Raw genomic sequence first — 57,671 nt, 5'->3', positions numbered from 1 at the left:
TAAAATAAATACTGCACCACTGGAAGTTAAATTAATGTTTTCTAATAAATTATCAATAACTTCTTTATCCATCATAATTACTACCGCACCAACTGAGGTATCAAATTTATAAGCTCCAAGTGGCTGATAGAATGTTAATGCTTCTGTAGAATAAGATTCATAATTAATTTTTTCTACAGGCATAAACTCTCTAAAACTTCTCTTTCTAAATATATCTTTCCACTGGTCATAAGTTATATTTTCGTATGGTTCAACTTTTTCATAAAATAAATCAGCGCTAAACTTACCCGCATAATTTACTACAGTATCTGTCTTTGAAAAATATATATAAATATCTTTGATAAAGTCCGTGGTATTTTTTGAAGCTCTAAGTACATTTATCAGATTATATATAGTATAAATATTGCTACTATTATCCAGAGAATCGGCCTGAGCGGTTTTTAGAGCGTAAGAATTAGAAGCTATTTCTAGCCCCAGACTTTGTATTGTTGACATTTTTTCATCTAGAATAGTTCTAGCTTGCTGAAGCATGGCCAAGTTATACTCTTCAACACTACTTGTTATGGTATTAAAAGTAACTATATAACTAATACTACCAATCACAATAGTCATAGCCATCATTAAAATGTATGATATAAAAAATGTTCTAAGTACTCTCTTCTTCTTATATTGTGTTAGTAAGTTCACTTTATCACAACCTTTGTTGTTTTTTATGATTTTGTTTTATTTAAACATAATACCATAAAAACTATATTTACCCAATGTTATAATTTGTTATTTTTGCTACATGCTTCTTATTATTTGTATTTTATGTTATACTATTTATATTGCATGTTAACGTTTACCATATACGTAACATCTTAATGACTTTATTTAAGGGGGAAAATAATGCAAGTATTAGATTTGTCTCACACTTTTGAGAATGGTATGCCGGTTTTTCCAGGAGCACCAGAACCGACTTTTCAACAAATAGGAGATGTGAAAAATAACGATGATACTTATCAAATCATAAAGTTTGATATGATAACTCATTTAGGAACCCACATTGACTGTAATACACATGTCTCAAAAGAAGGGTATTATACAGATACTCAAGATATGGGTTTCTTCATAGGAAAAGGTATAGTTATTGATTGCAGTAGTTATGGTAAAGGTGAAAAAATAGGCATGGAAATATTTGATAATATCGATGTGTCTGATAAGGAATTTATATTGATATATTGTGACTGGGCAAAATATTGGGGCCAAGAAGCATTTTTTGGTGAATTCCCTTATCTTTCAGAAGAAGTAGTTGAATTTGTAAGAGATCATGACACAATAAGAGGAATTGGCTTTGAATACGCATCAATAGATCCTTTATCTGATGCAGACCTTAAACTTCACAAAATTCTAATGACAAAAGAAAAAACAATAATAGAAAATCTCACAAATTTAGACAAGCTATTAAACAAAGAATTTACTTTTATAGCTATGCCATTAAAATTTAAAGGCGGAGAAGGATCTCCAGTAAGAGCAGTAGCTATTATTTAATTTGTTCAGAATTTATTCAGGGACAGGGTTCAACTTTCAAAAGTTGAACCCTGTCCCTAAACTTGTCTATAATCCATATATATCAGAGAATTCTATATCCATAGTGTCAATCAATTTTGTTTCTTCAATTTTTTCATTCTTTAATTGGCTATCTTCATTGTTTAATATCCAAATTGGTAACTTGACTATAAATTCTGTATATTTTCCAACCTCACTATTTACAGTAATTGTACCTCTTTGTAATTTGAGAAGTAGTTTGACTATAGTAAGTCCAATACCGCTCCCTTCGCTTCTTCTGGTAAATGATTTATCTACCTGTCTAAAACGGTCAAAAATAATCTTTTGTTTATCTTCCGGAATGCCTGTCCCTGTATCTTTAACAGCTATACAAATAAACTCATCTTTTTCATATATGCTTACTGAAATTTCGTCTCCCTCATCGGTAAATTTCATTGCATTGGAGAAAAGATTTAACATAATTCTTTCTATACAAAAAACATCACAGGCTATATACATACTTTTAACACTAGAATTAAATTTTATTATACGTTTTTTATTATGACAATAATATATTACTGACTTAGAAATCTTATTTACAATATCAACAATATCACAGTTTTGCAAAACAACACTAAAATTATCCGAATTTATTTTTGTAATATCAACAATGTTATTAACTAGCTTCAATAACCTATAATTGTTCTGCTTTATGATATTAATATAATTTTCAAATTTTTCTTTTCCGATACCTATAGAGTATTTTTTATTATATAACTCCAACATCTGTAATGCTGAAAATGAAAGATTCAAAGGTGTTTTTAACTCATGGGATAGGTTGGCAAAAAATTCAATTTTATGTTTGTTATATTCAAGCTGTTCTTTTAATGATTCTATTTCTGTAATATCTAAAGCCGATATTAATAACTTTTCTATATTTCCATTCTTATCTCTTATAATATCGTTGTGAGAAACACATTTTCTCTTTTCTCCATTTGAAGAAATAAAAGTTCCCTCCAAATAGAAAGCTATATTTTCATTTTTCTTTGATATAAATGCTTTTCTGATTTTTTTTCTATCTACCTCATCACAATAATTATCAACTAAACTTTTACCAATAATATTTACTTCATCATCACCTAAAAGTTCACAACCTCTTTTATTAATATTCATTATAGTTCCTTCAGAGTCAAGAACAAAGAATATTGCTTTACTCAAATCAAGATATTTTTGCAATTTGTTTTTCTCTTCTTCCAATTTATAAGTTCTCTCTGCCACTTTATATTCTAAGATTTCATTATACTCGTCTAATAGAGTAAAATATTTAGCATTCTCAATTGAAATTACAATTTGAGAAGAAAGCATTTCTAGAACCTTTAATCTATCTTCAGTAAATGCACCTGTCATTAAATTATTCTCAAGATAAATTATTCCTTGCACTTTACCTCCCTTTACTAAAGGAGAACATATAACTGATTTAGTTTTTCCATCTGAAATATATAAATCATTACCAAAAATTACTGAATTACTTGCATCTTTCATAATAATAGTTTCTTTTGATCTACTCACATAATTAATAATTTTCTTAGGAATATTGCTGTAATTGTCCAATTCTATACCATCTAATATACGTATTTTTTCTTCATTTGCCTCTTTTACACCTTTTACAACAAAATGTTGACCTTCTTTCATAATTATAACTACTTTTTGTGCACCAACATTTTCCATAAGAATTGAAATTAGCCTTTTTATTAGGTCCTCTAAAACTATTTCCTGTGATATTGCCTCACTTGCTTTCATAATTGTATTAATGTCGATTTGAGCTAATGAAGTAGCAGCACATTCGCTCAAGCTTAAATAATCATCATAACTATTCTCTAAATATTTGCCATACTTCTCTTTAAGATGGTTTACTTTAGCCATCGCACCCCATTTGTAATATTTTTCATACGCTTCTTCAATATGTAATTTTACGTATTTAGGATTATTATTTTGTATCCAAAATTTTGCTGCTAGTTCATTTCCTAATGCTGCCTCATTTATATAGTTATTTTCATTAGCTAAAGCAATAGAGTTATTATAATATTCTACCGCTTTTAAGCCTTCACCCTTGACTCTTAAAAGTTCTGCCTCTATAAGATAATATTTATGTAAAAAATTCATTGGAGCATATTTTGACCAATATTTTAATTTTACTTGATTTTTAGAAACTTTAAATAATATCTGCTCTTTATCATTATTTGAAACACTATGGTATAGTGAAAGTCTTGAAAGTGAATCATAATAATTTAGGATAGCAATGTCCACCATTCCTGCCACTCCACCTATGTTTTCTTCGGCTTTTTTTGAAGTCTTAACTGCTCTATCGTATTCCCCAAAATGATAATATAATATTGTTTTAACTAGATATAAGAAAAATAATCCTATCATATCACCAATTTTACTAGAAAGACAAAGTATTCTGTTTTCATCACACATTTCACCGGAAACTTCCATGACGTTTTTTGATTTTCCCTGCATATTCAAAATCAATTGTCCAAAAATTTTTTGATAATTTAATGATAAACCTTGTTTTATCTTTTCTAAACTTTTTATATTAGTTGTTACTTCATCTTCCACAACTGATAGTGGATGCCCAACATAAAATGAATTTTTCGTATGTGCCGGCAAACAATACCCACCATATTCAAAATCTCCATTTTCCATTCCTGATTTGAATCCTTCAGTTAGAGAATCAAGAGTTGATTTAAGATGTTCTTTCCAATGCTTTATACAATAATTATCAATTTCTAAAACCTTTGCCTTATATTGTTTTAGATTTTGACTTTCAACCAAATCAATACTCATTCTACCTATTCTATATCCCTTTGCTATATCATTTCTCACATTACAAAGGATCATTCCATAAAAAGTATAAGCTCCTACTGAAAACGGGGAATTGCCGTATCTTATTGAAATTTCAACCATTTTACAGGTTAATATTGGGGTCATCATAGGTGCTGCCTTATATGTGGCAGGTGTGGTACTTAGCATAATCTCCATAGCTGCCACTTTTACAGGGTCACTCATAATAGGTAACTTAGTTAAATCTTCCACATCCATTCCCTTCATAGCTTCTTCCACATTATCAAAAGCTTTTTCAATATCAGTTTGATTTGGGTTAATAGGCATGTTTATTCCCATTAATTCAAGGACTGATATACCCGTTTTCAAAGCTTTCTGCAATTTCATTTGAGCTTGATTAGCTTCTATTTTTGTCGTATAAACTTTAATCTTATCAATTAAGGATTTTGCATTTTTTAATACTTCTTCAGCATAAAACTCCATCATATTATAATTACTTATAAGATAAGCACCTTCTGTTGCCATGGTATATAATTGTAAAGTTAGTTCATAATGTTTTAACCATGCATCACCCCCCAATAATTCTATACCTGTTTTTAGGTATAAAAATGAGAAATCAAATGAAGAAGATTTTTTTGCCATTCTACTTGCTTTTAAATTAAGTTTAGCTAATTTAATTTTTTCTTCAATATTCTCAATAGTATTTCTACCAGCATTATACTGACCTACTATTGCAAATAGCTCATCTACTTCTTGACAGTTATCGTAATTATCCCATAACAACCTACCAATTTTTAAATGTGTTTCACCTTTTACACTATCAGGGATCATAGAATAAACGGCCTGTTGAATACGATCATGAGCAAAGCTATACTTTTTACCAACATTTATTAATCCTTCATTAATAGCTTGAAGCAAATCTTTCTGTATAGATTCCTTTGGCTTTTTATTTATAATAGCTAAAGTTGTTAAACTAAATGTATTTCCTATACAAGCTCCATGTTTAAGAATTTCAATAGTCTCTGGATTTAATATTTTAATTTTTCTTACTAATAATTCCACTACGTTCTCAGTTATATTTTGCTTCTTTATTTCTTCAATGTTCCAACACCACTTCATTTGTTCATAATTAAACCACAAATATCCTTGTTTGTATAAATACTCAGAAAATTGTTTTACAAAAAATGGATTCCCTATTGTTTTTTCATATACAAAATGGGATAATTTCTTTAACTCATTTCGATCTCTTTCTGTACACTTTAATGTATCTTCTATAAACATTCTAATATCGTTTTCATTAACTGGATTTAAACTTATCTTATTAGCTATAATTCCTTTTTTATGGAGTTCATTTATCATAGATTCTACAGGTTTTACTAAAATACTTTTATTATCTCTATATGCACCAATAATTAACAGATTTTGAATTGATTTATTCTCCATAATCATTTTTATAAAACCTATACTTGCTGAGTCTGACCACTGGAGGTCATCAATGAACATTACAATAGAACATTCTTGGCTGGAGATTACACCCAAAAAATTTTGAAAAACAAAATTGAACCTATTTTGTGATTCTATAATTCCAAGTTCAGGAACTGGAGCTTGTTTGCCTATGATTAATTCTAGTGAAGGAATAATATCCGTAATCACGCTTCCATTATTGCCTACTGACTTTAATATTTTTTTACGTATATTTAGTAATTTGTCTTTAGGTTCTTTTAGTATATCTTTTATTAAATTTTTTAAAGCTACAATAATTGCACTATATGGCGAGTTGTTTTTAAATTGTTGAAATTTACCACCTATAAAATACGCCTTTTCTTTAACTACTCTATTATTAATTTCCTTTACCAAAGAAGACTTTCCTATTCCCGGATAACCTTTAATTAATACTAATTCTTTATCACCATTTTTAACCTTTTTGAAAAGATTCAGTAGCTCATTAATCTCCTTATCTCTTCCATATAATTTATCTGGTATTTCAAATATATTTGACTTATCCTGTCTTGCTATTTCAAAAAATTCTATATCCCCTTTTTCATCAAAACTTTTTTCACATATATTCAAATCTTTCTTCAAACTTTTTAAACTCTGATATCTATCCTTTGGCATTTTTGATATAAGTTTCATGATAATATCAGAAACTACTTTTGGAATTTCAGTATTTATTCTATAAGGAGCAATAGCCTCTATTGCTAAATGTGAATAAATAAGTTCTGTATTATCTTGGTTCTTAAAAGGAGTTTCCCCTGTTAATAGTTCATAAAAACAAATTCCTAAAGAATAATAATCAGCTCTATAATCTACTTTTTTATTTATCCGTCCTGTCTGTTCTGGAGCTATGTAAGCCAAACTACTTCTTTTCATAGATTCAGATTTGAAAAAATCTTTAATTCTTATTTTACCCTCTAGATTAATTAAAATATTCTCTGGATTAACACCCAGATGAATAAATTTTTTCTTATGAATTTCTTCTAAAGCTTCAACAGTATATATAGATATATTTAGAAATTCTTTAATACCTACTGTTTTTTTTGAGATAAACGTTTTTAGCATTTGTTCTTCTTTATTCATAATTCGCCCCTCAATTCACCGAAATTTCTAAATTTCAATTTAATTCTATCACTTTCTAACAATATTTTTTGTCGATTTGGGGGAATTAGTAAAAAAAACATAATATTTTATCTACAATCCATATACATCAGAAAATTCTATATCTAAAACATCTATGAATTTAGTTTCCTCAGTATTTCCATTCTTCAATTGAACATCCTTATTATTTAATACCTTTATTGGTAACTGAATTATAAACTCCGTAAACTCTCCTAATTTACTATTCACTGAGATTAACCCACCCTGCAATTCTAGAAGCAATTTAACTATCGTTAACCCAAGACCGCTTCCCTCACTTCTTCTAGTAAAAGACTTATCTACCTGTCTAAAGCGATCAAAAATAACTTTTTGTCTATCTTCTGGGATGCCTGTACCAGAGTCTTTAAGCGCTATAACTATAAAATTTTCTTTTTCGTATATATTTACTGAAATCTCATCTCCCTCATCTGTACATTTCACAGCATTAGAAAAAAGATTCAACATAATCCTTTCAATGCTAAAAGCATCACATGCAATTATCTTCTTTTTTACATGAGAATCAAATTTCACTATACGACTTTTATTATTGCAATAATCTGATACTGAAAAAGTAATCTTTTTAATAATATCTACAATATCGCAATTTTCTAAAGCAACATTAAAATGATTTGAGTTTATTTTTGTAATATCCACAATATTATTAACTAACTTTAACAGCCTATAATTATTTTGCTTTATAATGTTAATATATTTTTCAAATTTTTCTTTCCCCTCACCTGCAGAGTATTTCTTGTTATATAAATCCAACATCTGTAATGCTGAGAAAGAAAGATTTAAGGGTGTTTTTAGCTCATGAGATAAATTAGCAAAAAATTCAATTTTAAGCTTGTTATATTGAAGCTCTTCTTTTAATAATTCTATTTCAGTAATATCCAGTGCAGAAATTAATACACTTTCAATATTCCCATGTTCATCCTTAATAATCTCGTTGTGCGAAACGCATTTTCTCTTTTCACCATTAGTAGTAATAAAATTTCCTTCTAAATAAAAAGCTTCTTCTTCATTCTTATTAGAATAAAAAATTTCCCTTATTTTTTTTCTTTCTTCATCTACAAGATAATTATCCCCTAAATTTTTACCAATAATATTCGCTTCCTGGTCACCTAAAAGTTCACAGCCTCTTTTATTAATGGTAGTTATTTCCCCTTTTTCATTTATGACAATAAAAATATCTTTACTTACATCAAGATATTTTTGTAACTTGTTTTTTTCTTCCTCTAACTTAGTGGTTCTTTCTGCAACTCTCTCTTCTAAGATTTCATTATATCCCTCTAATAGAGTAAAATATTTAGCATTTTCAATTGAAATTACAATTTGAGAAGAAAGCATTTCTAGAACTTTTAACCTATCTTCAGTAAAAGTACCTGTCATTAAATTATTTTCAAGATAAATTATTCCTTGTAATTTTCCTCCTTTTACTAAAGGAGAACATAAAACTGATTTAGTTTTTTCCTCTGAAAGATACAAATCATTACCAAAAATCACAGAATTATTTGCATCATTTATAATAATTGCTTCTTTTGATCTACTTACATAATTAATAATTTTCTTAGGAATATTAGTGTAATTGTCCAATTCTATACCTTCTAATATACTTATTTTTTCTTCATTTGCTTCTTTTACACCTTTTACTACAAACCTCTGATATTCTTTCATAATTATAACTACCTTTTGAGCACCAACATTTTCCATAAGAATTGAAATCAATCTTTTTATAAGTTCATCTAAAACTATTTCCTTCGATATAGCCTCATTTGCTTTCATAATCGTGTTAATGTCAATTAACTGTAATGGTGAAGCAGTAGTCTCAATTAAATTCAAATTATTTTTTTCACTATCATCTAAATATTCTTTATAGTTCTTCATAAGATATTTCAGTTTAGCCTCTGCTCCCCATTTATCGTAACATTCGTAAGCTTCTTCAAAATGTAATTTCGCATATTTAGGATGATTATTTTGCAAACAAAATTTTGCAGCTAACTCATTTGCTAGAGCTTCTTCGTTAATATAATCATTTTCTTTTGCTAATAAGATTGACTTATTATAATACTCTAAAGCTTTATAAGTCTCTCCCTTAATTCTAAGAAGTTCTGCCTCTACAAGATAATATTTATGTATGAAATTCATCGGAGCATATTTTGACCAAAATTTTAATTTTGCTTGATTTTCAGAAATTTTTAATAATATTTGTTCTTTTTCATTATTTGAAACGCTATCGTAAAGAGCTAGTCTAGAAAGTGAATCATAAAAATTTAGAATAGCTGTATCTACCATTCCTGCAGCTACACCTACATTTTCATTTGCTTTTTCTGAATTCTTAAGTGCTCCATAATAATCCCCAAAGTTATAAAATAGTATTGTTTTACTTAAATAAAGAAAGAACTCTCCTAACAAATCGCCAGCACTCTGTACACTTGAAAAAATCTTTTTCTCGTTACATATTTCACCTGTTAGTACCAAAGGGTCTGTTACTTTTCCTTGTATATTTAAAACTAACTGTCCAAAAATTTTTTCATAATTCAACGATGCACACTTTTTTATTCTTTCTATATTTTTAACATTTACTCCGATTTCTTCTTCAAGAATTTGGAGCGACCGACCTAAATAAAATGAATTTTTAGCATGTCCAGCCAAACAGCAAGCAGCATTTTCAAAATTTCCATTTTCAACTCCAACTCTATATCCCTCTTCAAACCCATCAAGTGTTGACTTAAGATGATCTTTCCAATGCTTTATACAATAACTATTCATATCCAAAACTATAGCCTTATGTTTATTTGAATTTTCTCTATCAAGCATATTGATACTTAATTTTCCAATATTGTATCCTAACTCAATTTCATTCATTTTCTTACAAAGTAATAGCCCATAAAAAGTATACGCACCCGCTGAAAGAGGTGAATTACCATATTTCACTGAAAACTCAACCATCTTACATGCTAATATTGGCGTCATCATTGGATTTGCCTTATAAGTAGCAGTTATAGTACTCATCATAATCTCCATAGCGGCCACTTTTATAGGATTACTCATAAGAGGTAAATCGATTAAATTTTCTACATTAACTTCTTTCATAACTTCTTTTATGTTATAGAAGGCTTTCTCAATCTCCGTTTGATTGGGTCTAGTAGGTAAAGTTAATCCCATTAATCTTAGAACTGATAAACCAATTTCCAAAGCTTCCCGAAATCTCATTTGAGCTTGATAAGCTTCAATTTTCACTCTATAAACTTTAACTTTATCAATCAAATTTTTTGCATTTTTTAAAACTTTTTCACCATACAAATCCATTATCTCATAATTATTTATAAGATAAGCTCCTTCAGTTGCATCTGAATATAATTGTAAAGATAATTCATATTCTTCTTTCCATGTACCTTCTTCCAATAATTCAATACCTGCATTTAAATATAAAAATGAGAAATCAAAAGCAGAAGACTTTTTCGCCATTATACTTGCTTCTAGATTCAACTTTGCTAATTTAATTTTTTCTTCCTGGCTATCAATAATATTTATAGCTGAATTATAATGCCATAATATTTTAAATAACTTCTCTCTATCTTCATTGTTACTATATGTTTTAAGTAACATTTTACCAAGACTTAGATGTGTTTCTTCTTTCACACTATTTGATATCATGGAATAAATAGCCTGTTGAATACGATCGTGAAGAAAGCTATATTTTAAATTTTCTTGTAAAGAACCATTATGTTTTCTGCTAACGCTAATCACTCTTTCCCTTATAGCTTCCTCCAAATCCTTTTCTATTTCTTCACTTGGCCTTTTACTTATAATAGCTAAGGTAGATAATGTAAATGTATTTCCTATACATGCTCCTTGTTTAAGAATTTCAATAACACTAGGAGTTAATATTTTTATCTTCTCTACTAATAATTCAACTACATTCTCAGTTATATTTTCTTTTTTTATTTCTTCGATACTCCAATACCAAGTCATCTCTTCATAATTAAACCATATATATTCTTTCTTATATAAATATCCTAGAAATTGTCTTATAAAAAATGGATTGCCGCCTGTTTTTTCAAAGACAAACCTAGATAACTCATTCAGCTTTTCTTCATCTATCTTAGCCTCATTAAATGTATCACTCAAAAGTATACTAATATCTTTTTCATTCAATGAACTCAAACTTATCTTATTAACACTTATCTCATTTTCGTTTAGTTCATTAATCATTGATTCTAAAGGATTTCTTACGATACTTTCATTATCTCTATATGCTCCTATAATTAATAAGTTTTTAATAGATTTATTCATCATAATCATTTTTATAAAATCTATACTTGTAGAATCTGCCCACTGCATGTCATCTATAAACATTACAATAGGACAATTTTCACTTGAAACTACACTAATAAAATCTTGGAAAACACGATTAAACCTATTTTGCGATTCTATAATTCCAAGTTCTGGTACTGATTTTTGCTCTCCAATGATTAATTTTAAAGATGGAATAATCTCTGTGATAACTCTCCCATTATTACCAATAGCGTCTAATATATGTTTACGAATACGAAGCAAATTTTCTCCAGATTCCTTTAGTAAATCTTTAGTTAAATTTTTTAGTGCTGCAATTATAGCACTATATGGAGTATTATTTTCAAATTGCTGAAATTTACCCCCTATAAAATATGCTTTTTCTTTAACTACTTTATTATTGATTTCCTTTACCAAAGAAGATTTTCCTATTCCTGGATACCCTTTGATTAATACTAATTCCTTAGATCCCAACTTAATCTGTTGAAAAAGGTTCTGCAATTTTTCAATCTCTTCATTTCTACCATATAATTTATCTGATATTTCAAATATATTGCAGATATCATCTTTTGCTATTTCAAAAAATTCTACTTCTCCTTTTTCATAAAAATCTTTTTTACATTTTTTCAAATCCTCTTTTAAGCTTTTCAAATTCTGATATCTATCTTTCGGCATCTTTGATATAAGTTTCATAATAATATCAGAAATTACTTTTGGAATTTCTTTGTTTATTCTATTAGGCTCAATAGCCTCTATTGCTATATGTGAATAAACAAGTTCAGTATAGTCCTGATTTTTAAAAGGAGTTTCCCCTGTTAATAGCTCATAAAAACAAATTCCTAAAGAATAATAATCAGCTCTATAATCCACTTTTTTATTTATTCTTTTTGTCTGTTCTGGTGCTATATAAGCTAACTTGCTCCTTTTTAGAGAAACAGACCGAAAAAAATCTATAATTCTTACTTCTCCTTTTCTGTTGATTAAAATATTCTCAGGATTAATATCTAGATGAATGATCTTTTTCTTATGAATTTCCTCTAAAGCCTCTACAGTATTAATAAATATATTTATAAATTCATCAATATCTATCTTTTTACATTGCATAAAAGTCTTTAACATTTGTTCTTCTTTATTCATAATTAACCCCTCAATTCATCAAATATTTTCTAGATTTCATTTTTTATTTTACCACTTTATAACAATATTTTTTGTCGATTTGGGGTAATAAGTAAAAAAAAGCATAGTTCCTATAGAATTTAGGAATTATGCTTGATACTTTTATGATATTTAATTTTGATTACTATAGCTTATATCTAAATTTAAATCACATTCTTCATTCTTTTCCCTAGTTAAGATTATTACAGCTGCAACAATCAATGAACTACCTACTATTTTTAATAGCGATATATTTTCATGTAATATGATAACACCTAGGATAATACTTGTTATTGGCTCTAACATACTCAAAATCGATGCTGTTGATGCTCCTATATATTTAATTCCTAATTGAAATAATGATAATGCTCCAACGGACACACATAAAGATACTATCAATGAATACAGCCAAGCCCTAGGAGTTAATTTTAATGTTAAGCTATTTGTGATTAACCCATAAATAAACATAGAAGAGGCAATTATTATACATAAATAAAATGATAATTTAATTGGATGTAATTCTTTTAATTCACTCTTGTCCATATAAACCATCAAAAATGCATATGATACTGCTGAAAGCAAAGCTAATAAAATACCTATCATACTTGCCCCCTCATTATTCCCTAAAAACATTAATACCCCAAACGTAGCTAAAATAAGTGATAAAATTTTATTTACACTAGTCCTTTCTTTATATATTAGTATACAAGAAAGAATTACAAATGTTGGATATGCAAAATGAATAGTAGTAGCTACTCCCACTGAAATATAATTATAAGACGTATATAAGAAAAAAGTAGTTAGTGTTGCGCCAAAAAAACCCAGAATAATGATATTCTTCATTAGTTCTATTGTTATCCTCAAAGAGATTCTTTTATATTTCAATATGGAATATAACACTGGTAAAGCTATAAAGCTTCTCAGAAATGTTAGCATTATAGCGTTACTGCCACCTAAGTATGAAAGCTTTGCTAAAATTGGCGTGAATCCAAAAATTACTGCTGATAATATTATAAATATACTGCCTTTTACTCTATTCATTTACATTCTCCCTACTAACCTAATAAAGTTCTAATATTCAAATTGACGATAATATCTTCGGTATTCTAAATCATGTCCTGAATTTGCCTCATAGTGTTCACATAATCTTCCTCTTGTGGCATTATTAAATAATATAGGAGATAAAATATATCTAAATTCATCATCAATTCCTTCTAATTTGAAATCCTTTGTGTCAATTACAACTAATTTATCAGTTGTTTTTTTCAAGAATCTTTCAGCTCTTTCATCTAAAGGACGTAATTCATCTTCACCCTTTACTAAGAATACTAGTACATCTTTCTCTACTAATTCAAGTGTTCCATGGAAGAATTCTGCAGATGAAACCAATTTTGTACGCATCCACTGCATTTCCTCAAGTATGCACATAGTAAACATATAAAGTTCTCCATATAAAACACCAGATCCTACCCATATTTGATATGGTTCCTCCCAGTATTTTTTTGCAATTTCAGCTGCTACTGGATCATATTCTTCTTTTAATCTTGCTAAATTTGCATGTAAGTTCGCCATTTGATCAGCAAATTTTTCATACATAGGGAAATCCCCTCTGTTATATAACAATCTTAATGCGAATAAATAGAATCTTAAATAAGCATTGTCCATTCCTCCAATTTGGCTTTTAATCATTTGTGTGGAACTTTTAGCTAACGGAGAATTTTCACTGCCTGTGAATACAATAACCTCCGAGCCAAGATTTTTTGCATACTTACAGATAGCTACAGTTTCCTTTGTATCCCCTGATTTTGATCCTGTTATAACTAAAGAGTTTTTTGTAATGTTCTTATTCTTTTGTAATAATGCTTCTGCCGCATTTAGCAAATATACAGGTACATCTGAGTAATGCTTTATAATAACTTCAACAGATGCTAGTTCAGCTGTAGTTCCCCCAACACCTGTAAGAATGATGTTTTCATATCCATCTTTACTTAGCATATCAGATACTGATTCTATTTTACCTCTAAGATCATATGTCTTTCTTCCATTTTCCAAGAATTCTTCCACATTAAATTTTAGCATAAAAATCTCCTCCATACGAATCATTTTTAATTAATTATTACAAAAAATTAATTTATTTCATTTCTTATTTATTGCTTCTATTATAGAAGGAACTTCTTTCAAACTTTTAACTTTTTGGTACACTTTATCTTGTATTTCTTCTTCAACCACCGCTAAATCCGGTATAAAAACAACCTTTATATTTGCTTCAATAGAAGCCAATATGCCATTCCTTGAATCTTCTAATACAAGTGCATTCTCACATTTTACTCCTATATACTCTAAACATTTTAAAAATATTTCTGGATGTGGCTTTCCCTTTGTAACAACATCTCCACTAATAATGTAATCAAATGTTTCTTGTATGTTAGCTAAAGCCATATAATTATCAATGACTACTCTTCCACTCGAAGATGCAACTGCAGTTTTTATTTTGTTTTCTTTTAAATACTTTATACACTCTATTAACCCATCTTTTATGACTAATTTGTTCTTCCGTAGATGTTCATCCATCAAAAGATTTTTTTCTTTTCTTAATTTATCATATGGAAAATCAAATCCAAAATCATCATAAAACATTTGTTCAGTAGTTCTTGAATTTGCCCCTATTGCTCTATCGTAAAAACCTTTTCTGAATGTATATCCATATTTTTCTGCCACTCTAGTCCATATATCTTTGGATAATTTTTCAGTATCAAACATTAAACCATCCATATCAAAAATTACTAAATCTATTTTACCCAACTTTATCACCTTCCTACTTGCTTTTAAAAAAATGTTCAATTCCGTTTTTAGCATTTATCTCAGGATGTTTCCATATAAAAACAATAAACCATGTGGTCAATATAACTCCTTTTAACAAACCACTGATGCTTATGCTCCACCATACTCCTTTTAAACCTAGTAATCTTTCGTCTGAAAGAATCATTGATGCTGGTATTCTAAGTCCGTTGAATATAATACCCACAAGAGATGGTGGAATTGTTCTTCCAAGTCCATTAAATGCTCCAGATGTTGTTATTTCTATCCAAATAAAAAACTGGGCTATACCTAAAATTCGTAAATATACAACGCCTTGCCTAACAGTCTCTTCTTCATTAATAAAAATAGAAAAGATAGGTTTTGCACCAAATATTAAAAGACATGTAGCAATTATTCCTAATATAGCTACAACTCCCATAGATAATATATACCCTTTGTAAATCCGTCCCCACTTTTTTGCACCATAATTCTGTCCAACGAATGTACTAAGTGCTGTTGCAAATCCGCTAGCTGTCATCCAAGAGATGGACTCTATTTGAGAACCAATCTTTTGCACTGCTATGGGTTCCGGACCCCAACTAGCAACAATTCTAGCAATGAACATAGAAAATATAGTGAATAATCCACTTTGAAAAGCCACTGGTAAACCAAGCTTTATAATAGTGTTTATATTATCTCTATCAGGTATTTTAAATAAAGAAAATCCTGAAAATAATTGTATCCTTGCTTTAATAAAGTAAATAAAAATTATAGTCACAATCAGTTGTGAAAGAATAGTCGCTATAGCAGCTCCTTTTATACCCCATAACGGAAAAGGACCAATTCCAAATATCATCAAAGGATCAAAGATCATATTAGTTACTAATCCAATAGTATTAATAATGAATGGTGTCTTACTGTTCCCATATCCATTAATAATTCCTGTAAAAACAGGGTTTATAAAATAAAAAAACATACCCATAGAAATTATCACCAAGTAACTAATAGCCTCATTGATAACTTTGGTATCTTTAATATTAAAAAAACAGATTAACTGCCTTTTAAATATTAAGAGACAAGTCCCATATAATATTGCTAAAACAATAGTTAATTGTATGGTATTTACTGCAAAGTTGTTTGCTTCTTTTATATTTTTTCTACCTATTGATTGAGCAACTCTAATTTCTGCCCCTGTCTTAGGTATAAGAATAAAAGCCATTGCTAACCATGTAAAAAAACCTGCTGTTCCAATAGCAGCAACAGATTTACTTCCTAACCTGCCGACCCAAATCATATCCACTATGCTATATGCCATTTGAATAAAAGAAGTTCCCATAATAGGTAATGCCAATTTTATTAATGATTCTAAAATTTTTCCTTCTGTTAAATCATTATCTTTTTCATATTTTTTCATTTATCATCCTCTTAAATATGCTTTAAATTTATGCATACAAAAAGGCAAGAATCTCTTCCTGCCTATTAAATTTATAATTTAGTATTGAACTTTACCCATATATTTTCTAATATCTAAAGAATGCTCTCTTTTATCTGCTAAATGTTTTGAGAATCTATCTAATACTGCTGAAAGGATTAATGGTGAAAAGTATTCTCTAAACTCTTCTGGAACACCAGGTAATTCATAATCTTTTGTATCTATAAGTGTATATTTCTTGGTATACTTATTTGCAAAACTTTCAACACGATCTACTAATGATCTTGTTTTATCTTCACCTTTAAAAATCAATAAATTTGTATCTTCTCTTACTACTTCAAATGAACCATGGAAGAATTCTCCTGCATGAATAGGCTGTGCATGAATCCATTGCATTTCTTCTAAAATGCAAATTGCATATGCATAAGTCTCACCCCAACATATCCCAGAACCGAGTGTCATAAAGAATTCTTCATCTTTATTTTCTTCAGCAAATTTTTCTGCAATAGGTTCTGCCTTTTCTTTTACTTTTACAAGGCTATCACCTAATGTACTCATCGCCTTCATAACTTCATCATATTTCTTATAATCATCATTGTATTTCAATACATTAAATATAATTTGATACAGCATAATTATTTTTGAATCAGTTACCCCTGTCTCTGCATAGTTTGCAAAGACGTAGTCCACTGCATCCCCTAATGGAGAGTCCTCTTTTCCTGTAAAACCAATTGTAGGTGCTCCTATAGTTTTTATATATTTTGCAGCCTCTACAGTTTCAGGAGTACTCCCAGAATATGATGATAATATTACCAATGATTTTGATGTTAAATTAATTGGCTTTAATGCATTGAATTCACTAGCATTATATATATATACAGGTGTATTAGAATTTGTTTCTAATACATATTTACATGGAAACATAACAGCAAGTGATCCTCCGCAACCAACTAAAAAGATATTTTCAATATGCTTTTTTTCATTAAAAATACTACTTACAACTTTTTCAATTCTTTCTTTTTGAGAAATCCCTTCCTCAATCATTTTTTTGTAAATAACATTATCATTTCTTACCATTAAAATACCTCCCTTAATATAATCTGTTTCGCTTTTTATTTCAATTACGAACTACATTCTTATCCCTTTACACTTCCTTGAGATAATCCTCTAACAAAATGCTTCTGCATAGCGAAGTATAGGATAAACATAGGCAGAGAAGCTATTGCTATACCCGCTAACATTGTTGTCCAATCTGTACTTAATGCGTCTCTAAAAGTAGATAATCCTATAGGTAATGTCATTAATTTTTTATCCTCTATAAATACAAGAGCAAATAAAAATTCATTCCAAACAAATATTGATGTCATTATTGCTGTAGATGCTAATATAGGTTTACTAATTGGTAAAACTATTTTTATGAATGCTCCAAATGAACTACAGCCATCTATGTAAGCAGCATCTTCAAGGTCTCTAGAAAAAGACATAAAATACGCTCTCATAAGAAATATTGCAAATGGTAATTTAAATGCGATATAAGGTAATATCATAGCCAGATATGTGTTATATATATGAAGTTTTTGAAGTATTCTATACAAAGAAATCAAAGCTACCTGAGGAGATAACAATAAGCCTCCTATAATAAGATAAAATATTATCTCTTTACCTTTAAATTCATATTTCGTTAACCCATAAGCACAACATGCCCCGATAAAAACTGTTGCAGTTATGGAACATGCTGCAACAAAAATACTATTAAAAAAGTATTTCGAAATTCCCATATTCCACGCTTTTATATAATTGCTAAATAAAAGTTTTGATGGTAATTTTAATGAATTTGTAAAAAGCTCTTTATTGGATTTCAATGAATTTAAAATAAGCCAAAACATTGGATAAACTACAAGCACTACTAGAACAAACAATAGTATATATACGAAAACCTTTGCAGTATAATAATTCTTTTTTAGTTTCATTTGTTTCCTCCTTTATACATTTCCTCCTTCAATTGTATTATTATTCTTTACCACTCTTAGAAATTTTTAATTCTAATACAGATAATGTAAATGTAATAACAAATATAATAACTGCAATTGCTGAAGCATATCCCATTTCATCATATATAAATGCAGAATCATACATATATGTACCCAAAACCTGAGTAGAATCATATGGTCCCCCCATGGTTAATATATATACTTCAGTAAATAATTGAAAAGCCCCAATAACTGTTATTACAGAAGTAACTAAGGTCATTTCTTTTATATTAGGAATTGTAATTAAAAATGCTTTTTGCACTCCACTTGCACCATCTATTTCTGCTGCTTCGTATTGTTCAGTCGGAATTTTTTGTATTGCCACAATAAGAAGCATTGTTATATATCCAACCCACTGCCATTGACTCATTGCTATAACACCAAATATGGCTGTCTTAGGATTCCCCAACCATGCACGTGTTAAATCTTCACGTCCAATTTGAGTTAATACCGCATTTATCAAACCAATGTTAGGACTATAAATGAAATACCACAATAATCCTATCGCGGTTATTGAAATAAGAGATGGTAAAAAATAAATATTTCTAAATATGTTCTTCATTTTTTTATTTATCAATGAACTTTCAAGAATAATAGCCAGAAATAGTCCGAATCCAATCTGACATATCAATGAAATTAAAGCATACAGCCCATTATTTTTTAATGCTGTGTAAAATATGGAATCAGAAAATATTCTTTTATAATTTTGAAGACCAACAAAAATCACATTATCTGAATAACTATTCATTTTAAAGAAACTATAATAGAAATTTTCAATTATTGGAATGTATATAAAAATCAATATAAATAGTAGGGCAGGAAACATATAAAAAAATGGTGCCCATTTCTTACTTTTTTTTGTCATATGTACTTTCCTCCTAATTAGGATTCTACAAGTATAGCAATATATTAAATTTGCTATACTTGTAGATTCTATTGATAATTACTTATTATTTCCCCATCTCTGCACGAACCTCTTTAGCAGCTTCCTGAACTTCTTTCATAAATTGCTCTGGAGTAATAGCTCCATCTGCTAATTTTTGTGCATTAACCATATACACATTTCCTACTTTAGCATGTAGCGCTGAATCCAACCAATTTGTCATACCTTCAGCATTTAACACTATTTGAGTAGTATCGTATATGCTATCAGTGACAACGCCTTTACCTACAACATTCTTAATTCCATTAATAAATCCTAAATCCTCAGCTTCTTTTACACCCATTTCTTTTCCTGTCAAGAATTTCAAGAAATCAACAGCTTCTTTAGGATGTTTTGTGTTTGCAGAAACAACAAAACCTTCTGGATATCCAGTTAAATGGTTATTACCGCCCTTTGCATCTGCTATATCAGGGAACTTAAATACTCCGTATTCAAATCCTTCTTCAGCAGCTCTATCTATCTCCGGAAATTCAATGATTTCTACAAACATCATAGCTGACTGTTCATTTATAAAATTCACTCTAGCTTCCGAATGCTTAATTGAATTAGTATCCGCATTGCAATATGAGATAATCTTAGAATATTTTTCTAAAGCTCTAACATATCCAGGATCAGTAAATTCTCCAGATTCAGGATCATAATCTTTAAGTGTTACATCATTAGGAACTTCTTTTTGATTCAATGTGCCTAAGTAATGAGTAGATGCCCATTGTGCTACATTACCATAAGAAATAGGTGTTATTCCTGCTGCTTTAATTTTTTCACAAACTTCAATAAATTCATCCCAAGTATTAGGAGCTGATACCCCTACTTCATCAAATATCTTCTTGTTATAGACAAATACTTTTCCATCTAATCTGTATGGAACTCCATAAACTTTGTCTTTATATTTAAATGGTTCAACTTGAGCTTCTACAAAAGTATCTCCCCATCCATCTTTAGCTAACTCATCTGTCAAATCATAAATTTTATCTGCTCTAATAAATCTGTTTGTGAAATCTCCAGGCCATGTAAAAAATACATCTGGTGCTTCATCTGTACCTAAAACAACTTTAATCTTTTCTTTAAACGGATCATTTGAAATCGACTGAACATCGATTTTAACATTCGGATTTACTTTTTCATATTCTGCCGCAACTTCATTAAAGAACGTACTATCTGGTTCTTGAGTCCATCTGTGTAATAGCTTCAATGTTACTACACTATCACTATCTGCTGCTACTGATTTATCATCATTTCCACTGCTGTTATTGGTATTACCACACCCTGTAAATACTAATGCTGTAGATAAACTTAGTGTCAAAAACAAACTTAACGCCTTAAACTTTCTTTTCATTTTTGTACCCCCCATTTTTTGTTTCATAACCCTATTAATATTTTTTTCCATATCCAAATGCACCTTGTACCAGGCAAGATTCAGCTGCAAACTCAGCACCTTTCTTTAAAGAATCTTCTATAACTTCTTCTTTATTGAGATTTGTCTTATACTCACTTTTAATTAAATTTAATAAAAATGCTGTTACAAATGAATCTCCTGCACCAAGTGTATCAATGGCCTTGATTTTTTTGGAAGGTTGATGATAAAATTTTATACCGTCATACAATATGCCCCCTTCTATTCCTCTTGTTGCTAATGCCATACTACATCCATAGTCTATAACCTCTTTTAATTTTTCTTTTGTTTCACCTTCTGTTAAATTCCCACATGACATAAAGCTAAAATCGACGTATGGGCATACTTTTGGGAGATAATCTTTTTCGATTTTATCTGAGAAGTCAAAGGAGATTGGTACATCTAAATCCTTTAGCTTTGTTAACTCTTCCTCAATAAAACTGTAACAACTTGTATGTACTAGATCAAAATTATTAATATATTTCAAATCCTCTTGATTTAGTTTAATGGGCTTTTGTTTGGAAATTCCTCCACCATTACCTTTTAGAAAAACTCTATCTCCATCTACTATATTTACTCTTGCATATCCATTTTCCCCATGATACTTTCTACAATAGCTTGTATCTATCTTAAGTTCTTTTAACACCCTAATAATATGTTCTGCTGCTTCATCATCACCAAATATTCCTATATATGCGGATTCTGCACCATTTTCTTTTGCATAGACACTAAAATTTAATGCATTACCACCTGGAAACATAGTTTTAAGATGTATATATTTATCAACAACGTTATCTCCTAATCCTAGTACTTTAATCATATAATCACCCTTTAATATTCTAACTTCCACATATATCTTCTTTGACTTAATGGATGCTTTCTAGCAATAGCTAATTTTTCAGCATATTCTCTTAAAACACATGTAAATAATATAGGATTAAAGAATTCTATTACTGAATCATCTATAGTATTTAAACCTAATTCTTTAGCATCTAAAATTATAAGTTTTTCTCCATAACTCTTTAAAAATTTAAGTGCTCTTTCATCTAATGCTCTTGTTCTTCCTTCATTAATTAAAACAATAAATGGAACCTCTCTATCTGTAATTTCAAATGGTCCATGGAAATATTCCCCTGAATGTATACCTGATGCATTTATCCACTGCATTTCCATCAATAAGCAGATAGAATATGAGTATGCATTACCATAACTTGCTCCACTACTCATAACATAAAATATTTTTTCATCTTTATATTTTTCAGCAAATTCATCTGCCCTTTTACCTGCAAATTGAACAGCTTTTTCAGTAATTAAACCAATTTTATCGAATGCATCTTGAGCATTTTCATAATTCGCATAATCTTCAAATTGTTTAAGTATTTCAAAAGCAATTTCTAGTACAACACCCATCTTGCTACTTTTGCCATTAGATTCCTCTCCCCAATCATATAAAACTACATAATTACCATTTTCAGCCAATGAAGAGTTAGGCTTGTTAGTTACTGATATAGTCTTTGCTCCAATTTTTTTTGAAATTGCTGCTGCTTGAACAGTTTCTGGAGTTTCACCTTCATGAGAACAAACGATTACAATACTCTTTTCATTTAACAATTTCGGAGTAGCATGTACAAATTCATTGCTTGAATAATAACCAATATTAAATCTTTCTGTCTCACTTTCTAGTAAATACTTAGCAGGATACAAATCTGCTAGAGATCCTCCACATCCAACCAAAAATATACTTTTTACTTCTGGTTCTTCTTCCCTAATACTTTTAATTATCTCTTTCAATTGCATTTTATCCCCTCCAAAAATTTTATATAAAATAATTAATAACATCATTATCAAGTATTTTAAGTTTTTATAATTCTTATCACTATATACTACTTTCTATGGTATATACCACGTACCGTATGTTTTGGTATATACCACTTATTTTGACATCATACTATTTTACTAATTCATAAGAAAATACGCATAAATCTCCCCTATTAAAGGATTCACAATACTCAATAACATTGTCCTTATCATCGTAAGTAATTGCTTTAATAATGAAAGCAGCACTACCTTCTTTTACATTCAATAGCTTTGCATTATATTTATTCAAATATCCCATTTCAAGGGTTGATTTCGAAATTCGTAAACTACAAAAATATTTTTCTTCTATAGTCTGAAATAATGACAATTTACTAAAATCATAGTCAAGTAAATGTGGAAGTTTATCAGCGGACATATATGAATATTCTAAAGACATCGTTTTTTTATTTCCCACCCTTAACCTAACAAGCTTATAACATTTTGTCCCTATTAAAACATTAAGTTTTTCCGAAATAAAACTATCTGCTTCAATCACTTTTTTATCAACTACTTCAGTAGAAATATCAGTTATACCACTACTTCTTAAACGTTTAGAAAAACTCTCTAATTTAACAAAGTCTCTTCTAAATCTTTTTCCTACAACAAAGGTTCCTCTTCCAGTTTCTCGAAAAGCATATCCTTCATTAACTATTTCATTAAGAGCATTTCTTGCTGTCATTCTGCTAACATTAAATTTTTCACTCAATTCTCTTTCAGAAGGAAGTTTTGAGTATTCATCATATTGGTTACTTAGGATTTTCTCTATTAAAAAGTTCTTAATTTGTATGTATAGAGGTGGTAAATAATTTGCTTTCATAATTCCCTCCGTTGCGTTTTTATTCTGTAAACTGATGAATATGGTATATACCACTCAAAATATTATTTGTTATTTATTTCCAATTCTTATCTCAATTATATCTAATTTTATTAATGAAATCAATAGTTTTTTCACTTTTTTTACTTTTAATGGTAATTATTATTTCAAGACATCATTTCTTCATATCGCTTTCTCAGTCAGAAATTCATTATTACCAGTAAAATTCAATTTTGAGTTTTAATGATTCTAATAACTTATCCCGTTAATAGATCTAGGTATTAAAAAAACTGCCATATTCGGCAGTTTACTTTTAAAATTATTCACTATAATTTCTGAAAATCCAATTTGGGCTTTTCATAATTTTAACTTAATTAAATAAAAATATTCTGAAGTATGAAGAATATTAACATTAATTGTGCATTATAGATAAAGAAACTGCCTATTAAGCAGTTTCTTTATCTATAATCCATATACATCTGAAAATTCTATATCTAAAACATCTATAAAATTAGTTTCTTCAGTATTTCCATTCTGCAATCCGCTACTTTCATTATTTAATACTCTTATTGGTAGCTCAATTGTAAATTCCGTAAATTTCCCCAGCTCACTATTTACTGAGATTGTCCCACCTTGCAATTCAAGAAGTAGTTTAACTATTGTTAAGCCAAGACCGCTTCCTTCACTTCTTCTGGTAAAAGATTTATCTACCTGTCTAAAGCGATCAAAAATAACCTTTTGTCTATCTTCCGGAATGCCTGTCCCAGTATCTTTAACAGTTATGACAATAAAATTTTCTTTTTCATATATATTTACTGAGATTTCATCTCCCTCATTTGTACATTTCACAGCATTTGAAAAAAGATTCAACATAATTCTTTCAATGCTAAAAGCATCACAGGCAATTAACTTACTATTAACAAGGGAATTAAATTTCACAATACGCTCTTTATTATTACAGTAATCTGATACTGAGTAAGTAATCTTCTTCGCAATATCCACAATGTCTAGGTTTTCTAAATCAATATTGAAATGATTAGCATTTATTTTTGTAATATCCACAATATTATTAACTAACTTTAACAGCCTATAATTGTTTTGCTTAATAATATTAATATATTTTTGGAATTTTTCATTCCCCTCACCCATAGAATAATTCTTATTATATAAATCCAACATCTGTAACGCTGAAAAAGAAAGATTCAAAGGTGTTTTTAATTCATGAGACAAATTAGCAAAAAATTCAATCTTCAACTTATTATATTGAAGCTCTTCTCTTAATAATTCTATCTCCGTAATATCTAAAGCTGATATCAATATACTTTCAATATTCCCATGTTCATCGTTTATAATATCATTATGAGCAACATATTTTCTTTTTTCACCACTGCAAGTAATAAAGGTTCCTTCTGTATAAAAAGCTCTGTTTTCATCTGCCTTAGAATAAAAAATTTCTGTAGATTTTTTTCTCTCTACCTCCACTATATAATTCTTAACCAAATTTTTTCCAAGAATATTTACTTCCTTATCACCTAAAACTTCATAACCTCTTTTATTAATAGTAGTAATTTCACCCTTTTCATTTAAAATCATGAATATCGCTTTACTCAAGTTAAGATATTTCTGTAATTTGTTTTTCTCTTCTTCTAATTTAATGGTTCTCTCTACCACTTTTGCTTCTAGTATTTCATTATACTCTTCTAATACTTCAAAAAGTTTTGCATTCTCAATTGAAATTGCAATTTGAGAAGAAAGCATTTCTAAAACTTTCAATCTATCTTCAGTAAATGCACCTGTCATTAAATTATTTTCAAGATAAATTATCCCCTGTAATTCTCCTCCTTTTATTAAAGGAGAGCATAAAACTGACTTAGGTTTTTTATTAGAAATATATGAATCATTTGCAAAAATCACCGAATTGTTAGCATCTTTTATAATAACTGTTTCCTTTGATCTAGCTACATAATTGATAATATTTTTAGGAATATTGCTGTAGACCTCTATATCCATACCATCCACAATAGTTATTTTATTTTCATTAGCTTCCCTTATTCCTTTAATAATAAACCGCTCTTCTTTTTTCATAATAATAACTACTTTTTGCGCACCTACATTCTCTGAAAGAATAAAAATCAACCTTTTTATAAGCTCATCTAAAACTATCTCCTGTGATATAACCTCACTAGCTTTCATAATTGTAATGAGATCAATTTGATGCAATGAAGTGGCAGCACTCTCCATCATGCTTAATTCTTTTTTCAGGCCTTTTTCTATATATTTACCATAGTTTTCTTTAAGATGGTTCAATTTAGCCACTGCTCCCCATTTTTGATATGCTTCATAAGCTTCTTCAAAATGAAGTTTTGCATATTTAGGCTTATTATTTTGTATCCAGAATTTTGCCGCTAACTCGTTTGCTAAAGCTTCCTCATTTATATAGTTGTTTTCTTTTGCTAAAGTAATAGACTTATTGTAATATTCTAAAGCCTTATATCTTTCCCCCTTAATTCTTAAAAGTTCTGCCTCTACAAGATAATATTTATGTAAAAAATTCATTGGAGCATGTTCCGATAGATTTCTCATAATAATTTGATTTTCTTCAACTCTTTGGAGAATATTCTTTTTTTCTTCCTTTGATGAATTTTGGTATACCTGAAGTCTTGCAAGAGAATCGAAAAATCTATAAATTGCAGTATCTATTGTACCACCTATTCCATCTAAATTCTCTTCTGCTTTTTCGGAAAACTTAACTGCTCTATCATATTCTTCAAAACAATAATTTAATATTAGTTTAGTTAAATAAATAAATGCCATCGATATCATATCACCAATCTTCTCAGACTTCGGAAGTAATTTTCTTTCATCACACATGATTCCTACAAGCTCCGTAGTCGTTTGTGATTTTCCTTGCATGTTCAAAACAAGCTGTCCGAAAACACGTACCCAATTCTCACACAGTCCTTGCTTAATTTTTTGCAATTTTTCCAGGCTCTCATAAATTTCATTTCCAATTTTTTCAAGAGGTTGTCCAGCATAAAATGCATTTTTTGTATACAGGTTAAGAGCATACCCTCCATATTCCAAACTTCCATTTTCTATGCCAGTTCGATAAGTTTCTTTAGCTAGATTCAATGATGATGAAATATGTTCTTTCCAATGTATTATACAATAATTATATATCTCAAAAACCATGGTCTTGGATCCATTTAAGTTTCTATTTTTTACAAGGCTCATACTAAGTTTCCCTAATTTATATCCTAACTCAATATTAACTCCTGAAGTACAAATAATCATACCGTAAGATACATAAACCCCAGCAGAAAAAGGTGTATTACCGTATTTTATTGATAACTCTACCATTTTACAAACAACTATAGGAGTAAGCAATGGTGCTGCTTTATAAGTAACTGATACACAGCCTAATAATATTTCCATAGCTGCAAGTTTTAATGGGTCTTTCATTTCTGGAAGGTTTTCTAAATCTTCTATCTTTATTCCTTCCATAGCATTACTAACACTTTCAAAAGCTTTATCAACATCTAATCTATCAGGTTCATGTGGTATATCTACTCCCATTAATTCTAAAGTTGATATACCCGTTTTCAATGCTTCCTGCAATTTCATTTGAGCTTGATAAGCTTCTATTTTTACTGTATAAATTTTAATCTTGTCTATTAACGATTTTGCATTTTTTAATACTTCTTCACAATAAAATTCCATCATCTCATAATCACTTATAAGATAAGCACCTTCTGATGCATTAGAATATAATTCTAATGCTAATTGATAATGATTTGACCATGGCTCTTCCCCTAATAATTCAATACCTGTTTTTAAATATAAAAATGAAAAATCAAATGAAGAAGATTTTTTTGCCATTTTACTTGCTTTTAAATTAAGTTCTGCCAATTTTATTTTTTCTTCCTGGTTATTAATAATATTTCTACCAGCATTATAATGTCCTACTATTTGAAATAAACCTTCTCCTTCTTCACGGTTATCCTGATTTTCCCACAGCAATCTTGCAAGACTTAAATGTGTTTCATCTTTTATACTATCAGGTATCATAGAATAAACTGCCTGTTGAATACGGTCATGAAGAAATCTATAGTTTAAAGCTTTTTTTGATAAACCATTGTCCTTTTCACTAACAAAAATCAATCCTTCGTTAATGGCTTGCTGCAAATCTTTTTGTATGGTTTCCTTAGGCTTTTTATTAATCATTGCTATGGTTGTTAAACTAAATGTATTACCTATGCACGCTCCCAGCTTAAGAATTTCTATAGATTTTGGTCTCAATATTTTAATTTTGCCCACTAGTAATTCTACTACATTCTCTGTTATATTTTGCTTTTTTATTTCTTCGATATTCCAACACCACTTCATCAGTTCATAATGGAACCATATATACTCCTTATTATATAAATATCCTAAGAATTGTCTTGTAAAAAATGGGTTACCTCCTGTTTTTTCGTATACAAAACAAGATAATTCCTTTAGATTCTCTTCATTTCCTATAGTTTCAATAAGTGTATCTTTCAAAATCATTCTAATATCCTTTTCATTAAGTGGATTTAAACTTATCTTATTAGTTATAATCCCCTTTTTATGTAGTACATTTATCATAGATTCTAAAGGTTTCTCCAAGATGGTTTTATTATCTCTATACGTACCAATAATTAATAAATTCTTAATAGCTTTATTCTCCATAAGCATTTGTATAAAATTTATACTTGCTGGATCTGCCCACTGCAGGTCATCAATAAACATTACGATAGGACAATCTTCACTAGAAATTACACTCATAAAATTTTGAAAAACAAGATTGAACCTGTTTTGTGCTTCTATAATTCCAAGTTCAGTAATGGGATTTTGTTCTCCGATAATTAGTTTTAAAGAGGGAATAATATCTGTAATTACTCTTCCATTATTACCAACTTCTTTTAATATTTTTTCACGTATAGTTTTAAGTTTATCTGCAGGTTCCTTTAGTAAATCTTTTATTAGATATTTTAGAGCTGAAATTATAGCACTATAGGGAGTATTATTTTTAAATTGCTGGAATTTACCTCCTATAAAGTATGCATTTTCTTTAACCACACTATTATTTATTTCCTTTACCAAAGAAGACTTTCCTATTCCTGGATAACCTTTAATTAATACTAATTCTTTATTACCCTTTTTAACCTTTTTGAAAATCCTCAATAACTCATTAATCTCTTTATTTCTACCATATAGCTTGTCTGGTATTTCAAATATATTAGACATATCCTCATTTGCTATTTGAAAAAATTCTATATTTCCTTTTTCATCAAAACTTTTTTTACATGTATTCAAATCTTTCTTTAAACTTTTCAAACTCTGGTATCTGTCCTCTGGCATTTTTGATATGAGTTTCATTATTATATCAGAAACTACTTTTGGAATTTCAGTGTTTATTCTATCAGGGTCAATAGCCTCTATTGCTAGATGTGAATAGACAAGCTCCGTATTGTCCATATTTTTAAAAGGAGTTTCCCCTATCAATAGTTCGTAAAAACAAATTCCTAAAGAATAATAATCAGCCCTATAATCTACTTTTTTATATATCCTTCCAGTCTGCTCTGGTGCTATGTAAGCTAAACCACTTCTTTTTAAAGGAATAGTTTCATAAATATCAGCAATCCTTATTTTCCCTTTTAGGTTAATGAAAATATTCTCAGGATTAAGATCTAAATGAATTATTTTTTTCTTATGAATTTCATCTAAAGCTTCAACAATTTTAATAGAAATATCTAGGAATTCTTTCACCCCTACAACTTTATTTTGGATAAGAGTTTTTAATATATGTTCTTCTTTATTCATAATTTATCGCCCCACATTATATAAATAAAAATTACGTAAACTTAATTCTAGCTTTTCATCTCAATTCTATCATGTTATCACAATATTTTTTGTCGATTTTTGGTAAGAGAAAACAAAAAAAGCGGCAAAGCCGCTTCTACCCCATTTTATTCAAATTTTTATGGAAGATAAAATCCATTCTCAATGATGCTGATTCAACTCTATTTCTTCCATTTTCTTTAGCTTTGTACAATGCTTTATCCGCTCTGCTAATAATAGTCTCTTTGATGTCATCCTTGCTTAGTTCTGCAATACCAATGCTTATGGTAACTTCAGAATCTTGCAGAAATTCACTAACAGCTATAAGTTTGTTTAGTTTCTTTGCCATTTTATATGCATCTCTTAATTCTATTCCTGGAGCTATAATCACAAATTCTTCTCCACCCCATCTTCCCATACAATCTATACGGCGTATATTATCCTTTAACAATTGAGCCACTTTTATTAATACCTTATCTCCTTGAGTATGGCCATAAGTATCATTTATTTTCTTGAAATAATCAACATCAATAAACAGCACACACATCCCTGATACATATCTACGAGCCCTAATTATTTCAGCATCTAATATTTTCTCAATTGTCATTCTATTATAAATGCCAGTTAAGCTATCAATGGTTGCTAATTCTTTTAGTTCTTCCAAGCACTCATCTTTATTCTTTAATATTCTTGACCATTGAATTGTAATCACTATCATCATTAATGAATACAAAATTATTACCATTGTAATCAAATTTGGTATTATACCCGTCACTGATGAAAGGATAAATGCTATTGTTAGGATAGTAAAGTTCATATACCAGAAGTTTAAGCCTCTCATCTTATTTCCTCCATTTTATTTTATTAATTAAAAACAAACAACTTTAACTATAAATTTAAACATATCCATAACTCATTGATGCCTAAATTATGGATATATTTAAATTAAGTTTAAGTAATGTTCATCTATTAGTACGTACAAAGTTAAATTTTTAAGGGGGTATTTTTCTCAGTAAATAAAAAGCTGCCATACTCGGCAGCTTTTATTGTAGAAACATTTGAAATTTATTCATTGATATGTTTTAACAAGTAACATATTTTATTATTAATTTAACATTATTCTCCAAAGCTCTAATGTGAGTTCTTTCATAGTGATGAGTTGCATCAACACCAAGTCCAATACATGCAAAGTTAGCATCAAATCCCTGCATAGCTGAAAGACTTGCATCAGAACCATATCTATAGTGAACATCTACTGCATAATCAATATCATTTTTCTCACAAATTTCAACAAGCTTTCTTCTTAATTCAAAATCATAAGGAGTACGGCTATCTTTTGCACAAATTGTAACTTTAGTTTCATCTGATTCTTGGTGATCTGCAACTGTTCCGATATCAAGAGCAACATGTTCTTGAACTTTTTCAGGAATCACTGATATTCCATGACCTAATTCTTCATAATTACTTATATAAAGATGTGTAGTATATTTAGGTTTTATATTATTATCCTTAAGATATTTAACTAGTCCAAAAAGAACCGCTACACAAGCTTTATCATCAAGATATCTTGATTTTATAAAACCATTCTCCGTTATTACTGTTCTTGGTTCAAAATATATAAAATCCCCAACTTTGATACCAAGCTTTAATGTATCTTCCTTTGTTTTTGTAAATTCATCAATTCTAACTTCCATATTATCATCATGTCTAAGTGTTTCTCTAACTTCATCTGAGTAGACATGTATAGATGCTTTGTCTGGTAAAACTGTTCCAGTAAATTCTTTACCATTCATTGTTTTTATAGTAACATTTTCACCTTCTACTGATGACCATGCAAATCCACCGATTTGAACTATCTTAAGTCTTCCATTAGGTTTTATTTCTCTTACTACAGCTCCTAATGTATCTATATGAGCAGAAATCATTTTTTGATTTTCGTTATCTTCTCCTTCAATAGTTGCAAACAGTGCTTTCTTATTAGTTTTTGTGGTAGCTAATCCAAACTTTTCAAATTCTTCCTCAATAACTTTCATAGCCACATCAGTATCTCCACCTGGGCTTGGTATTCCTAATATTTTTACCATGAAATCTTTTATATATTGCATATCAATATTCATAATATGTGCTCCTTTATAGTTTATTTAATTAAGTCATTACACAAGATTTTTAGCAAAATGGCAGGCTACATGTCTTCCCGGTTCAATCTCTCTTAATTCTGGTGTTTGCTGTCTGCAAATATCTTTACTATATCTACATCTTCCATGAAATTTACATCCAGCAGGTGGATTAATTGGACTTGGTACATCGCCTTCCAATATGATTCTCTCTCTTTTTATATTAACTTTTGCAATAGGAATAGCCGAAAGTAATGCTTGTGTATAAGGATGAAGCGGATCTTTAAATATTGATTTATAATCCGAAAGCTCAACAATATTCCCAAGATACATAACAGCAATTCTATCACTTACATGCTTTACAACACTTAAATCGTGTGCAATAAATAAATATGTAAGCCCTAATTCTTTTTGAAGATTTTTCATAAGATTTAAAATTTGAGCCTGAATACAAACATCTAATGCTGAAACCGGTTCATCTTGAACAATAAATTCAGGATTTAAAGCAAGAGCCCTTGCGATTCCAATTCTTTGACGTCTTCCTCCATCAAGTTCATGTGGGTACGCGTCTCTAAGTCTTTCAGCTAATCCAACTATATTCATAAGTTCCCTTATTCTTATATCACTGTCGGCTCTTCTTTTAAATACTTTATTTACATAAAGTGGTTCTCCAATAAGTTCTGAAACTGTAAGTCTAGGATTCAAACATGAATATGGATCCTGAAAAACTATTTGAGCATGTTTTCTAAATTCTTTCATCTTTGACTTATTATATTTAAGTATATTTTCTCCATTAAATAAAACTTCTCCACTTGTAGCTTCTAGCAGTTTTATTAACACTCTTCCTGTAGTAGATTTACCACATCCAGATTCTCCAACAAGCCCCAAAGTCTCTCCTTTATTTATAAAAAAACTCACATCATCTACAGCATGCAACATGCCTTTTGGTGTTTTGAAATATTTCTTAAGATGATTAATTTCTATTAATTTTTCTCCTAATTTAGCCATTTATCTTCCTCCCTATTTATCTATTTTATTTTTTCTCATGCAAGAAGCAAGCTGTAAAATGTCCAGGTTCAATCTCCATCATTTCTGGTTTCATTTTAGAACACTTCTCCATTACCTTAGAACATCTAGGGTGAAAAGGACATCCCGTTGGGAGGTTAGTAGGATCTGGTGTCAATCCATTTATTACGTTTAATTGACTTTGTTCTGAATCTAAATCAGGAATAGAATCAAATAAACCTATTGTATATGGATGTAATGGATTTAAATATAAAGATTCTTTATCAGCATATTCAACTATATTACCTGCATACATAATTGCTACTTTATCACAGATTTCTGCAACTACTCCCAAATCATGAGTAATCATAATCATTGAAGTATCATATTTACTTTTTAAATCTTTCATAAGTTCCAATACTTGTGCTTGTATTGTTACGTCAAGGGCTGTGGTAGGTTCATCTGCAATAAGTAAAATAGGATTACATGCAAGGGCAATAGCTATAACAACCCTCTGTTTCATGCCTCCACTGAACTGGTGAGGATAATCCGCTGCTCTTTCTTTTCTAATTCCAACTACTTCAAGCATATCTTCTGCTTTTTTTAATGCCTGAGCTTTACTTATATTTTCATGGAGTTCAATCATTTCTGCGATTTGTTTCCCCACTGTCATTACAGGATTTAGCGATGTCATAGGATCTTGAAAGATCATAGCAATTTTCTCCCCAAGTATCCCTCTCATTTCATCAGGAGATTTCTTTAATAAATCTTCTCCTTCAAATAAAATTTGACCACTAATAATTTCGCCAGGAGGTGTTGGTAATAGCTGCATAATTCCAAGTGCTGTAGTTGTTTTACCTGCACCAGTTTCACCAACAAATCCAAGTGTTTCTTTTTTGCCTAAACTTAAATTCAAATTTTCAACAGCACGAACTATTCCGTTATCTGTTTTATAATGAATAGTTAAATTCTTTATATCTAATAATTTTTCATTATTATTCATAGTATCCCTCTCCTAATTTTCACAAACTAATTCTTTAACTTTGGATCTAGTGCATCCCTTAATCCATCACCAAGGAAATTCAAAGCTAAAATAGTTATCATAATAGCAAGCCCTGGGAATAATGTCATATAAGAATAATCTCTAATATATCCTCTTCCTCCAGAAAGCATTGCACCCCATTCAGGCATCGGTGGTGATATTCCAAGCCCTATAAAACTTAATCCTGCTGCAGTTAATATAGCAAAAGCAACACCTAAAGTAGCTTGTACAATTACAGGTGCTAAACAGTTAGGAAGAATATGTTTGCAAATAGTTCTTATATCACTAGAACCAACAGCTCTAGCCGCCTCGATAAACTCTTGTTCTCTAATAGAAAGCACAGATGCACGAACAATTCTCGCATACTGTGGAATAGAAGATATACCAACCGCTATCATAAGATTAAAAAGCCCCGGTCCTAATGATGCCGCAATTGATATTGCAAGAAGTATCTGGGGTATAGAAAGTAAAATATCCATAACACGCATAATAATATTATCTGTTTTCCCTCCATAATATCCTGCAATTGCTCCTAGTAACCCTCCAATGATTACCGAAATACTAACAGCTATAAATCCTACTTCAAGAGAAATTCTTGAACCATAAACTATACGACTAAAAATATCTCTTCCAAACTCATCTGTACCAAATAAATGTTTAGCAGATGGTCCTTGAAAAGCATTAAGAAGATCCTGCTCAGCATAGCCATATGGAGCAATTACTCCTGCAAATAGAGCAGTTAAAATTAATATGCAAATAATTACTAAACCAACCATTGCCATCTTACTTTTGCTTAATCTTTTCATTGTTTCTACAAAATTGCTTTTCTTTTTCTTTGTTATTTTGACTTTTTTATTTACTACTTCATTTTTTTTACTCATAAGATATACCTCCTCCCCAATTTTCGTTATTTATATTGAGCTTTTATTCTTGGGTCAACATATGCATATAATAAATCAACTAATAGATTTACTACACTAAATGCTATCGCTATGTACAATACGCCCCCTTGAACAATAGGGTAATCTCTCATTTTTATAGATTCAACCATAAGTCTACCAACTCCTGGTATTGAGAAAATGGCTTCTGTAAGTACAGCTCCTCCAAGCAAAATACCAAATTGAAGTCCTGCTATTGTAATTATAGGTATTAACGCATTCCCTAGAGCATGTCTTAATATAATCTTGCTTTCTTTTTGACCTTTTGCTTTTACTGTTCTTATATAATCTTGACGTATAACTTCTAGCATACTAGAACGAGTCATACGAGTAATAATAGCTATAGATTGTGCCCCTAGTGTTATTGCTGGTAAAATCATATGTTTAATACTGTAAAATCCTGATGAAGGTAACCAATGAAGTTTCACTGAAAATAAAAGTATTAATAATAATCCTAACCAAAATACCGGCATAGATATTCCTACTAGTGCGAATACCATTACCGTGGAATCAAATAAAGAATATTGCCGTATAGCGGATATAATTCCAAAAGGAATACCTATAAGAACAGCTATAAACATTGATAATGACGCCAATTTTAATGTTGCTGGAAAAACATTCATTATTTCCTCAGATACAGGAGTCTTTGTTATATATGAACGTCCAATATCTTGTTTTACAACTGCTTTATATACATAATTACCAAACTGAACCAAAAACGGATCGTTCAATCCCATTTCTTCCCTTAAATCATCAACAGCCTCTTGGGGTGCCTGTTCTCCAAGAACCATTCTTGCAGGATCTCCAGGTGTTAGATGTAACAATGTAAAAACAATAAAAGTAACACCAATTAACACAGGAATTAACGATAAAATTCTTTTTAAAATATACTTTATCATTTATTTTCCTCCTTTCATTCTTAAAAAAACATTAGATAAGAGCATAATGTATATATGCTCTTGTCTAATAATTTACTGTTATTTATTCTTCTTCAAAAGTAACATTGTAAAGAACATGATATCCAAATGGACTTGGCTTAAATCCTTTTATACCTTTTCTAAGACCTACAACTTGTTCTCCATTATTTAAGAATACCCATGGTGCTTTTTCTCTTATAATTCCCTGAACTTCATTGTATACCTCTTGTCTCTCAGGTGAATCTTCAAGAAGTCTACCCTTCTCAATTAACTCATCTACTTTATCGTCACCAAAGAATGTGAAGTTATTATTACCTTTCATTGAAGAGTGGAATGGACCATATAAAGCCATATCAGGATCCGGTGTTTGGCATGACCATCCAACTATAAACATATCTTGTTTCTTTTCTTTAAGCCCTTGAAGATAAGCACCCCACTCAAGAACTTGTATTTCAACTTCAACACCAACTGCTTTCAACTGTTCTTGAATTATTGTTGCCATATCCATTCTTTCTTTTTTATCATTTGTCCATATAACTGTCTTAAATCCATCAGCATATCCTGCTTCTGCTAATAACTTTTTAGCTTTTTCTACATCATATTCCGGTTGTCCTAAATCAGCATTAGAATATTTTACATTTGGTGCAACTGGACCTATTGCAACACCACCAACACCTCTAAATACTGATTTAACTATAGCATCTGTATTAATAGCAGTATTTATAGCTTGACGAACTTTTTCATTATCAAATGGAGCTTTTTCACAGTTAAATCCTAAATAAGTTGTAGAGTTATCCAAAACTCTCATAAGTTTTAAGTCAGGATTATCTTCAACTCTTGATACATCATTTGTAGTAATAGAATAAGCAATATCTACTCCACCACTTTCAAGCTCAATTGTTCTATTTGTTGCTTCTGGAATTGCTCTTATAACAAGATTTTGATATGCAGGTTTATCACCATGATAATCTTCAAATCTTTCTAAAACAACCTTATCCCCTTTTGTCCAACTAGCGAATTTAAATGGACCTGTGCCTACTGGATTCATTCCATAGTCATCACCAGCTTCTTTAACAGCTTTTTCATTTAATATACATCCTCCACCAACATGAATCAAAGATGGTAAAAATGCTGAAGATGGTGTTTTAGTTTTAAGTGAAATTGTATAGTCATCTTCTACTGTTATGCTATCAGGATCAATATCTCCAACTATATGTTTAATAGCTCCTGAATTAGGTGAAATTGCTCTTTCCAAAGTGAATTTTACATCACTTGCTTTTAATTCCTCTCCATTATGGAATTTTACTCCTTTTTTCAAATAAAACTTATAAGTTACATCATCAACCTTCTCAAATTTTTCTGCTAATTGAGGTACAACCTCATTTTTATCATTTAGTGTAACCAAATTTTCATAAATTTGATTCATAACATTTGAAGAAGCTACATCATTTGTTGCATGTGGGTCTAATGATTTTGCATCATAAGCTGCTGCAACTGTTAATGTGTCTTTCACTTCTCCTGATGTTTTTGCTGCATCCCCACTCTTTTCACTACTTCCACATCCTGATAATAAAGCTGTACATAATGTAACTGATAGCATTAATGTACATAATTTTGCTAATTTTCTCTTTGCCATTTTAATAAATCCCCCTTTTATTATTATGGATATTTTAATTCAAAACATCCATAACCTCTACTAAAATTGCTTCTTAAAAAAATTTATAACAGTTTACGGACGTATTTCAGTTATGTCCGTAAGTTGTTATATTCTACATTTATTCTGAAAATCCTTTATTTTTTTATTATTTTTTCAAAAATTTTAATCTTTATAAATATAATAGACTTTCAATATAAAATTGAATAAAATAAAGAACCACCGCAATCAAAATTTAATTTTCTTAATTGCAATCGTTCTTTATCCTTATTTAGAATTTTACAAGAAAATTTCAAATATTCTCCTTGGTCTCCCTGTTCCGGCTCTACTTTCTTTGGCAATTACCTTTCCATAACCAGCCTCTAGTATTTGGCTTAGTATTCTTCTTGAACTTCTCAAACTAATTCCAAGATAATCTGACAATTCTTTTGCATCAATTACATTTTTACCCGTACTATCAATAATAGCTTTGATTTTAGAAACATATGCAGCGCTTATGTCTATTTTTTCTGCAATATCTTGAATTTTTTTATCTGTAACAATTAAATCATATGCTAAATTCATTTCAGTGCTTTTTCCTATAGGTCCTGAAATTAAACCTTGTTCTTCAACTATATAGCAGCAGCTATATTTTTCTTTTGCAGCATAATCAAGTGCAATTCTTGCATTAGCTTCAGCTTTATAAACAGTATTACCATAGCCTATTCCAGAAGAAAAAGATATTCCAATTTTTTTAGTTAGCTCAGCAATTTTCAGACATTTCGCCTCTATAAAATTTGCGTTTAAAGCACCTCTAGTAGAAAATATTAGATATTCATTTACTCCAAACGCAAAAAATAATCCATAATTATCCTGTGTATATTCAATAAGAAAATTTTCAAATTGGTTTTTTATTTTCAAAAATTCATACCCACATGTCATTTCCCTACTTTTGTTTTCTATTCTAATAATTTGGAGTGCAATTTGAGTACTCTTTATTCTTTCTACATCCCCCAAATATATTGCTTTATTAATATATTCCCTAATCAATTGAACAGTAGGATAAAGCCTAAAAGCAGGTACTCCAAGTTCTCTTAATTTTTTTGCCGCGCCAGCAATACCTGTAACAGCAGCATTTATTTTATTATTTTTCCATAAATTATGATGAAATGAAACTAATTCTTCATAATCAACAACAGGTTTGTACTTTTTTACATAAATATTTTCTTTATCAATATTTAATGCATTAAGAACTTCTTCAACTGATTTCTGGCTAATAGCATCTATACTTACTTTTTTATAATCTAATCCTTCATCTCTGATTTTCCACAAAACTTCATAAATACTTGTTTCTACTCTAGGTATATAAACTGCTGGTTTAATGAGTGCATTTTTATTTTTTGCATAATAATATGGATCTGAACCTGAAAAAAGAAATACATCAATATTATTCTCATATGTTTCTAAAATATCAATAACCTCTCTTTTATTTGCATATGTAAAATAATAAGGAATAATTGTATCCTCAAACTCAGAAACTACATTTTTAATTATCTCAAGTGTATCCTTTTCACCGACAATCCCTAACTTGATTTTCATAATTATTCTCCTTTTATACTAGGTTTAAGCAACAAAAAGTATTTTAGTTATATATTTTTTCTCGTTATGATTATAACATATAAGCAAAATTACTTATTAATTTTCCCATCTTAATATATTCTTTCCTAATGTTTATTCATCAAATAGGGACAGGGCTCAACTTTACAAAAAGTTGAGCCCTGTCCCCAATTCTATTTTATTTCTACATTTTTTAGTTCTTTAATTCCATTAGCACTATGAATAACTAAATCAAATTTTCCTAACTTATAGCCACCTTTAATAAGCTTTACTTCTAGTTCTTCCCCTTTAACTTCCACATTTATCACAGAATATTCTCCATTTTCATATCTAAAGGATTTTCCATCATCAAAATAAAAATCTTTTGAGTTATCCTCTCCTAAGTATACATGGATTTCATAATTTTCTTCTTTTTCTCCGATATAGTTCATAGGTTTATCCTTTAGAATAATAGCTCCCTCTTTAGCAAATACCGGTATCTTATCAATTGCTGCGTCTTTTATAATGTGTTTTCTACCTTCATAAACTTCATCTGTAAAATAGTCATACCATTTCCCTTCAGGCAAATATACCATTCGCTTATAAGTTCTAGGTCTTAAAATTGGTGCTACTAATATTTCTTCACCAAATAAAAATTCATCGTTTATATCAAATGTATTCTCATCCTGTTGATAATGATAGAATAATGGTCTCATAATAGGTGCACCTGTTAAGCTACTTTCTCTAAATAAATTATAAAGATGGTTTACAAGAGAATATCTCATCTTGATATATTTACTAACTATATTCTCAACATCTTCTCCAAATGCCCATGGCTCTTGATACAATGAATTTACACAGCTATGATTTCTAAAGAGAGGATAGAATACCCCTAATTGTGTCCAACGAGTTAAAAGTTCTCCATTGCTATCACCAATAAATCCTCCTACATCTGAACCTACATAAGTATATCCGCTTAATCCTAAATTCATTAACATAGGTATACTTGATTCCATATGTTCCCACAAAGAAGTGTTATCCCCAGTCCATAGTGCTGAATATCTCTGTGTTCCAGCTGATGCTGATCGAGTCAAAACAAATGGTCTAGTTCCTTGAATATTCTTTAATCCATTATAGGTTGCCTTTCCTTGATAGTGTCCATATAAGTTATGAGTTTCTTTTTGCAAATACTTATTGCCGCTATCATCTATTTGATATGTTGATTCTGGTATTGTCTTTGTATCCGTAGACATATCAGCAATTTCATTCATATCATTCCATATACCGCTAACTCCATCATCTATTAATCCTTTATGGATCTCTCCCCACCAATTTCTAACAGACTTCCTTAGAAAATCAGGGAATGCACTGTCTCCAGGCCAAACTTTACCTACATATACTTCTCCGTTTTCATCTTTTATCAGATAATCATTTTCAAGTGCTTGCTCATAAACATGGTATCCTTCTTCTACTTTTACTCCAGGATCTACTATTACCACTAATTTAAATCCCATCTTCTTGAGTTCAGCATTCATTTCTTTAAACTCATTAAATCTTTCAGAATTTATAGTAAACACCTTGTAGTCTTCCATATAATCTATATCCAAATAAATTACATCACATGGTATATCTTTTTCTCTAAAAGATTTAGCTAAATCTATTACTTCTTTTTTATTCATATATGACCATCTACACTGCTGGAAACCCAAAAAGTCTTTTCTAGGAAGTTTTACTTTACCTGTTAAGTTTCCGTATTCTTCTACAACTTCAGAGATGTTATCACCATGAATATAATAATAATCTAACTCTCCACCATCAGTTCTAAAATTGATTCCCTTTTGATACATTCCAAAATCAAAATAGTTTCTATAAGATGTATCATAAAAGATTCCATAGGCTTTCTTTTCATCCATTCCAATATAAAATGGAATAGAGGTATGGTATTGCTTTTGTACTGGAGTATGAACTGGAGAAACTCCTAAAACATCTGTATTCCAATTCTCTGTCTGTATTCCTAAAAGATTGATAAATCCATATTTTTCACCTAAACCATAAAATCCTTTTTCCCAGCTATGTTTCTTTTCAATTTCTACAGAATAAACTTTACCTTGTTCTCTATTGATAATTTCATATTCATGTTCTTGAAAAACACTGTCTTGTGGTTTAGAATCAAACTGGATAAATTCATCCTCTAAGATAACATTACCTTTCAAGTCTATTATTTTTACTCTTAAATCTTCTAGTACTTCTATAGAGAATTTCGGCAATTTAATTTTATTATCTTCTTTTTTAAATTTTACTTCTATTGGATCTAAAGTCACTGCATCTGTTATATTTTTCTTTTCATTTCTACTGTAATCAAACCTGACAATATTTTCATTAAACACAGTTATTTCTAATTTTCTGTCATTATATTTAAAGTTCAATTTACCTTTATTATTTTTAGTCATGAGTTATCCCTTTCTATTGTAAAAATATATCTATCACCTATTTTTTTCTTACTATTAAGTTCTTCTCCATTAATTCTAAGTACATTGGTAGAACATAATAAATTAAAGTCTTCTTTGAAATTTGTTTCAATATTTATTTCTCCATCTTTGCTTTTAAATCTAAAATTATTTCCTAAATCATCTTGGAAAATATAATCTATATTATCACCTACTATTATGAATGATAAATTATTGTAATTTGTAATATCATTACTTATATACTCACCTAATCCAAATTCTTTGTTCAAATTTACGGATACTACTGAATTGTCTTTTATATAAACAGGAATATCTTTTAACCCAGCTATAACTTCAATATTTTTTCCACCATAAAAGACTTCATTTGAAAAGAAGTTATACCATTTTCCTTCTGGGAAGTATATTTCTCTTCTAGTATCCCCTTCTTTAATTATTGGAGCAACAAGTAGTGACTCTCCAAACATATATTGTGTATCCAATAAATGTGTTTTATCATCTTCATAGTAATCTATAATCATAGCTCTCATCAAAGGTACTCCTGTTTCGCTACACTTCATTGCTTCGTTATAGATATATGGAATCAAATTCATTCTCAAATTAGCATAATATCTATAATAGTCAAGTGCTCTTATATCACCTGTTCGCTCTGCAATATTCCAAGGAGTTCTGTCTTGATTAAATTCAGCTTTACTCTCTGCATGATACTGCATTATAGGACAAAACGTTGCCATTTCAGTAGCTCTAATAAATAGCTCTGCCGTTGGAATATCGCCACTAAACCCTGCTAAATCCCATCCCCAGAAAGGTATTCCTGAAATCCCTGAAGAAAGTCCTGCATATAAACTTCTCTCAAATGCTTCGAAATTGGAACGTTCATCACCCGCCCAATGGGCAGGGAAATTTTGAGCTCCAGTAAATCCAGCTCTACTAAATGTTATACCACCTTCTGGATTAGCTTCATTAATAAAATTATAATAAGCAGAAATATAATCATTTGGATAATCATTTCTTAATTGTTCACCTGTTCTACCATCCCATGCCTTTAATCCTTGCCCAAATAAAAACTCTCCTCCGTCTGTCTTAAATCCATCTACTTTTATATCATCCACTAGATATCTTCTTTTATTAAACCACCAATTTACTCCTTCTTCATTTGAAAAGTCTAATAACAGACTATCTTTAAACCATCCTTCTGGCATCCTATAAGGTGTGTCATCAGGATTTTTAATGACAAAATCATTTTGAATAGCATATGATTCATCTAACTCTTTTTGAATATGATTGATACTTCCCATTTGTTTTAAAATAGGTATTTGCCATAATATACATTTCAATCCCTCATTGTGTAATCTTTCTACCATTTCTTTTGGATTTGGCCATCTGCCCCATTCAGGGAACTCATAGTCATCATAACTATAAGCCTCTTCACTTGGCTTTTCTTTATATTTGGCATCATTAAAAGCATAATAAGTAACTTCATCACTCCAAGCTTCAATGACTAAAACAGTAGATGGTATATTATGTTTTAATGTTAAATCCAATTGTTTTAAAACTTCCTTTTGACTATCCCAATTGTTACTTGACATCCAAGGACCAAATGCCCATTTTGGTAGTAATTTAGGCTTACCAGTTATATCTGTATATTTTTCAATAACCTCTCCTATTTCACCTGCCATCACATGGATTTTAAGTGACTGTACCTCTCCCATAATAGAAACATCCTCATTTGTTTCTCCCATGTCAAACTTCACATAATTGCTAGTTTCAACAAACAAACCATAATTATTTGAAGAAATATAAAATGGTATAGGTATATAAGTTTTAAGACCTTGCTCTTTGTATTGGTTATATACATATACATCTGGGGAATTTCCCTTTTGATTTAGATTATTATACCTCTCTCCAAAACCATAGAACTTTTCTTCATCATAACTTTGCATATTGATATTAATAAATTTGGTAGTATTATTTCTATCAATCCATTTACTAAAAGTTTTAAATCTTATAATTTCACTATTTTTTTTATATATAAAATTAACATCCTCTTTTGAAATTTTTAGTTCACTTTCATTCCATTTAAATAAATAACACTCGTTATCTTCTATTAAATTTACTAAACTTTCATCTCTCTTAGACTCAGCTTTAGTTTCATTAATATCTATTACAAAATCTCCATTTTCCTTGAATTCAATATAAAGTTCACCAAAATCGTTATTATATTCATTAATGCAAATAACTTCTGCAACTGTACCCTGTAGTATTACTTCATTTATCTTACTTACTTTTACTTCTTTTAATACATCAAATGAAAAATTTTGAGATTTTATTAATTCATTCTCCTCAGTGTTGAAAAAGAATTTATATTCAACATTATCCCACTCATTGTATGAACCTATATCCCAACAAAAGTGTTTCTGTGGACTTTCCACATATGTTCCTTTATATGAGCCTTTGTCCTCACCATTTACTTTAACATCCACAAATACTTCCATTTCCTCATTTATTGGCCATGTTACTGCTTTTAAAATAACCTCTTCTGATGCCTTAACCTTTTTAGGAAATCTTTCATCATACCCAGGTTCATAAATATTGTTATTTCCATAAGGTCTATGAATAATCATGTTCTCTTGTAGTTGTGATTTATCTTCTAATTTTTTATAAATTATATTGAAAAGTAGAGTATCTTTATTCTCTTTAATTCCTATACCTTTAACTTTTTTCAATAATTCTTTTGCTAAATGATAACTTCCTTGTTCTGTATAATAGTAAGCTAGTAATAGTAAGCTAAAATTATCTCTTGTATCTTTAGATTTATCAGACAATACTTTTATAGATTCTACTAAAACCAAATCTTCTGGTTCAAATAACCCAAATGGTAAACATGCTAGAATAATATCAAAACTTATCTCTTTCTGAATATTCCCATTGGATAAAGATACACCATCCAGAACATTGTCAAATGTATATTTTCTGATTTCTTTGATATTTAGACTAATATCATCTCTTTTTAGATAATTATTTATACTTCTTAATCCACCATAGATAGCTCCTAAAGATGATGTATTTACCTGTACTAAACTAGAATCTAAAACATTTTCCTCATTTTTAGCAAATTTAAAATCATATATATTAATGAGTTCTTCTATTTCTTTTTCTCTAGATTTTAATATGGTAGCATCTCCAAATTTTCTGATGTACTCCCCTAATAAAAACAATAAACTTCCTATTTCAAAATTTGAATATTGGCAGTCTAAAACTTCATCCAAAACTAAGTTTAACTGTTCTTCCAATTTGCATTTTTCTTTATCCATTTTTAGATAAATCATATAGAACAGATTTTCTAAAATACCCTTATTCCCTCTATATTTCATTCCTATTTCTCCTTTACTTAAATTAACTCATTGCGAAATGTATATTTTTCAAGTTACAAATGATAAGTGACAAGTGACAAGTTTTTGATACCTTTTACGTAGTAAAAGTATATTATCCAATCTGCTATGCAGATAAAAACTTTGTTAAAAGATTTTCTGCAAGAAAATCATCCTTAACTTGTCACTTGCCACTTGTAACTTGTCACTAATTATTTAATTAATTCTTCAATAGCAGCTTTAGCAGCATCTAGTGCTTCTTGTGGAGTTTTTTCTCCAATTTTAGCTTTATCTAACTCTTTCCCAACTGCATCAGTAAGTTCATTCCAGTTTTCTATTACTGGTGGTACTACTAAAGTATCTAAAGCTTCAAATACAACTTTTCTGCTTTTGGGAGAATCTTTTTCTAAATAACCTTGTAAAATAGCCTCATCTTCTATAGCAGGTAATTCCCAACTAGAATCAATCCTGATTTTTGCAGCATCGCTATTAGAAGTAAAGTACTTCATCCATTTCCATGCTGCTTCTGGATTTTCAGTTTTCTTATTAATAGCTACTCCATTAGAGAAGAAATGGTGAGCTTTTTGTGTATTTCCTGGTTCTAAAGCAATATCCCAGTCAAAATCAACATCTTTAAATGAATCAAACATCCAAATACCAGTTCTTAACATAGCTATTTTACCACTCTTAAATAAATCTCCATCAGATTGCCCGCTCATGTCTGCATCACTAGGATTCACACCATATTTATTACTCTTATCAATCATCCATTGTAAAGTTTCAACGTTACTTTTAGAATTAATGACTACTTCTGTTTTATCATCATTAAATATTTTTCCGCCATTTTGTTCTATAGTTTTATAAAACTCCCAGAATTGAATTGGTGCATAAGTACCCCAAATACCTTTTTCTTTATTTGTTAACTTTTGAGCAGCTTCTAATTCTTTGTTCCAATCCCATGTAGCATCTGGATATGATATTCCCCCTTCGTCAAATAAATTTTTATTGTAGAATAAAACAACATTAGAAAAACTCTCAACTAAACCAAATTGTTTGCCATCTAATTTAAATGCATCTAATGCTTTTTGGTTATAAATGTTTACATCAAAATTGTCATTATTAATATAGTCTGATAAATCTAGCAGTACCCCTTTTGAAGCATAAGTAACGAAAGTTTCATAGTTTAATTCGAATGTATCAGGTGCTGTTCCTGAAGCAATCAATGTTTGTAATTTTGTGAAATAATCATCCCAAGATAATATTGTATAGTCGACATTAATATTAGGATTTTCTTTTTCAAATCCAGCAATTATTTTTTCTAGATCTTCAATATGATCTGGTCCCGCTGAGAAAGTGTAATACTTAACTGTAACTTTTTCATCTGATGTTTTTTCCGTATCTACAGCACCCTTCTTTTGACACCCAACAAAAATTGATAGAGCTAATACTAAAACCATTAAAATACTCAAACTTTTTTTAAACATAATTTACCCCCTATTTTTTTATTATCCCAGTTTTTAATGAATGTTGTCCTTTACATTCATTCAAAACTTCCTTTGGTTATCCAAAGATATGTTTTGAATTGTTGATTTCATTATAATGAGAAACTAGAATTCTTATTTAGTAAAACTACTGAAGCGTTAAGAAATTTTCTTGTTTGAGCTTGCGAGTTAGAAAATTTTAGCTTCATTAGTTTTACTAAATTTAGAATTGTATTCGAAATTATACGAAATCAACAATTCTTAAAACATTTCCTTTTTATTTTATGCCTGTATGCGAAAGTCCTTTAATGATATGTTTTTGTGCAATTAAATACACTATTAACATCGGTAAAATATTTATTAGTGTTCCTGCCATTAAAACATTCCAGTCTGTTTCCCATCTACCTTGTAGGCTAGCTAACCCTAATGGTAATGTCATTTTCGAAATATCACTTGTTATAATTAATGGCCATAAGAAATTATTCCATGAATCCATGAATGAAAGAATTGCCAAAGTAGCGAGACTTGGCTTAGTTAATGGTAGTATTATCTTCCAAAACACTCTGAAATGACCTGCTCCATCAATAAATGCTGCTTCTTCTAAACTTTTAGGAATCCCTAAAAATGCTTGCCTCATTAAAAAAGTTCCAAAAGCAGTAAATATTTTAGGAAAGATCAAAGCTTTATAGCTATTTGCCCATCCAAGATATTTCATTAATATAAATAAAGGTGTTAAAGTAACTTGAGATGGTACCATCAATGTTCCTAAATAAATTAGAAACAAAACTTCTCTTCCTCTGAACTCAATTCTTGCAAAAGCATATGCTGCCATTGATGATATTAGTAACTGACCTAATGTAGTAGTTATAGCTACAAAAGAACTATTAAAGAAAAATTTAAATACTGGAAAAGCTTCTTTAACTGCTTTAAAATTCTCAAAAGTTATCTCTTTAGGTATAAATTGAGGTGGAAATACAAAAACAACATCTGAATTTTTAAAAGCCGTGGAGAGCATCCATAGAAATGGTAATAACATTATTCCTGCTCCCAAAATCAGAACTACATATCTCAAAAATGAACTTACATTTAAGTTTTGTCTATTTTCCATACTATTCACCCCACTTCTTTTGGACTTTATTTTGTATAATTGTTACTATAAATATAACTCCAAATAAAACCCAAGATAATGCTGATGCATAACCCATCTTATAATACCTAAACGCATTTTTGTATATCTGTTCAACTAGTACACTAGTAGCACCTGCTGGTCCACCTTCAGTCATAATCCAAATTTGATCAAAGACTTGAAATGAATTGATTAATGAAATTATCAAAACAAAGAATGTAGTTTTTGATAATAGCGGCAAAGTTATACTGAAAAACTTACGAACTCTTCCCGCTCCATCAATATTTGCAGCTTCATAATACATATCCGGTATATCTTGTAAACCAGCTAAATAAATAACTGTTATAAAACCAATATCTTTCCATACACTAGTAATTATTACAGAAATCATAGCCCATTTTGGATCACTTAACCAAGCTGGTCCTGTTACTCCTATTAAGGATAAAAAATAATTCATCAATCCATATTCAGGATTGAGTATCCATTTCCAAATAATTGATATTGCTACCCATGATGATATTACCGGCAAAAAATATATTCCTCTAAATAATGTTAAAGCCTTAATTTTACTATTTAATAGTATAGCTAAAAAAAGAGAAATTATAAGTACTGATGGTAAATACCCAACTATAAATGTTAACGTATGCCTAAATGCTTCATAAAAAGTTTCATCCTGAAATATTTTTATATAGTTTTCTAATCCTACCCACTCTATTTCACTTAATAAATCCCATTTCATAAAACTTAATCCAAGAGATGCTAGTATTGGAATTATAAGAAAAACTATCATACCAATCAAACTAGGTAATAAAAATACAGATAAAACTGCAATTTTTTTGATCCCTTTATTACCAACCACTAAATGACCTCCTTTACAGATTTTCTTTCTTTAATCTCAACTGATAATATAGTTGTTTTTTCTTTAATTTCTTTATCTGTTAGTATACTTAATAGTAACCTTGCGGAGGTAACTGCTTTATTTTTTATATTTTGATTAACAGTAGTTAATGGTGGAAGTGATGACTTTGATAAAAATGTATTATCAAATCCCACAATTGATATTTGTTCTGGAACATTTATATTGTTCTCATAAAATGCCGAAAAAAGACCTAGAGCAATAATGTCTGCTGTTGCAAATAAAGCCGTAATACCATTTCTATTTTCTGATATAGCCTTTCCTGATTCATATCCATATTCATAGTCTACAGATTTTTCAAATATGTAGTCTTCATTAATATCGATTTCATATTCACTTAATGCTTTTTTATATCCTTTAAACTTCTTTTCTGCAACTCCATTAGGTTTAATAGTTCCTGATATAATACCGATATTTCGATGTCCTTTTTCTAATAAATATTTAGTAGCTAAATATCCACCCAATTCATCATCTATTCTTACTTTGTAAAAATAATCATCCTTAGTATACGAATCAACTAAAACTATAGGAATATTCATTTTTTTAATATTCTCATAAAACTCTTCTTCATAAATTCCTAAAATTATAACTCCATCAACGTTCCAACTTAATAAGTTACTTAAATTGTCTTGATCTTTAGTTGATCCAGAAAGTATAATATTATAACCGTTTTCTCTAAGTTCATACTCTAATGCACTAATGAATTCGCTATAAAATGGGTTGTACAATAACAACTCGCGACTTTCCTCTGTTTGTGGTATTACAATTCCTATTAAATTTGATTTATTAATTACTAAACTTTGAGCTGAATAATTCTTTTTATAATCCAATTCTTCTATCGCTCTATTCACTTTCTTTATAATTTCTTCTGAAACTCTACCACCTTTATTATTTATTACATTTGATACAGTTGTTGGAGTAACCCCTACTCTTTTTGCAATATCTTTTATTGTTGGTTTTTTCTTGGTCAATTTACATTCCCCCTCGGCAGTTTAACGTTAAACTAGAAGTTAAAAAAATATATGTTGTTCACTTGGTTTAACGTTAAACTTGAAACTAAAAAAATAATAACCGAGTTAGTTTAACGTTAAACTCTTTTCTATAATTTGATTATAGTCTATTTATATATCTCTTGTCAATATAGTTTTTATTATATATGGCTATGTTTTTGAATAATGTTGATAACAAATAAGTAGCTCGTAATTGAAATAAAAAGTGAAACAAATCAGTTACAAGTGATAAGTTAATGATGATTTTCTTTTAGAAAATCTTTAACTAAGCCTATATCATCTTCGATGATGGAATAAAGATCTTTTGTTTAATTAAAAGCTTTCGTTTACGAAAGGTATCTACAACTTGTCACTTATCACTTGTAACTTGTCACTATAAATTGCGAACTTGTTCGCAATTTATAAATATTACTTCCAATCATTTAAATCAATAAAAGTTAGAACAAAACCTATTCTACTTCTATACTATCTCACTACATGGTTTATTGATATAATAACCCTGAGCATAATCCACACCTAATTTTTCAATAACTTTTAATATTTCTTCGCTCTCTACAAATTCTGCAACAGTCTTTAGTTTAAAAGCTTTTGCCATATTTACTATTGATTTAACAAGATATAAGTTTTCCTCCTTTTCATTAATATCCTTAATGAATGAACCATCAATTTTCAAATAATCTGAAGGTACATTTTTGAGATAGTAAATAGATGAAAATCCAACTCCAAAATCATCAATAGAAAATTGGTAATTATTTTTCTTGAATTCTTTTATTATTGAAACAAACTTATTCAAATTCTCAATATTTTCTGTTTCAGTTATTTCGAATATAATATTTTCATGTTTTACTCCATATTTATCAATAATGGAGTTGGCCTTATTTAAATAATCAGTACTATTGGTAACTTTTCCAGATAAGTTAAAAGAAAAAATCAATTTATCATCTTTATCTATTTTATTTTTGTATAAAAGAGCTTTTTCTAGCATCTTCAAATCAATTTCACCAATCAAATTATTCTTTTCAGCAATCAAAATAAATGGATATGGAGATAAAAATTCTTCTCCATCTTTTATTCTCATAAGTACTTCATATTTGATTATTTCTTTTGTTTTTATATCTAATAATGGTTGAAAGAATGGTACTATTCTATCTTCTTCTATTGCCTTTCTTAAATAATTTAATTTTTTAGAATCCTCATCCATATTTTGAGACAGTTCTTTTAAACTTGTAACTACAAATGTATTATTATGTTTTAAGGACCTTGTAATTTGTTCTATTTTTGGAATAGTAGTGTTGATTTTTTCCATTTCTTCCTTGTTCAAATCTATTAAAGCTATATATGATTTAATAAGAATTTTATTTTTATCTATATCAAATTCCTTATATTTTAATTCCATAAGATATTTTTCCACACTCTTTATAATTTGTTCTTTTTCTATTTCTTTAAATAATAAAACAAGTTTGTTTTCACTAGCACTATATATTGTTGCTTTATCATTAAATATTTCACTTATAAAATGGGCATAATTATTTATCACTGCATCTGCCTTATCATTTCCATATTGCTCATTTATATCATTTATGTTTTTGATAATTATCGTTAATATTGTAGCATTGTCTGAGTATTTTGATTTTTTCTTTATGTCTTTTAGTAATCTATATCTTGATTTAAAACCAGTTACATTATTTATATTATAAGACCTATTAAGTAAATAGTTTACTAAAGCTAAAATTAATAAACATATAAGGAAAGTGAAAATTCTAATTTTTGACAAATGCTCTTCCAATTTATCATTTATCACTGATGAATTATTAAATACAAATAATTTCCAGTTGAATTCATCAATATTACTATGATATCCTCTTACTTCTATATCATTAATTTTTTCAGATAATTTATTACGAAAATACTTCTTATACATTTTTTGAATATCTATATTTAGTTTGTTTTTTTCTGGTTTAGTTATAATTCTCCCTGTTGGAGATAGAAGATAGATATCATAAAACTCTTCATTTAAATCATCCACAAAGTAATTTCCGATATCTTCAACAAAAATATCACAACAAACAACTCCTAATAATCTCGCTTCTCTATATATTGGATAACTAATTGTTATACAAGGTTTATATGAATTTGAATCATTATATACATCACTTATTATGGGCGCCTTTGACCTTTTAGTCATTTTATACCAATGGCGACTTCTTAAATCATTTTTAATACTAGTTAGCTTAATCAAGCCATTATGCCTAATTTTATCACCCGTTGCATCATAAACAAAATAAACGGAATGAATCAAACTTGACGATAATTGCTTGTTTTTAAATACACTTGTAATAATACTGATGCTTTCATCAGAAGTTTTATCTAAGTTGTCTCCTAAAATTTTAGACATTAATTCTCCAGTAGATTCTATATAAATTTTTTGGTTTTTCATCTCATCATGAATAAGAGAAGAATACTGTGCAGTACTTTGCTTTAATGCCAATTCACTTCCAGCTTTAATGTCACTGCTATAATTGTTTTCTAATATATAGCCAACAATAAAAGCAATTATAATAATACATAGGGATAATACAATATTTCTCTTTCTATATATATTCATTTCTTCATCTCCATAGCAAACCGGTAACATAATTTTTATTTGTAACTAAAAACATATACTGTATATAATATTAAACACTGAACATATTACATTATAATACTTCATTTTACATTATTCAACATTATAGAGTATCGTTAACAACTAAATATTAGTAAAATACCTGATTTTCAACAAAATTAAAGAACAAAACTCACTATTTTTGCTAAGTTGAGCCCTGTCCCTTTAGTTTTCTATATTTTAGTTTAATCCTATATTTGCTCCAAACGGTATAATTAGAGGTTTATTAGTCATGGGATTTTTGATAATTGTAAAATTTAATTTATATACTTGCTTTACATTTTGTTCAGTAAGTACCTTATCTACTGACCCTTTTTCTACTATCTGACCTTTATTTAGCATAAGTATTTTGCTTGAATATTCTGCTGCCAAGTTCAAATCATGTAAAACCATAACAATTGTTTTGTTTTCTTCTATACTGTATCTTCTCAAAGAATCTAATATTTCTATTTGATGATTAATATCAAGATGAGAAATTGGCTCATCTAAAAGTATTATGTCCGTTTGCTGAGCAATAGCTCTAGCTATGATAGCTCTCTGCATTTCACCACCACTAATTTTATTAATATTTTTATCTTTTAAGTTCCACGTATTGGTTTTTTTCATGGCATCCTCCACTTGCATTAAATCTTCTTCACTTTCCTTTCCAAATCTATTAATATAAGGATTCCTTCCCATAAGAACAATATCAAATACTGTGAATTCAAAATCTATGTATGTGTTTTGAGGAACCAAAGCCATTTGTGTTGCAATTTCCTTATTATCATACTTTCTAATGTCTTTACCATTAATGAAAATGGATTTTTTATTAGGGTTAACAATCCTTGAAATATTTTTCAAAAGAGTAGTTTTTCCAGATCCATTAGGTCCAATTATACAACAAAAATCACCTTTATCTATAGTAACGTTGATATCTCTAAGAATAGTTATATCTCCATATTTAAAATCTAAATTTTCAATTTTAATAATTTCTTCACTCTTTTTTCTTATTTCCAAACTAATCACCCCTATTTTTTATTATTCTTCCATAGTAAATATATAAAGAAAGGAGCTCCAAATAACGAAGTTATAGCTCCAACTGGAATTTCAGTAGGTGGTATAAGATTCCTTGCCAAGGTATCACAAATTATTAAAAAAATTGCTCCTCCTACTGCAGAATAAGGTATTAAAACCTTATGTTCTGGACCTATCATCAATCTAAACGCATGAGGTACCAATAAACCTACAAATCCAATAACTCCGCTTACCGACACAGCAGACGCCACCATTATAGAAGTTATTAGAAGCAACTGCTTTTTGACTGTTTCAACGTTTATACCTAAACTTTGTGCCGAACTTTCTCCTGTTAACATTATATTTAAATCTCTGGCGTAAATATAAACCATTATAATACCAATTATTATAATAGGAGTGATTACTATAACTCTTTCCCAATCAGCAGCCGAAAAACTGCCCATTGTCCAAAAAATAATTTTTTCGACATTATCTCTATGAAAAACCATTAATAATGATATTATTGATCCCAGAAAAAAGTTTACAGCTATACCTGAAAGCAACATATTAACTACCGGAACTTTATTTCCTACTCTTGCTATATTATAAACTACAATTATAGTAACAATTGCACCACTGAATGCTGAAAAAGTTATTATTCCTAGACCAAAAAAAGATATAGTAAATCCAAAAATAATAGCTATGGTTGCGCCAAGTGCTGCTCCAGTAGAAACTCCCAAAACATAAGGGTCAGCCATAGGGTTTTTAAATATTCCTTGATAAGAACATCCTACAGTTGATAACCCTGCTCCTACTAGCCCTGCTAATAATATTCTTGGTAATCTTATCATTAAAATAATCTTCTGGTAAACTTCTTTTATATCATTAGTATTTATTAACTTTTCTATTAAGGGTATTTTATCTAAAATAATTCTAATAGAATCTAAAAATGATACATTTGCAACTCCTAAAGTAGCAGAAATAACTATTACTATGAATAAAAAAATTAACATTATAAAAAATTTTTCTTTAAAATATTTTTTTTTGTTAGCGTAATCCATTATGTCACCTATTTTCATAAAACTAATCAAATAAATCGGGATGAATTAATTTTGCCATAGCTTCTAGACCATCAGCTAATCTTGGGCCTTGAAGTTGTATCAGATCACTATCAATCTCCATTAATTTTCCTTCTTTAACAGCAGTTAAATCTTTATATCCATTTGCTGCTTGAATTCCTGTCTTTGAATCCCATTTATTTGAGCAAATAAGGATGTCAGGATCATTCTCAACTAGTTTTTCCAAGCTATAAGACCATCCATCTACATCGTAAGCAGCATTATTAGCTCCTGCCATTTCTATAATTCCTCCAATAAATGTTCCCTTGCCAGCAGTATAATCTCCACCTTCTCCATACCCAATAACGTAATAAACAGAAGGTTTTTCAACATCATTAACTGTATTAATTACAAATTCTACTTTTTCCTTCATATCTTTAACTACTTTATCAGCTTGAGAATTTTTATTAAGTATATTTGCTACTTTTAATATGGATTCATAAGCTCCATCAAAGCTTTCTTCTCCATACAAAACAACAACTTTTACTCCTAATAATTCTAATTTTTCTAAGATTTCTTTTTTGAAATGAGTAGATGCAATAACCACATCTGGTTTAAGCTCAACAATTTTTTCCACATTAGGATCTTGCATCCCTCCTATTGATTCAATTTTCGATACTTCCTGTGGATAAGTGCAATAATCAGTTCTTCCTATTAATTTCTCTGATGCTCCTAATGCAAATACTATTTCAGTTATATTGGGAGCAATAGAAATAATTTTTTGAGGTTCTTCTTCTATCTTAACCTCTCTTTTCAAAGAATCTATAATAGTTAGTGGATATAAAGTTTTTATTTCTTCTTTCTTTATCTCTTTATTTTCTTCTACTTTCTTTTCCTTAGTATTTTTATTAATGTCACTTATAGTCTTTCCACATGCAACAAAAGAGAACATAAAAATTGTAATTAATACTAATCCTAACCCTCTTTTAATTTTGCTCATATTTTCTCCTCCTTATCTTTGTAAGTCCGCAGCTTTTATTACAAAAATAAAAACCGCTATCAAAGGATAACAGTTCATAATTCTAATATACGATATATGATATTTAATAAATTTCCAATTAAAACAACTATTGAAATGCATAAATATCATACAAAATCATAACATTAGCTTATCCTCGTAAGTTTGTTATTTATACTTTATAGGCAGGTCTCCTGGCTTAGTATCAACACATTCTAACACCTTCCCGATTTCTCAGTGGCAAATTATTAGAACGCTCCTCATTACAGTGGCGGGACCGCATGGGTTTTTAACCCATTTCCCTCTAATCACCTTTTATGGCAATCACCTATAATATTTGCAATATTCTATTGTTAAATACATATTATCAATCTAAAAAAACTATGTCAAGATAAAAGTTAATCACTGCCATTATAATATTTTTTCAATTAAATTATTACTTTTAATTTTTCTAATATCAATGATCCCAAATGGATACCGTTTTGCACATAAACTTCCCACAATCACCGTAACAACTTCAGCAAATATTACTGCCATCCATATACCTTTGTCTCCAAATATCATTGGCATTAATAGTAACCCTATAAGAAGTGCTATTAGACTCCTCGATAATGACAATACTCCTGATAACACTGGTGAATTAACAGCAGTATAATAAGTGGCTAAAGTTATATTTATCCCTGTCAATAAAAATGAAAATGCAAAATACTTTAATATATATGTTGCTAACTCAATAGTCCCTTGTTCTTTGATAAATATACTGGCCAATCCTTCTCCAAACACCAACGAAACTACACAAACTATAATCCCTGAAACTAAATTTGCATAAATTGACATATTCCTTAAACTCTTAACTCTTATGAGTTTATTTGCACCTAGATTATAACTAACAGCAGATTGGATTGCCTCTGCAAAACCATAAAATACTGATGTTGTAACTGTTGATATTTGCATAGCTACTGCAAATGCTGCTACACCATGAACTCCAATATTTTTTATTATTATAATATTATATAAAAGTCCTGCAATAGATACAGCTGCCAAACTCAAGAGCTCAGATGATCCATTAAATAGCATTGCCCATATCTCTTTCTTCTTAAAAATAGGAACTGAAAACTTCCATGATGATTTATATTTAATAATATATAACATAATTATACACGGAATTAATTGTGAAATCCCTGTAGCAAGAGCAGCTCCTTCCATACTCCATCCAAAAATTACAACAAAAACATAGTCCAATATTATATTAATAACTGTACCACATAATATAATCACAACTACTTCAACAGGCTTACCATCTAATTTCAAGAAAAATGAGCATGCGAAAACTAATAAAAATGGTAGAAAAAACAATGAAATAATTTTTGCATAATCAATCATAAACTTTGCCACTTGACCTTCTGCACCTAATAAATCGGCAAATCTTTCACTTAATCCAAATAAAAGAATAGTACCCATAACTGCAACTATTCCTAAAAATACTATAGTAACATTAAAATAATTATTACTTTTATCATTCTCTTCTTTTCCTTTATGAATACCAGCTAATGTAGTTCCACCAATGCCAATCATTGCTGCTATTCCTGACAAAAACATGATAACCGGCATTATAAGCGTAATTCCTGATAAACCATCAGCCCCTACATATCTCCCAATAAATACTGAATCTACAAAACCTGCAGTTTCTTGTGCCAATAATGCCAATATAGATGGAACTGCATAGCTCCAAAAAATCCTTGGAATTTTATCTTTCCCTAAGTCAATATCTCTTCTTTTATTTGATTCCATTTTTTCCTATTTCCTCCCGATTGTCATACTTATAAAACTTGTTAAAACTCTTCTTCTCTTTTATAATAAACCTTGAAGTAGGTTCAAGGTCAATAAGGAGGTTATGAATATTGCGTAAATATTTAACTATTGGTGAATTGGCAAATTTATTGAATATAGCAACATCAAATATCCGTTACTATGAAAAAGAAGGTTTGGTATCACCATGCAAAATTGATGATAATGGCTATAGACTTTACGATTATTCCCAGTTAGATAAATTAGAATCAATTCTCTTATTCAGAAAGCTAAATATTCCTTTAAAACAATTGAAAACTATTATAAATAATTATTCTATTGACGATTACATTGAAATTCTTAATTCATCCCTATCGTCCATAGATTCAAAAATAATTGAGTTACAAAACAAAAAAAAGTATGTATCCAAAAACTTGAATATGCTGAGAGATTTCAAAGGTTTAAAAACAAATTATCAAATTCTATATATTCCTGAAAGAAAACTCTATTGTATTCAAACAGGAAAAATATTTGAATATACAATAAAAGAAATGTATGAAATTATGAAATCTAAAAACATAAATTATTTAGATGTAACTCACGATATCTATTATATTAATTTAGATAATGAAAATTTTACAATTGGTATACCTAAAACACATGAAACAAAAAACTTCGAGGGATATGATACTATAATTCTACCTAAAGGAACTTATCTAAACTATAATACCTTTATTGAAGATTTTGAAGAATTTGATATTGAAGAAACAAAATTTTACGATTATCTAAAAAAGAATAAGCTTGTGCCAATAGGAAAAGTTATTTCAATAGAGAATATCAGATATTCAAACTTTCATCTGGAGAGTATTAATTTAAATTTGCAAGTTCTTATAAAGAGATAATTAGATTTTTATTTGCTTACACAACTTGTCACTTGTCACTGTTTTAG

Annotated in this window: 36 protein-coding genes and 1 riboswitch (1 of these 37 only partly in view); of the genes, 2 read left to right on the top strand and 34 right to left on the bottom strand. The window is 29.3% G+C overall.

Annotated elements, in window-relative coordinates:
• Positions 1-687, bottom strand: the 5' portion of a protein-coding gene (locus ACQ3F0_RS09345) for a helix-turn-helix domain-containing protein (protein ID WP_428864967.1). 1,659 nt of this gene lie to the left of the window's left edge; 687 of the gene's 2,346 nt are visible here — the first part of the coding sequence; the start codon lies at positions 685-687; the stop codon falls past the left edge of the window.
• A 201-nt stretch (positions 688-888) separates the two neighbouring features.
• Between ACQ3F0_RS09345 and ACQ3F0_RS09340 the strand changes: the two genes are divergently transcribed.
• Positions 889-1,530 (top strand): cyclase family protein, encoded by a 642-nt coding sequence (locus ACQ3F0_RS09340; RefSeq protein WP_428864966.1) that lies wholly within the window; start codon positions 889-891, stop codon positions 1,528-1,530.
• A gap of 66 nt (positions 1,531-1,596) precedes the next feature.
• On the opposite strand, the gene ACQ3F0_RS09335 is transcribed toward ACQ3F0_RS09340, so the two are convergent.
• From ACQ3F0_RS09335 to ACQ3F0_RS09175, 33 genes are all read right to left on the bottom strand, one after another.
• Positions 1,597-6,948: an AAA family ATPase gene (locus ACQ3F0_RS09335; protein WP_428864965.1), complete on the bottom strand. Its 5,352-nt coding sequence runs from the start codon at positions 6,946-6,948 to the stop codon at positions 1,597-1,599.
• A 111-nt stretch (positions 6,949-7,059) separates the two neighbouring features.
• Positions 7,060-12,441: an AAA family ATPase gene (locus ACQ3F0_RS09330; RefSeq protein ID WP_428864964.1), complete on the bottom strand. Its 5,382-nt coding sequence runs from the start codon at positions 12,439-12,441 to the stop codon at positions 7,060-7,062.
• A 150-nt stretch (positions 12,442-12,591) separates the two neighbouring features.
• Positions 12,592-13,500 carry a DMT family transporter gene (locus tag ACQ3F0_RS09325; protein ID WP_428864963.1) on the bottom strand — a complete coding sequence of 303 codons (909 nt, stop codon included), beginning with the start codon at positions 13,498-13,500 and terminating at the stop codon, positions 12,592-12,594.
• Between the two features lie 30 nt (positions 13,501-13,530).
• Positions 13,531-14,538 carry an SIS domain-containing protein gene (locus tag ACQ3F0_RS09320; protein ID WP_428864962.1) on the bottom strand — a complete coding sequence of 336 codons (1,008 nt, stop codon included), beginning with the start codon at positions 14,536-14,538 and terminating at the stop codon, positions 13,531-13,533.
• Between the two features lie 57 nt (positions 14,539-14,595).
• Positions 14,596-15,261: an HAD family hydrolase gene (locus ACQ3F0_RS09315; RefSeq protein WP_428864961.1), complete on the bottom strand. Its 666-nt coding sequence runs from the start codon at positions 15,259-15,261 to the stop codon at positions 14,596-14,598.
• Between the two features lie 13 nt (positions 15,262-15,274).
• Positions 15,275-16,672 (bottom strand): MATE family efflux transporter, encoded by a 1,398-nt coding sequence (locus ACQ3F0_RS09310; RefSeq protein WP_428864960.1) that lies wholly within the window; start codon positions 16,670-16,672, stop codon positions 15,275-15,277.
• 78 nt (positions 16,673-16,750) lie between these two features.
• Positions 16,751-17,767: an SIS domain-containing protein gene (locus tag ACQ3F0_RS09305; RefSeq protein ID WP_428864959.1), complete on the bottom strand. Its 1,017-nt coding sequence runs from the start codon at positions 17,765-17,767 to the stop codon at positions 16,751-16,753.
• A gap of 59 nt (positions 17,768-17,826) precedes the next feature.
• Positions 17,827-18,660 carry a carbohydrate ABC transporter permease gene (locus ACQ3F0_RS09300; RefSeq protein WP_428864958.1) on the bottom strand — a complete coding sequence of 278 codons (834 nt, stop codon included), beginning with the start codon at positions 18,658-18,660 and terminating at the stop codon, positions 17,827-17,829.
• A gap of 40 nt (positions 18,661-18,700) precedes the next feature.
• Positions 18,701-19,585 (bottom strand): carbohydrate ABC transporter permease, encoded by an 885-nt coding sequence (locus tag ACQ3F0_RS09295; RefSeq protein ID WP_428864957.1) that lies wholly within the window; start codon positions 19,583-19,585, stop codon positions 18,701-18,703.
• Positions 19,586-19,670: 85 nt separating this feature from the next.
• Positions 19,671-20,999: an ABC transporter substrate-binding protein gene (locus ACQ3F0_RS09290; RefSeq protein WP_428864956.1), complete on the bottom strand. Its 1,329-nt coding sequence runs from the start codon at positions 20,997-20,999 to the stop codon at positions 19,671-19,673.
• 34 nt (positions 21,000-21,033) lie between these two features.
• Complete coding sequence (locus ACQ3F0_RS09285) at positions 21,034-21,876, bottom strand: fructoselysine 6-kinase (protein ID WP_428864955.1); 843 nt, start codon at positions 21,874-21,876, stop codon at positions 21,034-21,036.
• A gap of 11 nt (positions 21,877-21,887) precedes the next feature.
• Positions 21,888-22,853, bottom strand: coding sequence for an SIS domain-containing protein (locus tag ACQ3F0_RS09280; RefSeq protein WP_428864954.1), 966 nt, complete (start codon positions 22,851-22,853; stop codon positions 21,888-21,890).
• 151 nt (positions 22,854-23,004) lie between these two features.
• The gene (locus ACQ3F0_RS09275; RefSeq protein WP_428864953.1) at positions 23,005-23,730 is read right to left on the bottom strand and encodes a GntR family transcriptional regulator; all 726 of its coding nucleotides are present in this window, start codon (positions 23,728-23,730) and stop codon (positions 23,005-23,007) included.
• A gap of 459 nt (positions 23,731-24,189) precedes the next feature.
• Positions 24,190-29,571 carry an AAA family ATPase gene (locus ACQ3F0_RS09270; RefSeq protein ID WP_428864952.1) on the bottom strand — a complete coding sequence of 1,794 codons (5,382 nt, stop codon included), beginning with the start codon at positions 29,569-29,571 and terminating at the stop codon, positions 24,190-24,192.
• Between the two features lie 136 nt (positions 29,572-29,707).
• Positions 29,708-30,430 (bottom strand): GGDEF domain-containing protein, encoded by a 723-nt coding sequence (locus ACQ3F0_RS09265; RefSeq protein ID WP_428864951.1) that lies wholly within the window; start codon positions 30,428-30,430, stop codon positions 29,708-29,710.
• A 241-nt stretch (positions 30,431-30,671) separates the two neighbouring features.
• The gene (locus ACQ3F0_RS09260) at positions 30,672-31,706 is read right to left on the bottom strand and encodes a M42 family metallopeptidase (RefSeq protein WP_428864950.1); all 1,035 of its coding nucleotides are present in this window, start codon (positions 31,704-31,706) and stop codon (positions 30,672-30,674) included.
• Positions 31,707-31,742: 36 nt separating this feature from the next.
• Positions 31,743-32,711, bottom strand: a complete 969-nt coding sequence (locus tag ACQ3F0_RS09255) for an ABC transporter ATP-binding protein (RefSeq protein ID WP_428864949.1) — start codon at positions 32,709-32,711, stop codon at positions 31,743-31,745.
• A 25-nt stretch (positions 32,712-32,736) separates the two neighbouring features.
• On the bottom strand, positions 32,737-33,711 hold the full coding sequence (locus tag ACQ3F0_RS09250) for an ABC transporter ATP-binding protein (protein WP_428864948.1): 975 nt from the start codon (positions 33,709-33,711) through the stop codon (positions 32,737-32,739).
• Positions 33,712-33,737: 26 nt separating this feature from the next.
• Positions 33,738-34,631, bottom strand: coding sequence for an ABC transporter permease (locus ACQ3F0_RS09245; protein WP_428864947.1), 894 nt, complete (start codon positions 34,629-34,631; stop codon positions 33,738-33,740).
• 26 nt (positions 34,632-34,657) lie between these two features.
• Entirely contained in the window at positions 34,658-35,587 is a 930-nt protein-coding gene (gene nikB / locus ACQ3F0_RS09240) for a nickel ABC transporter permease (protein ID WP_428864946.1), read from the bottom strand.
• 82 nt (positions 35,588-35,669) lie between these two features.
• The gene (locus ACQ3F0_RS09235; protein WP_428864945.1) at positions 35,670-37,241 is read right to left on the bottom strand and encodes an ABC transporter substrate-binding protein; all 1,572 of its coding nucleotides are present in this window, start codon (positions 37,239-37,241) and stop codon (positions 35,670-35,672) included.
• A 297-nt stretch (positions 37,242-37,538) separates the two neighbouring features.
• Positions 37,539-38,837, bottom strand: a complete 1,299-nt coding sequence (locus tag ACQ3F0_RS09230; RefSeq protein WP_428864944.1) for a hypothetical protein — start codon at positions 38,835-38,837, stop codon at positions 37,539-37,541.
• Positions 38,838-39,028: 191 nt separating this feature from the next.
• Positions 39,029-41,284, bottom strand: a complete 2,256-nt coding sequence (locus tag ACQ3F0_RS09225) for a glycoside hydrolase family 31 protein (protein WP_428864943.1) — start codon at positions 41,282-41,284, stop codon at positions 39,029-39,031.
• The gene (locus ACQ3F0_RS09220) at positions 41,281-44,673 is read right to left on the bottom strand and encodes a glycoside hydrolase family 31 protein (protein ID WP_428864942.1); all 3,393 of its coding nucleotides are present in this window, start codon (positions 44,671-44,673) and stop codon (positions 41,281-41,283) included. The genes ACQ3F0_RS09225 and ACQ3F0_RS09220 overlap by 4 nt, the downstream gene beginning before the upstream one ends.
• Before the next feature lie 209 nt (positions 44,674-44,882).
• Complete coding sequence (locus ACQ3F0_RS09215) at positions 44,883-46,154, bottom strand: ABC transporter substrate-binding protein (RefSeq protein WP_428864941.1); 1,272 nt, start codon at positions 46,152-46,154, stop codon at positions 44,883-44,885.
• 274 nt (positions 46,155-46,428) lie between these two features.
• Positions 46,429-47,259, bottom strand: a complete 831-nt coding sequence (locus ACQ3F0_RS09210) for a carbohydrate ABC transporter permease (RefSeq protein WP_428864940.1) — start codon at positions 47,257-47,259, stop codon at positions 46,429-46,431.
• Position 47,260: 1 nt separating this feature from the next.
• Positions 47,261-48,136: a carbohydrate ABC transporter permease gene (locus tag ACQ3F0_RS09205; protein ID WP_428864939.1), complete on the bottom strand. Its 876-nt coding sequence runs from the start codon at positions 48,134-48,136 to the stop codon at positions 47,261-47,263.
• Positions 48,136-49,164, bottom strand: coding sequence for a LacI family DNA-binding transcriptional regulator (locus ACQ3F0_RS09200; protein ID WP_428864938.1), 1,029 nt, complete (start codon positions 49,162-49,164; stop codon positions 48,136-48,138). The genes ACQ3F0_RS09205 and ACQ3F0_RS09200 overlap by 1 nt, the downstream gene beginning before the upstream one ends.
• 499 nt (positions 49,165-49,663) lie before the next feature.
• Entirely contained in the window at positions 49,664-51,808 is a 2,145-nt protein-coding gene (locus tag ACQ3F0_RS09195; protein ID WP_428864937.1) for an EAL domain-containing protein, read from the bottom strand.
• Between the two features lie 237 nt (positions 51,809-52,045).
• Positions 52,046-52,861 (bottom strand): ABC transporter ATP-binding protein, encoded by an 816-nt coding sequence (locus tag ACQ3F0_RS09190; protein WP_428864936.1) that lies wholly within the window; start codon positions 52,859-52,861, stop codon positions 52,046-52,048.
• Positions 52,862-52,872: 11 nt separating this feature from the next.
• Positions 52,873-53,919: a FecCD family ABC transporter permease gene (locus ACQ3F0_RS09185; RefSeq protein ID WP_428864935.1), complete on the bottom strand. Its 1,047-nt coding sequence runs from the start codon at positions 53,917-53,919 to the stop codon at positions 52,873-52,875.
• Between the two features lie 22 nt (positions 53,920-53,941).
• On the bottom strand, positions 53,942-54,916 hold the full coding sequence (locus ACQ3F0_RS09180; protein WP_428864934.1) for an ABC transporter substrate-binding protein: 975 nt from the start codon (positions 54,914-54,916) through the stop codon (positions 53,942-53,944).
• A gap of 185 nt (positions 54,917-55,101) precedes the next feature.
• Positions 55,102-55,281, bottom strand: a riboswitch (cobalamin riboswitch).
• A 64-nt stretch (positions 55,282-55,345) separates the two neighbouring features.
• Positions 55,346-56,725, bottom strand: coding sequence for an MATE family efflux transporter (locus ACQ3F0_RS09175; protein WP_428864933.1), 1,380 nt, complete (start codon positions 56,723-56,725; stop codon positions 55,346-55,348).
• Positions 56,726-56,835: 110 nt separating this feature from the next.
• Between ACQ3F0_RS09175 and ACQ3F0_RS09170 the strand changes: the two genes are divergently transcribed.
• Entirely contained in the window at positions 56,836-57,624 is a 789-nt protein-coding gene (locus ACQ3F0_RS09170) for a MerR family transcriptional regulator (protein WP_428864932.1), read from the top strand.
• The last annotated feature ends 47 nt before the right edge of the window (positions 57,625-57,671 follow it).

Source organism: Clostridium sediminicola, assembly GCF_050402865.1.
Classification (GTDB): Bacteria; Bacillota; Clostridia; order Clostridiales; family Clostridiaceae; genus Clostridium_AF; species Clostridium_AF sediminicola.
The sequence above is the reverse complement of the archived record's forward strand: the minus strand, read 5'-3'. Positions and strand labels throughout refer to the sequence as shown.

Excerpts from the sequence above, each read along its gene's own strand:
- ACQ3F0_RS09210 (WP_428864940.1), bottom strand. The coding sequence starts at position 47,259 with ATGGAAAATAGACAAAACTTAAATGTAAGTTCATTTTTGAGATATGTA.
- ACQ3F0_RS09260 (WP_428864950.1), bottom strand. The coding sequence starts at position 31,706 with ATGAATATTGATATGCAATATATAAAAGATTTCATGGTAAAAATATTA.
- ACQ3F0_RS09185 (WP_428864935.1), bottom strand. The coding sequence starts at position 53,919 with ATGGATTACGCTAACAAAAAAAAATATTTTAAAGAAAAATTTTTTATA.
- ACQ3F0_RS09245 (WP_428864947.1), bottom strand. The coding sequence starts at position 34,631 with ATGAGTAAAAAAAATGAAGTAGTAAATAAAAAAGTCAAAATAACAAAG.
- nikB (WP_428864946.1), bottom strand. The coding sequence starts at position 35,587 with ATGATAAAGTATATTTTAAAAAGAATTTTATCGTTAATTCCTGTGTTA.
- ACQ3F0_RS09180 (WP_428864934.1), bottom strand. The coding sequence starts at position 54,916 with ATGAGCAAAATTAAAAGAGGGTTAGGATTAGTATTAATTACAATTTTT.
- ACQ3F0_RS09230 (WP_428864944.1), bottom strand. The coding sequence starts at position 38,837 with ATGAAAATCAAGTTAGGGATTGTCGGTGAAAAGGATACACTTGAGATA.
- ACQ3F0_RS09225 (WP_428864943.1), bottom strand. The coding sequence starts at position 41,284 with ATGACTAAAAATAATAAAGGTAAATTGAACTTTAAATATAATGACAGA.
- ACQ3F0_RS09300 (WP_428864958.1), bottom strand. The coding sequence starts at position 18,660 with ATGAAACTAAAAAAGAATTATTATACTGCAAAGGTTTTCGTATATATA.
- ACQ3F0_RS09280 (WP_428864954.1), bottom strand. The coding sequence starts at position 22,853 with ATGCAATTGAAAGAGATAATTAAAAGTATTAGGGAAGAAGAACCAGAA.
- ACQ3F0_RS09290 (WP_428864956.1), bottom strand. The coding sequence starts at position 20,999 with ATGAAAAGAAAGTTTAAGGCGTTAAGTTTGTTTTTGACACTAAGTTTA.
- ACQ3F0_RS09275 (WP_428864953.1), bottom strand. The coding sequence starts at position 23,730 with ATGAAAGCAAATTATTTACCACCTCTATACATACAAATTAAGAACTTT.
- ACQ3F0_RS09265 (WP_428864951.1), bottom strand. The coding sequence starts at position 30,430 with ATGAGAGGCTTAAACTTCTGGTATATGAACTTTACTATCCTAACAATA.
- ACQ3F0_RS09305 (WP_428864959.1), bottom strand. The coding sequence starts at position 17,767 with ATGGTAAGAAATGATAATGTTATTTACAAAAAAATGATTGAGGAAGGG.
- ACQ3F0_RS09220 (WP_428864942.1), bottom strand. The coding sequence starts at position 44,673 with ATGAAATATAGAGGGAATAAGGGTATTTTAGAAAATCTGTTCTATATG.
- ACQ3F0_RS09250 (WP_428864948.1), bottom strand. The coding sequence starts at position 33,711 with ATGAATAATAATGAAAAATTATTAGATATAAAGAATTTAACTATTCAT.
- ACQ3F0_RS09320 (WP_428864962.1), bottom strand. The coding sequence starts at position 14,538 with ATGCTAAAATTTAATGTGGAAGAATTCTTGGAAAATGGAAGAAAGACA.
- ACQ3F0_RS09340 (WP_428864966.1), top strand. The coding sequence starts at position 889 with ATGCAAGTATTAGATTTGTCTCACACTTTTGAGAATGGTATGCCGGTT.
- ACQ3F0_RS09295 (WP_428864957.1), bottom strand. The coding sequence starts at position 19,585 with ATGACAAAAAAAAGTAAGAAATGGGCACCATTTTTTTATATGTTTCCT.
- ACQ3F0_RS09310 (WP_428864960.1), bottom strand. The coding sequence starts at position 16,672 with ATGAAAAAATATGAAAAAGATAATGATTTAACAGAAGGAAAAATTTTA.
- ACQ3F0_RS09325 (WP_428864963.1), bottom strand. The coding sequence starts at position 13,500 with ATGAATAGAGTAAAAGGCAGTATATTTATAATATTATCAGCAGTAATT.
- ACQ3F0_RS09255 (WP_428864949.1), bottom strand. The coding sequence starts at position 32,711 with ATGGCTAAATTAGGAGAAAAATTAATAGAAATTAATCATCTTAAGAAA.
- ACQ3F0_RS09215 (WP_428864941.1), bottom strand. The coding sequence starts at position 46,154 with ATGTTTAAAAAAAGTTTGAGTATTTTAATGGTTTTAGTATTAGCTCTA.
- ACQ3F0_RS09175 (WP_428864933.1), bottom strand. The coding sequence starts at position 56,725 with ATGGAATCAAATAAAAGAAGAGATATTGACTTAGGGAAAGATAAAATT.
- ACQ3F0_RS09235 (WP_428864945.1), bottom strand. The coding sequence starts at position 37,241 with ATGGCAAAGAGAAAATTAGCAAAATTATGTACATTAATGCTATCAGTT.
- ACQ3F0_RS09285 (WP_428864955.1), bottom strand. The coding sequence starts at position 21,876 with ATGATTAAAGTACTAGGATTAGGAGATAACGTTGTTGATAAATATATA.
- ACQ3F0_RS09330 (WP_428864964.1), bottom strand. The coding sequence starts at position 12,441 with ATGAATAAAGAAGAACAAATGTTAAAGACTTTTATGCAATGTAAAAAG.
- ACQ3F0_RS09335 (WP_428864965.1), bottom strand. The coding sequence starts at position 6,948 with ATGAATAAAGAAGAACAAATGCTAAAAACGTTTATCTCAAAAAAAACA.
- ACQ3F0_RS09195 (WP_428864937.1), bottom strand. The coding sequence starts at position 51,808 with ATGAATATATATAGAAAGAGAAATATTGTATTATCCCTATGTATTATT.
- ACQ3F0_RS09270 (WP_428864952.1), bottom strand. The coding sequence starts at position 29,571 with ATGAATAAAGAAGAACATATATTAAAAACTCTTATCCAAAATAAAGTT.